We start from the raw sequence: 44,218 nt of genomic DNA, 5'->3' as shown, positions 1-44,218 counted from the left end.
TTCGATTGGGATTTTATTCCGGGCTTAATTTATCGATATGTCCGACTTAATTGCCATAAAATTGACTTTTACCTTCGCAACCTCAGCCTCTATAATCCCTATCACATAATGATTTAAGGGATGCTTGTCACCCCTTCAGGGCGATCGCTCTCCTCTACCACTGACTATTGGCATACTACAAAACCGTGGCCCCAGCGTTACCCCCTCGATTGCCGCAGTATCCAGCCGATCCAAATCGCGGCTAGACACGCACCAAGACCGGCTCAGTGGTGAAATATAGCCACGCAGTGCTTTTAGCCTCGCACAGATTTAATTAATACCCGCCAAATAGCTGAACTTACTCCGATCGGGAGATGTTATCTTAGGTAATTATTGTGGTTGTAAAACTGAAGTAAACGATAACAAACCTGAGCAATGAGATTATCGATCGAGATCGTTACACCATATGCTACGACTAACAAAAAGATAAGTTTAGTTTTTAATAATTAAACTGCGATGAGTATCGATAATTTTCAATCGGTAATAGAATCCATATCCACATTTGCAATCCCCGAGAGCCAATCCGATAAATAATCGGGAATAAGGCATAATTACAACTGTCAAGATCGAGAATCAGCCAAATGATTGTTGACACTAACCCTTCTAGTTGGCGATGATAAGTTATAGATTTTCTGCAAAAATTTTAAATCAGCATCATCGATGGTTAAGAGTTAATATCTCTGCAAAAATCTTTCCAAATTCTAGATAATTTTGCTTAGGAGAGATCGTATGACCGATTTGAACAAACCCGATCTTACCGATCGATTGTGGCAGACAAAAGATATTAGAGCAACAACTCAACCTCTGTGGTCGCGGGTGCCGATCTTTGGTCTACAATTAATCGCTTTAGTATCCCTAGATACCTTGATGCTTTGCGCTTCATGGGCAGTTGCAGAGCAGATCGGTAAGCCAATCGTTGGGGTAAATACTTCTAATTCAATCATCCCAATTCTGGCAGTTAGTATCGGCACTCTTGCTGCTTCAGGATTATATGGAACAGATGATAAACTGAATCGATTTGGCAAGTTATTTAAATCGCTAGCATTGGCACAAATTATTGTCTTAGTTGCTGCGTTCTTTTATCAACCTGGATTAACTTGGGTATCCCGTTCAGTTTTCTCGATCGCCTTGGTATTAAATTTCATATTTACTAGTAGTGCGAGATTTTTATTCGAGTTATGTATTACTAATATCCGTAAACACAATCCGATTTTTCAGCAAGCGATCGTGTTATTAGGAAATCAAGCAGATATCGAGCATGTCAGAAAATTACTCAAGCGATCTCAACAATTTAAAGTTGATAGCACGATCGACTTAGCGATTTGGGATATGCAAAGTCAATTAGAGCAGATTATCGAGCGGATTCGATTGCGTAGAGTCAGTGAAGTGTTTATTTGCTCTGAGCATTCGATCGACAATCAGATCGTGTTATTTTGGAACTTGAAAGCTGCCGGAATTCATCTAAGAATCATTCCGACCGAATTACAATTGCCACAAAGATCTGCTGAAATCAAGATGATCGAAGAAATTCCCACAGTTCGCTTCAAATCATTAGCGATTTTTAGTGTAAGTTTCTTACTCAAGCGTTTGCTCGATATCATTGCTGCATTAATAATTTCAATCTTAGTATCACCGCTCCTTTTAATAATTGCGATCGCAATCGCTAAAACATCTTCAGGGCCAATTTTTTACAAACAACAGCGGGTAGGACTGAAAGGTCAAAATTTCTACATGTGGAAATTTCGGACGATGATCGAAAATGCCAGTGAATTACAACAACAGCTAGAAGCCCAGAATGAAGTTAAAGGGGGGGTACTATTTAAAATCAAAGACGATCCCCGAATTACCAAAGTCGGTAAATTTCTCCGTAAATATAGTCTTGATGAATTACCACAGTTAATTAATGTTTTAAAAGGACAAATGAGTCTAGTCGGCCCGCGCCCGCTGTCACTTAGAGACTATGAGCTGTCTATTGAAAATATCGAAGAATTTTCCCGCGATCGATTTCTGCGCTATCAAGTTTTACCAGGTGTAACCGGATTGTGGCAAGTTAAAGGACGCGCTAGCATTGATTCGGCTGAAATCTTTTATTGGGATACAATCTATGTCTTCCAGTGGTCGCTCGCTCTGGATCTAAAAATATTACTCGAAACAATTAAAGTAGTCTTATTTAGAGAGGGATCTTATTAGATTAAACATGAAGGATCTATCTCGTATACAATAGATAAACACAAATCTCAGTTGACTGGCTAAACTACTTGAATTATTGGCTGATGAAGTCCGAACCTGATGTATACGGTATTGCAGATCTAGAACGCGATCGCACGACCATTTGGGATGGTGTGAGAAATTATCAAGCGCGGAATTTTCTTAGATCGATGCAGGTTGGAAATCTGGCTTTTTTTTATCATTCCAATACCAATCCACCTGGGATTGTCGGTTTGATGCAGATCGTTGCAGCTCAAGTTGTCGATCCCAGTCAGTTCGATCCTAATGGCGAGTATTACGATCCCAAAGCTACAGCGATCGCTCCACGTTGGCATACCGTCAGAGTAGAACATGTCCGCACTTTCGATAGTTGTATCACTCTATCAACTCTACGCGATCGATTTACACCCGCACAGTTAGTGGTTGTCAAGCAAGGTAATCGACTCTCAGTAATGCCGATCCTCGATCGAGCCGCTGCACAGATCTTAGAGTTAGCTCAAAATATCGATACTCACATCTTGCATCAAAACAAAGTTACTAGTATTGAGGGGGTAGAGGGTAGAGGGTAGCGATTCGCGCACGCCTTTGTTCCCCGACGGTTATTTGGCTCGTAATTGACGAGCCAAATAACCCCAACTCCTTACAAATTGACAGGTAACTTGATTCCCCAACCTCGATAGTTGACATAATATTTGCCACTTTGAGGTGGACAACCGATTGTGTCGCATAATTGACGAGTAAATTTCTCTTCGATCGCCCGCGCCGATTTTTCGAGGGGATTGTTGTGATAAGTCTGTCCGCCATCATAGTAACCTTTAAAATAGCGTTCGCCAAACTGACTGATGCCGCCAGCTCGATCGCATTGCTGGGCGTGAGTGAGTTCGTGAGCGAGTAAGATGAGTCGATCGGTATCATGTGGCTGGTATGATGCACGAATATAAATGCGATCGCAATAAGTTTGGGCAGACGAATCTACGCCCCCAATGTGCGTTTCCTTGCCACCTTGCGACCAGCGATCGAGTAATTTAGCCTGATATACTACCGTTACTCGATCGACCAAATCCCCAAAGAATGGTCGCAAATAGCCTTTTTGAGCTGCATCTAACCCTACCCCAATGGGATTCCTAATTAGCATGATTTGGGCAGCTAGAGGAAGCACTGTTGCCCCAGTCTCACCCCAGGCTAGTTCGGGGGTAGGAGTGACGATCTCTTGCAGTTCGGGGAATTTGATCGTTCCCGCCATTGTCGATGTGGATGAAAAGCGATCCTTGTGGGAATATGAAGATAGTAGCATCACCGTCGCGACTGCCACCACCAAAATAACTAAGCAAAACTTACAAAACTTTCTCAGGTTCGAGATCATCGCCCAAAACAGATTGAGGTAAAGTTGCCGATTGGCTGGTGAGGATTTTAGATCCTCTGCTCTATCATAGCAATCGTAGCCTCGTCTCTCCCACCGATCGTCACAATCTCGGTTGTCGATGACACTTACTCCAGCGAGAGCGACAACGGAATTTTGCCAAACACTTCTCAGTGTGCGACTAAATAGCTAGAATTAGAACATAGAATCTCTTATTCGATCGCAGGACAACATATTTTATGACACCTTCATTAGCCAATTTTCTATATAGTCTGCTCGCTGGCGGATTGGTAGTCGTCGTTCCCGCTACCATCGGTCTGATTTTCATCAGCCAAAAAGATAAGATCCAACGTTCTTAGGAGCCAATCCAGATTAGCCAACCTCAGTTGGGTCTTATGACCGATCTGAGGTTTTGTCATGACAAAATTAGTCTATTTACGGATGGACGAATGGTAGCGATCGAGCCAAGATAGAAGTGGTGAAGTTTTCGCCACAATAGAAGTTTTGGATATGGTCGATCTGCACAAGTAATGGTGAATGCTAAAATATAAGAAGAATCGAATAGCTTTTTACCATAATCGAGTATCTAATGTCCCAACGGTTTACACCGTTATGTTTTACACATTGAGGAAATCACCGTGATTGGCATTTCTGCGGCTGCACTATTTGGTCTAGTTTTGATTATTGCGTCTGTGAGCCTGTTTCTGACCAGCAAGTTCAAGCCCGATCTGTATCAAGAGTCTGACAACATTTATGCTGTCATTGGCATTGTCTGTGGTATTTTGCTGGTGGCTAGCTACGATTTAGGCGCAGCAATGGCCTTCCAGCAAATGCTGATGATTGGCTCTCTCATTACCATCATGTGGCAATTTATGCAGGTGCGTGCCGAAAATAAACAGCTCAAAGGCGGTGGTCGCAGTGCTGGTCGTGAAGCCTCCCCACGGAAGGGTTACACTGCCCAGATTGATGGTGAGCCAGAATATGCACCAGCCAAACGGAGCAATCGTCGCAACGAAGATAGATTCGATCGTAGTAACAACGAACGCGAAGACCGAGAAGAGTTTCCTAGTCGTCGTGCGACTAGAGAGTTGCCACCAAATCAGTTTGCCCAGACAGCCCCACGCCGCCGTCTCACCGAGCCAGATCGCACCGAAGTAAGCTACCTCGATCGTCGCCAAAATGACAGTTGGGACGAAGAGGACTGGAATAATTCTGACGAACCCGTACAGGTGCGCCGCGCCTTGCCAGATGCCGATCTAGCTAGCACCCAGTCACAACGTCAATCGCCGCGCCGAAGATCGGATCGTCCCGATTTAGACGAGCCGCCGCAACGAGAACGGGATCTGACGGCTAACACCGATCCAGATGCCAACCCTCGCCGCCGTCGCCGTCCAGAGCGCGATCCAGCGGAGCCAGCGAGTCGCGATCGATCGGCAACCGGGCGAATTGGTGGGACAACCGCCAACTATATCGACTACGAACCGATCGATTCGCCACCAGGACTACCACCATCTGACTCCGAACCGATCGTTTTCCCCGATCGATATTAAATAAATCATATCTTGCACCAGCGACGCTAAACCCTCTGGTTTTCCGAGGGTTTAGCGTCTCGCAGAGACGGTTTAGCCAGACAAGACAAGACAGTTTAAATCTACTAGTGCTTAGTATAGATCCAGGGTACCCATTCAGGGCACCCCTAGACAATTAACCTGTAGGGGTGCCCTGAATGGGTACCCTAGATCTCTGATTATTACCAATATTTTCATACTGGTGCAAGATGTGAGATAGTCCATCTTTACCGTTGACGCACGATCTCTACGGCTCCATTGAGCCTTGCCGCTCGTGCGTTTTGATTTTTGGTTTCGTTGCTATGCTAGCGAAGTCCCAACCATGTAAATAGATCTTGACCTGTTAGCAATTCCAACAGCAATAAAATCACAAACCCCATCATCGCAAATCGACCATTAACTAGCTCTGCATAAGCATTCCAGCCAAAACTAGGTTCTACTGAGGCAGTAGTGCGCTGCGAGTCTGTCTGTGGTTTTGTAGTCACGATCGATATTTACCTGATATTTATGTGTTATTCTAATCGATTCTGATTCCTCGGCGGCAGAACAGGGAATGTTAGTGGGATCGCTTTCAAGTAGATCTGTTGCTGGAGATCGCTAATAATCGATCGAATAGCGATATTGGTGGCGATTGCGATCGAGATCCATCATAAACCCGTAGTGCGATCGCAACCATTTATGAAACTATCGTTGACAATGTAGATAAGTTCATACCAAACATAGGGGAGCAAGAAAAGTCAGTAATATTACATAGGTTAAAAAATCTAATTTTGCACCAATACCGATACTAGTAATCCCACTGATGGAATTTAGTAAGGTCTGAGCTTAAACTTAGCAAGTCAGGTTAAGCAAAAAATCTACCCATCGAGCGGACTTCAGTAAAGATCGATAGTGCAAAATATTGAGTAAAAAAATCTATCGTTGGTTTCAACTAGCTAAGATCGAGCTTGAGCATCATCTACTCAGACAGCCTCACCAGATCGTCAAAAAATTAACTCGTTCCCGCGAGCATCTCCTTGTGAGGATCGCTTAATCTTTACCAGCAAATCAATTATCATAACTTGGCTGTGTCACTCGGCGACATCGAACACACAGCGATCTTCCATGCGCCGTCATGCTATAGCCAAATTTATCGGTCTAAAAATATTCCGACTTAGTCTTGATTAGTTTATTTTACCCACTTTAAACTATTATCTTTCATTTACAGCGATCTAATCTCAACTCTTAATTAGAAAAGTGTCATGACTACCGTTTTAGAATGCGATCTGAAGCACCACAGTTTACAACTACTGCGCGAATATCAACAAACTGGCAAAGCGAGACTGCGGAACCAGATTGTGGAACTAAACTTGGGACTCGTGCGGAAGGAAGCACATTACTGGACTAGTCAGTGTAAGGAAACTTATGACGATCTGCTTCAGGTTGGGAGTATCGGATTGATCGTGGCGATCGACAAATTTGAAGTTGCTAAAGGATACGCGTTTAGTACCTTTGCCATGCCATATATTCGCGGAGAAATTCAACACTATCTACGCGACAAAAGTTCGGTCTTAAAAATGCCCCGCCGCTGGTTTGCACTGATCCAACAAGCTGGAACGATCGCCAAAAGTTTCCAAGCAAAACATCAACGCCAGCCAACAGAAGCAGAAATCGCCCTAGCATTGGGTATTCCGCTCTTAGAGTGGCAAGAAATCAAAATGGCATACCAAAACCGTCAGCCAGTGAGTTTGGACTGTCCTGTCGGCAATGATGATGAAGCTAACAATTTAGCAGATTTATTACCCGATGGACACTACCAGAGTTTTCAACTATCTCAGGAAGATCGGATACGCGTCCAACAAAGTCTGATCGCCCTCGAACAACACACCCGCCAAATCCTCGAATTCGTCTTTCTCCACGATCTGACTCAAAAACAAGTAGCCGAGCGGATGGACATCAGTGTGATCACCGTATCCCGCCATGTCAAGAAGGGATTGAACGTCCTCAAATTGATGTTGGTGAATAATGATGCCTAATCGATATTGTTGATAAAGATTTGGGTAGTCTAAAAATAGACAAGCCATTAGCGTCATTTGCCAATCTGATGCAATGACGAGAGTGTAAACGTCTAATTATCCCCACTGTTATCAACATGATATGGATATCGATATTCAGGGAAGCGAGGTATAGAAATTAATGAATAAATCTTGGTTTTATCTAGGTGCGATCGGTAGTTTGGCGATCGTCATGACTAGCTGTGGCGACAACAAGCCTCCTACCCCTGCCCCCAGTCCAAGTGCTGCGGTCAGTTCTAGCCCTGTTGCTGCCGTACCAGCCACTACTCCTGTTGCTACTACTGTGACGACAGCAACCACGACTACTACTACAGCGGCTACTGTTACACCCACAATCTCTGGCAAAAAATCTGTGTCGGTGGATGTAGCCGCAGGCTTAATCGCACCTACGAATGGCGACAACTGGGCAAAAACTGTATCCAAAGGTCGCTCCGATCCCTTTGCCGCTCTAGCATTACAACCGATAGAAGTTGCCGAAAAAGATCCGCTCAATGGCACAGGTAAGCCGCAAAAAGTAGCATCAGAGATCGCTACCAATCCTAGAATTGCGGTCAAAACTGTCAACCAAACTAAGACAATTGCTAGTAATTCATCGGCAATTAAATCTGGCGTCAACAAGAAATTACCAATTATCAAAGTTAGCAGTAGTGTTTTACCCAAAGGGACAAATATAACTAAACAGCTTCCATCGATCGTCAAAATTGCCACCCAACCAACTAAACTACCCAAAGTTGCAGCCGGAGGAAAGATTGCGAGTAATAGGATAAACAGAGATTTACCCAAAATCCAAGCACTTCCCCCAGCCAAGCCAGAACATGCTTTGGCGATCCAAATATCTGGGGTGATTGAGGCAGCAGGTAAGACTCAAGTTATTATCAAATTACCAGGTGAATCCTTTAGTCGCTACATTGAAGTAGGTGAACGGGTTGCTAATGGGAAGGTACTAATAAAACGAGTAGAAGGTCAACTGAGTTTCTCGCCGACTGTAGTTTTGGAAGAAGTCGGAGTTGAAGTCCCCCGCAAAATTGGGGATAGACAAGTAGCGATCGCTCCCCAGTCTGCATCTCAGCCAGCAGCAACCGTTCCCTCTACGCCTAATCCAGTAGTAGAGATAGTTCCATCTGCACCTCAACCAGCCACCATTACTCCAGAATCTACGTCTAAACCTTAATATTTTTTGGAATACCTAAAATAACGTTAGTCGCTTCCTCAGGAGAAACTGACGTTGTTTTAGTTGATAATTGATAATTGATAACTGGGTTGTTAGGTTACTGGGCGGGGACTAGTCCAGTGCCCAGTGAGGATTTTAACTAGAAAGGGAGTATTTATAAAAATTTACCGATTCGATCGATCAGTTGCTCGGCGGGTAGTACTCCTTCCAAGCGATCGACTGATTGCCCACCTTTAAATAGAACTAGGGTTGGTAATGCCTGCACCTGATGATTGGAAGCGATCTGGGGATACTTGTCGGTATCGATCTTCATGATTCGCACTTGCCCATTCAGCTCGATATTGACTTGCTCTAGGATTTTCGCCATCATCTGACAGGGGCCGCACCATGTCGCGTAGAAATCAACTAAAATCGGCACATCACTATTGGCGATCGCCTCTTCAAAGCTAGTGAACTGTTGCTTGACTGCCATAATCTGCTCCTGAAATTAAGTCTGGATATCTCGATCTTAAACATGTTTAGGTCGATTCGGCTAGCTCCTGATGGTGGATTACTGGGGTAAAGCGGCAGCATTCGTTGGCATACTGTCGCCTTTGGCGACAGTATGCCAACGACTTCGCTCAGTACAAGTAGCCGCGCTTCGGCAGAGCCGAAGCTGTGCCTACGGCAGGCTACGCCAACGCGAACGAAGTAGGTAATCGCGGATGGCTTGTCGAATCGATCGCCGCTGGCTGTCTAGAGGTATGCGGTTTCGGTAGAATAAATAGGTGCCAAGCAGCAAATTAATCATGTCTCTATCTTCGTATCAGATCCGCTGGTTCAATCACTTAGCAGACATCGCACAAGGCGATTGGGATGCTCTGGCTATACCCTTAAAAACTCCATTTCTAGAATGGGAGTGGTTGAATATTCTCGAAACTTCTGGCAGTGTTACTGCCGAAACTGGATGGTTGCCCACACATCTAACGGTGTGGAAGGGACAAACATTAGTTGGCGCGGCACCTTTGTATGTTAAGGGGCATAGTTATGGAGAATTTGTATTCGATAATCAGTGGGCGGAGTTAGCGCAGCGGATGGGAATTAGATATTATCCCAAGTTGGTGGGGATGACTCCAGTGACACCATCTGAGGGCTATCGATTTTTGATTGCTCCTGGCGAAAATGAGGCGGCGATTACTGAATTAATGGTGCGATCGATCGATGATTTTTGTACGACTCATCGGTTGTCTGGCTGTCACTTCCTATATGTCGATCCTGAATGGCGATCGCAGATGAATGAATATGGTTATAGTACTTGGATCAATCATAACTATGTCTGGCAAGATCGAGAGTACCAGAATTTTGATGGCTATTTGGGCGAATTTAATGCCAACCAACGGCGGAATATCAAGCGGGAGCGCAAATCTGTTCGAGATGCTGGGTTAAATCTAACTACTGTGACTGGATCGCAAATCGCCCCCCAGTTATTTTCCCAGATGTATGCTTTTTATGCTGATACCTGCGATAAGTTTGGGTGGTGGGGGAGCAAGTATCTGACACCAGAATTTTTCGAGCAGCTCCATGAAAATTATCGTCATCGAGTAGTGTTTGTGACTGCGACTGGGCAAGATCCATCGATCCCCGTGGGGATGTCTTTTTGTATCACTAAAGGCGATCGATTATACGGTCGTTATTGGGGTAGTAGTGAGGATGTAGATTGTCTCCATTTTGATGCTTGCTACTATACCCCGATCGAGTGGGCGATTCAAAATGGGATCAAAATCTTCGATCCTGGTGCGGGTGGTAGGCACAAAAAGCGGCGCGGTTTTCCGGCGACGGCTAACTATAGTCTCCATCGGTTTTATCATCCCCGATTTGGCAAGATTTTGCGCGATCATCTCGCCGAAGTAAATGAGTTGCAACAGCAAGAGATCGTCCTGATCAACCAAGATTTACCGATGAAGATTGCTGCGGCTGTCAATCTCTAACAGTGGGAATCTTGAGGGGATTGCCAGAGCGAACCCCTGGAGATTGTTAAAAATTAGCACTTAGGTAGTTTTTACCCTCTAATCAGATCCGATCGTCCCGATCGATGTGTGGAATACCCAGGCTCGATCGTCGATCGTGGCAATCTTGAAGTTTCCTCAATTGCAATCGATCGACCGATAGTAGACTAGCATATAGCATCAATCTGGAGTGTGAAAATCTAACACTTTTAGCAAAAAAACTCGATAATCCGCTCAAAACCACCACAAATCATCAATAAATCGGTTAACCTAGATTTAATATAGTTATTTAATGTCAGATTTATGAGCTTGGTAATCGATAATTTAACAGCGATCGATCGCGAATTGTCCAATCGGCATATCGATCTCGATCCTGATGGATACTTCATTATTTATGTCGATCGAGAGCTTGGAGCGATCTGTGCCAAACACTATACTAATGTCATCGACGATCGCGGCTTGGCAGTCGATCCTGAAACTGGTAAAGTTATTCCGGCAAAAGGTCGAGTGACTCGGACTAACACTGTACTATTTACCGGACGAACAGCTAAGGAATTGTGTGTTAAATTGCTCGAACAAACCCAACCTTGTCCTGTCGGAATGTTGGATCATGCCGCTTATCTGGGGCGAGAATTTGTCCGTGCTGAGATTGCTTTACTCTCTGGTACAGAATACATTCAAGATTAAAAGTTGTACCAAATGGTGAGTGGAAGTGGGAAAAATAGTGTGATGCCAATTACCGATCGCCAATAATCGATGACTAACTTTGATTTTGATACCACCACCAAGTTGCCATCGGAATCACAGTCGCAATAATTAATAGTCCAATCACGACAACTAGAAAGTTTGTCCGATTGGCTTCAGTTTCTTCTGCTTTTAAATAAGTTCTCCCAACTTCTGGTGTAGATACGATTACTGGTGGGCCAGGATCTGCTTTTCCTGATAGTACAGCCACTAGCCTGTCAGCACCATCGATAAAAGCCTGATTGTATTTATTACCACTGCGTAAGGGTGCTTGCATCGTCTCAGTGATGATACTGGTGGCGATCGCATCTGTAAGCGTCGATTTGACCTCAGTTCCGGTTTGAATACCGATCGTATTAGTGACATTATCTAGGATAATTAGCGTCTGATTGGCTTGTTCTGCGTCAGTTGCAAACCATTTTTTAAACAGTTTGTCAGTAAAAGTTTGAATCGTATCACCATAGTCGAGACGATGGATGGTAACAAACCGGACTTCTTTATTAGTCTGTTTGGCAAGTTGTGCTAATGTAGTTCTAAGCGTACCTTTGGTAGCTAAACTCAAAACATCAGCTTTATCGATCGCCCAAGTTGGGACACCTGCGGAGACTACCGGAATTTCATAAACAGCCGTAGCTCCAACGGGGAGCGCGAATATTCCAATCGAGATAGTCACGATCGCCAGCGATAATAGTAGTCGATTGAGATAAGAACGAATAGATGGCATGGTACTGAGGGCGAATATCTGTTTTAACTTTAGCAGAATCATCTCATTGGCGTAGCACTCACTAGAGATTTACAATAATTTTAGAGTAGTATCTAGTTCCGAGTATTACTTAAAGGAAGTTGGGGGATCGAATGTTCGATCGAGTTCCAAGTCCGCCCAGGATTTAGGATCTTCGAGTGGTTCCATATGCGAAACCACATTAGTACCTGGTAGAGCATGAACGATCGCTTCTTCCACTTCTTCACACAAATCGTGCCCCTGCTGTACTGTCAAACCGCCTGGTACCAACACATGAAAAGTTGCAAATCTGCGCGAACCTGAGACTCGCGTTCTCAGCGCGTGGAAATGGATACCTTGAGGTTCATAAATACCAAAGATACTGGTAATTCGATCGCGTTCTTCGTTCGGTAGTGCAGTATCGAGCAGCCCAGCACCTGTTTCTCGCAACAGCCGCACCCCTGAGAAGAGGATACTCACAGCTACAATTAGGGCAATTAAAGGATCGAGAATCAGCCAGCCTGTAAGTTTGACACCAAAAATCCCGACAGTGATTCCTACCGAAGTCCAGACATCTGTGAGTAAATGATGGCCATCTGTTCGCAAGGTAATCGATCGTAGTCTCCGCCCCGCCCGTAATAGTATCCAAGCTACCCCGCCATTGATAGCCGTAGCAATCAGTGATAAAAATAGTCCCCAGCCGATTTGTTCGATCGGGTGGGGCGAAAACAATCTCGGCCAAGCCACCACTGCAATCCCGATTGCTGTAATGATAATCAAAATACTTTCTAACCCACTGGAGAAATATTCCGCTTTATTATGCCCGAAGGGATGATCTTCATCGGCGGGGGCATGAGCGAAAGATAGTGCCCAAAATGCTGCTAGTGCAGCCACAAGGTTGATGCCCGATTCCAACGCATCAGATAGTAACCCCACCGAACCAGTCAGGAAATAGGCTCCAGTATTGAGCGCGATCGTCATCAGTGCTGCCGCGATCGACAGATAGGTATATGAGCGTGCCGTTGAGAAATTCATCGCGATCTAGCCCTATGGATGTAAATTATCTACTGGTGAATCCAAGTACCAGCGGCGCAAGACTTCTGAGTCCTCAACAGCGTCTGAAGAATGCCAAAGTATGGGAATATTAGTTTTCATTTTGACCGATCGCCCGCTGATTTTCTCTTCTATACCGATCTCTAGATTTTTACTAGCACTTGAGTCCCAACAATTTTAGCTGGATAGGTAGCTAAAGATGTGGATGCAGGCCCTTTGAGTACTTTTCCATCTGCGGCAAAATCCGAATCATGGCAGGGACATTCATATCTTTTTTCCCCAACTACCCATTTGACATCACAACCTTGATGGGTACATTTGGGATTGACAGCAAGTAATTGTTTGGAATTAGCCGGATCTCTGGCAACTGCGACTGTTGTGGTTTGGAGATATCCAGCTTTATCTAAGTCAGCAACGGAACCGATAACGGTGAAACCTTCAGCCGTTTTGGTATCGGCTTTGACAGTATTTCGATCGTTTATGGCTGGATTAGCGGTATCTTTATTCCCAGAGATCGAGGGAGCGGTAGTCGTATTCGTATTGCTAGATTTTGTGGGAGCACAAGCCGCCAGCACTACGGGGAAGCAAGATGCAAGCCAACCGATACTAAAATAGGTCAGAAAAGAACGACGCTTAATCATGATTTTGAGGATGGGACACGATCGAATTAGATGAACGCAGCAGATCGTTCGTCGTTCTTATTTTAGCAACTTTTTACTATTACTGAATTCGACCGCCATCGGATCGATCGACTATCCAATAAATATCTGTTATAAATCTAGATCGATCGCTGTCTAAAGCCAATTGCTGCCACTTATTCTCAACTAAATATTCGCTGCTAAAATTTGGATAGCAGTGTTATTTCTCTCTAACGATCGCCTTTATAGTTCGGCTGATTACGGTTTTCAAAATCCAGGGTTTTTCTGGGCGGAACCTTATTCTATCCAGCAAACCCTCACCCTAAAACCTCGTTGTCAATACTGTATTATGGCGGGCTATCGCCAACGACTACGCTCAGTGCCAACTATCAATTATCAATTAATTTTCGACTAATTGTTGATATTTAGCAACTGAAAATTTGGATACTTTGATAACTATATTTCGCATCTGCTGAGGAGCGATGACTGCATAAGCCTGATTAGCCAAACAAATGAGCGCGAGTATGGGTAAAATAAACGTCGGTAACATAATCACGCCGACCGCCCACCATGTAGCAACATGCAGTAATAATACAATCGCTGGTAAGAGCGATACAGCTACATTAGTATAAATCGTCCGGGTCGATCGATCCAATGCGACTAATGCCGTTGTCGCACCAGCCAAACATAGATTAGTCGGGACTAAAACAGCACAAATTCCAATACAGTGAGTGTGCGAAAATTCAATAATACTAGCTAGTTCGATCGCCATTGCTTACCTACATCAGCTAAAACTTAATTTTACCGAACTTTACTAAAGCGATCCTCTTGACTCCCAGTAATCCGTAATATAAATACAACTCGATCGGTTTCATCGCCGCCACCGCTAGCAAATCGCCGCTTTCAAGCTCCGGCAAAATTGCTCGATCGATTCTAGCCCCTCAGCGGGCGTTCCTTCCGCCAACCTCTTAACCATCGCGCTCCCGACAATTGCCCCGTCTGCGCCCCATTCTCGCACCTGTTGAGCGTGTTCTGGTGCTGCGATCCCAAAGCCGATCGCGATCGGTTTATCGGTGACGCTCCGCAGATTTGCCAAAATGTCCCCCACCCGACGATCCAATCCCGATCTCACGCCAGTTACACCAGTCACACTAACTAAGTAGATAAAGCCTTGAGACTTAGCGGCGATCGCCACAATCCGCTCCTGAGAGCTAGTTGGTGCAACCAGGAGGATGACCTCGATGCCGATTTCCGCCGCAGGTACCAATAGCTCCTCGGCTTCCTCTAGCGGTAAATCTGGTACTACCAACCCCTTGACTCCAGCAGCAGCAATTTGGGTGAGGAAGTTGCGAATTCCGAGATTGAGAATGGGGTTGTAATAAGTAAATAAAATAATCGGTGCTTTCAGGTGTGGACTCACCTGCGCCACCATCTGGATTACATCATTTAGCTTGACTCCTCGCGCCAACGCACGAGTAGCCGCAGCCTGAATCACAGGACCGTCCGCTAAGGGATCGGAATAGGGAACACCTAGTTCGATTAAGTCTGCACCTGCTGCATCTAAGGTTTTTAGAGCTTCAGCCGTAGTTGCCAAATCGGGATCGCCAGCGGTGATAAACGGAATTAGAGCACACTGTCCACGATCGCGTAAAGACTTAAAGCAACTAGAAACGGAAACCATTAATTTAGGGGATAGGGGACAGGGGTGACAATGTTCGGTTAGACAGTTAGACATGAGCACCCCTACACAATTAACCTGTAGGGGTGCCCCTTGTGGGTACCCTGGGTATAACTAAGCACTAGTACTCAGCCGAATATTGGGGGTGAGAGAATCGATCGTAACTAATGAACGTGCTAATTATTGCCGCTATAGCTAATTACGAATTACTGCTTTCGATGCGCTCTTGTTCGATTTCGGCTTGAATTTTGGCGAGTTCTTCAGGAGTTAGTTCATCTAGGCGTTTTTGTAATACAGCTTCTTCATAGTCTTTGAGCTGTTGAGTGTATGTCATTTTTTTCGTAGCTACTCGAAATACATAGCTAAATGACCATGCCAAAATTATACCTACTAATAATAGTTGGCTCCAGATTCCCGCATTAATATTGTCTACTCCAACAAACGTTAGCCCTAGATAGCCAGCACCACCGATCGCAAAGACAACAATACCGATCGCAATGACATCAATTCTCCGCATGAGCTAAATCTAAACCTCGACTTCGCGGCGTTGGGGACGAAAATTTAGAAATGGTGATAGTAATAGTAATCCAGGGAAAAAGAAAAACACTAGGAAGTACATAAATACTCGCTCGATCGAACTAGCTACATACCATCGCTGTTTGAGGTAGAAGTATAGTGCGCCTGGGATTACTAGCAGATATGTCCCACTCAAAATCAAATATACTAATGCGACGATCATATGTTCGATATTTGTCTACTTAGTCATTTCCTATTCTATCAGCTTCGATGGTCTGGGGCGCAATAATATCTGAGACCTATTGCGCTATCTGCTTGCAAAATCTCCAAACATCTCTCAGCGTAATTATTTAATCGTTTTGAGTACCGACAATCTCCAACCTAGTTTAGCTAATAGTTAAGTAGGCGATCTCCACACAAATTATCTGTAGGGGTGCCCTTTATGGGTACCCTCAGGTCTACAGTGTTACTAATATTCCGATGCTGGTGCAAGACATGAGTTAACTTAAATCTTCCGGTTCATTCTTATCGATCCGGTTGGGGAGAGGTTGACGAGAGGGTTGGAGGCTTTGGAGCATCTCGGCAATTTGGAGGTTCTCCAACGACAGATGCTTGGCTTCGCGCAGCTTGTGCCAGACTGAACGAGACATTAGAAGGCTATTTTTGACGCGGACTGCGCCGATTTGTTGGAAGTATTCTTCGCGTTCGGGTTGGTAGTCGGCAGATACTAGCTGGAGCGGCTGAGATGGCAGATATTGACAAGATCTAGCCAGTTGAGCCATTAGCTCTGGATACAGCCAAGTATAGGCTGGATGAACGGTTAATTCTGCTTGATGAGTTTGACGATCGCGATCTAGTGATAGATGATAGTAACCGATCGCCGCTTTCCGTTGCGTTTCAAATACATAATTGCTGACAGATTGCTTTTGCTGGAACAATTGCTTGACTTTGCCTACCACCGCTTGGATTGGCTTGGTTTTAAAGTCGTGGATTTGACGATCGAAGACTTGACGCAATAGCGGCGGCATGGAGACTGTATCTAATTGGTAGATCAGTTGGGCATCGGTATTTCTGACGGGGAGGAGATTGGGCAAATCTGGTTCGCGTTGCGCCAACTCTTGGAGCAATTCAGGGGCGATCTCCCAGTATGTCATATGAGCTAGGGGCTGAAAGCCATTTTGCCGATAAAGGGCGAGAGTGGAGTTATCACTGATATCTACTTCTAGCACCCAAGTACTCGCTTCGACAATATGCTCGAAGCAGTGACGCAGCAATTGAGAGCCAATATCATTTTTGCCCGTAACTTGGTCGGCGGTGGTCGCTTGACGATCGATCGATACCCATTCTACATACCAGGTGCTACGAGTCCGATTGAAGGGCGAAACACTAATTACACCACGTACCTGTTTATCGGATTCGGCGACTAGCAATGCTCGATCTGTGAGATTGGGAGTAGGAATAATATTGAGAAATTTGAACGGTGCATACCACCGATTCATTTGCTGAAATAGTCGATCGATCTGTGCTCTGACTGCTGGATCGGGAATGCTTGCTTGTTGACATAAGCTAGCGATCGCATCAATATCTCGGTATTGGAGCGGACGAACGATCGTCTGATGTTTAGATCCGTTATTCGCAGGCATCATCTGTCCCTTGTCAACCTAGAGGTTGATACTAATATAACATCTCCAGCTAGATTGAGGTCTGAATGCAGTTAGATGAAATTTTGATGTGAGATGCAAATTTTTCAGTTGTTCCCCTTTGCAGGGAGTGTGAGAAAAGCAAAATTGGGAATACTGAGTCCGAACGGTTAGCAAAATACCGTAATTATTTTTTGTCGATTACAGCGGTCATGCCTTTAATTGCTGCTGTCAAACCTTCTCCAGCTTTGGCTTTATCAGGTGTTGCCGCACCCATTGCCGTTTTTACTTCAGCAATACTACTAGAGATCGCAGCATAGTTAGCACCTGCTTTGGCTTTGAGAACAGGTTCTACGGCTGGATATAGACTGCTAAATTTGGTAAGTTGAGCTTTAGCTTTAGTAATATCACCACTTTTGACTGCACTATTTGCCATTACCAGTGCGGTTTTGACTGGAGTTAGTTGAGCTTTTTCAGTTGCTGAGAGTGGAGCTGCGGTTGCTGCGGGAGCGGTTGCTGCGGGAGCGGTGGAAGCACCTGTTGTAGGAGCAGTGGCTGCTGGTGTGGCAGAATCTGTAGTAGTTGTTGCGCTTTTATCTTTGTTGCCACAACTGGTAATAGTCAGAGCGGCACTCAGACACACTACTGTTAGTAAGGTACTAGCTTGGATCGTCGTTTGTTTGATAGACATGTGGGTATTTAATTAAGGTGTGATAGTTCTCACTACATTTATATGATAGCGTGGAAGTAGTGACTATTGAGTCGCAGATAGTGGATAGTGAGTAGTAACTAGTCAACGTTCCAGCCATCTGACTGAGAAAGTGTACTAACTTATAACCTCTAACTCAGGAGCTTTTGCCCCTGTTTTCATCATGGATCGACCACAGACTTGGAGCGATCGCTTTGAAGGTACTTTACATCCAGCGATTGCCAAATTTAATGCTAGTATCAGCTTCGATCTCGAACTGATCGAATACGATCTCAATGGTTCCTGCGCTCACGCTAAAATGCTGGCGCAAACGGGGATTATTAGTCCGACTGAGGGCGAACAATTAGTCGCGGGATTGGAGCAGATCCGCACTGAATATCGATCGGGAAATTTTCAACCGGGCATTGATGCCGAGGATATTCACTTTGCTGTAGAACACCGATTGACAGCGATTATTGGGGATGCAGGCAAAAAGCTGCATACAGGTCGATCTCGCAACGATCAAGTGGGTACCGATACTAGACTATACTTGCGCGATCGCATCCACCAGATTCAAACCCAATTACGCGACTTTCAGCAGGTATTGCTCACGCTCGCACAGGCACATGTCGATACGCTGATTCCTGGCTATACGCACCTCCAACGCGCTCAACCGCTGAGTTTGGCTCATCACCTGCTGGCTTATTTTGAGATGGCACAACGCGACTGGGAGCGGCTGGGAGATGTCTATAAACGGACGAATATTTCGCCCCTCGGATGTGGTGCGCTAGCGGGTACGACTTTTCCGATCGATCGCGCGTATACGGCGGAGTTACTTGGCTTTGATGCGATTTATGGCAATAGTTTGGACGGTGTGAGCGATCGAGATTTTGCGATCGAGTTCCTCAGTGCAGCCAGTTTGATTATGGTACATCTGAGCCGTTTGGCAGAAGAAGTGATCCTTTGGGCATCGGAAGAGTTTCGCTTTGTCAGCTTGACCGATCGTTGTGCCACGGGTTCGAGTATCATGCCTCAAAAGAAGAATCCCGACGTGCCCGAATTGGTGCGGGGCAAAACTGGACGCGTGTTCGGACATCTTCAAGCGATGTTGGTGATGATGAAGGGTTTACCGCTTGCCTACAATAAGGATCTCCAAGAGGATAAAGAGGCTCTATTTGATGCTGTCAAGACTGTCCAAGCTTGCCTCGAAGCAATGACTATTTTAATGCAGGAGGGGATCGAATTTCGCCCCGCTCGTTTAGCCGCAGCAGTCGCAGCGGATTTTGCCAATGCTACCGATGTTGCTGATTATCTAGCGACTAAAGGTGTCCCCTTCCGCGAAGCTTATAATTTGGTCGGAAAAGTGGTCAAAACTTGCTTGAGCCAAAACAAACTGCTCAAGGATCTTAGTCTAGTCGAATGGCAAGAGCTACATCCAGCATTTGAAGCTGATATCTATGCAGCTATCGACCCCAGACAGGTAGTAGCAGCGCGAAATAGTTATGGTGGGACTGGCTTCGATCGAGTTCGTCAAGCGATCGAAAGAGCCAAAACTCAACTTACGTAAATAATCTCATAGGGGCAAAGGCGATAGCTCTGAGGGAAATTCATTCCCCTAAAGCCTGCTTGGTGCACTAAACCCTCGGGGAACCCGAGGAGCGCGCATCCGCTAAAGCCTAAAGCCTAAAGCCTAGCCCCTAATTTAAGTTGCTGCTGCTGAGGTATCTTCGTTATCTTCCTCAGCGGAAGTGCCACTAGATTGAGGACGGAATCTCGATTTGAACATCCGACCGCCAGTGGGGCGTTTTCTAAACTTACGAGCGTATGCTTGATTACGCTCCGCCTTTTCCTTCTTCAGGTTGCGGCGTTTTGCCATAGTTGCCTCTGTAAAAATAAACGATAAGAAACATTCACCAATCCAACCGGACTGGATCTGTTAAGGCTGTGCTAAAAATCCGTAGTCTTAATAAAAGATCGGTTCGGGCGTAGCTTCAGCAGATCCCATGATACGCGATCGCGAGGTAAAAATACTAGTGGTTAGAGTGTCAGCTTTGAGAGTACTATCGATCTAACTGATGTAGAGTTGGATACCTCATCACACTCCTTGTCTGGCGCGTTCCTAAATTTACCACCTCTATGGTCGATCGCCGTTCTCGAATCAAACTCTCAGCCGGACAAATATCCTGGCGTGAAGCGGGAGATGCTCGTCTACCTGCCGTCATCTTTTTGCACGGCAGTTGGCACGATAGCACCCAATGGCATGAGGCGATCGAGATATCGAGCAAAAAATTTCATTGCTTGGCGATCGATTTGTTAGGCTATGGTAATTCTACGGCGATCGAGACACCAACTTCGATCGAGATGCAGGTCGATTGCCTCCATGAATTTTTGACTGCCATCAATTTGCGTCCAGTTTATCTGCTCGGACATTCCTTGGGTGCGTGGATTGCCCTCGCTTATACATTAAAGTATCCCGATTTAGTTCAAGGTGTAGTCGCAATTTCGCCAGAAGGATTTTCACTGGCAAGTTGGCAACAATATAGTATTTTGACTAAATTCTTACTCGCTCGCCCTTGGTTATTTAGACTTTGGCTTAATGGAATAAAGGCACTGATGTCTGTTATTGACGGTGCTAGCCCACTAGCAAAGAGTCAAGCTTATTGGAATTTTTTTAATAAGTTTCCAACTACTCGTAAATTATTATTTGAACGATCGAATCGGGAAATTCGTCGAGAATTAGTTGCCGAGCGCATAGCTCTATTTAAGCCGCCACTACTGATTCTACAAAGCGATGCTGACGATCGATCTGTCATCGAACAAAGTCAAGCCTGTGCACAAGCTTTCCATCGGGCTGAGTTTAAATTAATTAAAGAAGCTGACTTTGCACCGCCAGCATTAACGACCCAAATTACTAGAGAGATTGAAAATTTTATCGATCGCATTCAAGCTCAGATCGATCGAAAAGAAGTAGAATTGTGGTAAAAGTTTATTGAAGTTAAAATCACAGCCAATCCATAAAATAGGAGATGTCGATCGAACCTCATTCGATCGATCGATATCTCTAGATAGTTATTGAGAATCTCCCCATCACCACCAGTCAATACGATCTGACTTTCTGGATATAACTGTTGCCAATCTTGAATAAAATCCCGAATACCGGAAGTCACTGTCCGTAAGATGCCACTGGAGATCGCTCCTGGTGTATTATCGCTCCAGCGAGGTGGTAATTGTCGCGGTAATACTATTGCGGGTAAAGCAGCAGTCCCTGTAGCTAGAGAGGATATTTGCAATCTCAATCCTGGTACAATCGCGCCACCAATCAGACAACGACCGCGATCTACACCTGTAATAGTTAATGCTGTACCACCATCGATTACTAACACTGGATAACCATAAATTTCTCCCGCACCAAACATAGCCAAAGCTCGATCGATTCCTAGTGTCGGATAGAGATTGTGTAAGGGAATATCTGCGAGTGTAAGCTGCCGAACTTGAGGTAATTGTTGCCAAATTACTGTTTGACTGGGAACGACAGAAATTAAGTAAATAGATATTTTAGTAACTTCGATCCGACCATTTTCAATAATTCTTTGGAGATCGATGGGTAATGTGTTTAATAATCGATCGGGATGGATATATTCTGTATCCCAACTAGATTCGAGTTTGGTATTTAAAAACCAAGCCCAATGATAGCGCGAATTACCGATCGACAGTCCAATCTGGATATTTTCTGTCTGGTAGCACATCAGTTCCAGAACCATTTACAATCGTGGGTACTCTAGTTGGTGGTACAATAGCATTATTACGCATGAGAAAGAAACTAAAGTTTGACAACAAAGCCTAGCATGTAAAATCCCCTCTTGGGAGGGGTGCCCGAAGGGTGGGGTGGGTGAGATATTTGATTGAACCGTCTGACTCCGATCGTGCATCGCTGATAGAATTTAAACTACCTTACCCCAGCTAACATTCTGGGGTGGAAGCATTTGGGAGGCAGATAGTGAGTCGCAGAGATCTACCCACCCCACCCTTCGGGCACCCCTCCGAGGAAGGGATTTTTTAACTGTTGAGCTTTTTAGCCAAGATTTGATTGGCTAACTTAGGCTCGGCGCGCCCGCCAGTTTGTTTCATCAGTTGCCCGACAAAGAAACCCAAAAGTTTAGTTTTTCCAGCTTTATATTGTTCTAATTCCTTTGGATTGGCTGCCAGAAGTTCATCGACGATTTTCGCCAGTTCCGCAGGATCGGAAATCGAAGTTAACCCTTTGCTCTCGACTAATTTTTGGACTGAACCACCATGCTCGAATAGTTCGGGTAAAATTTCTTTAGCAATTTTGCCATTAATTGTCCCTTTGTCAATGAGTCCAATCAATTCTGCCAAAATAGTCGGTGTCAGCGCGATGTCTTTAATACCTACCTTTTGATTTTTGAGATAGGCAGTAATATCGCCCATTACCCAGTTAGCTGCTTGTTTGATATCAGCACCAGCAGTAATTGCGGCTTCGAGATATTCAGCTACAGAGCGATCGTCTGTCAAGACTCGCGTATCATAGGGTGATAAACCCAATTCTGTTTGATAGCGATGGCGTTTTTGGACGGGTAATTCGGGTAATTCTGCCTTCCAAGCTGCCTTTTGACTATCTGCCAAAATCATCGGGGTTAAATCGGGTTCGGGGAAATAGCGATAGTCGCTGGCACCTTCTTTGCTCCGCATACTAATCGTGCGTTGGGTACCTTCTTCCCATAGCCGTGTTTCTTGGAAAATTGGCTCGTTATTGCCAATCGCGGTAATTTGTCGATCGATCTCGTAGTCGATCGCGCGTTGAATCGCACTAAACGAGTTCATATTCTTGATCTCTACTTTAACGCCAAATTCCTTTCGACCCACAGGACGCACCGAAATATTCACATCACATCGAAGTGACCCTTCCTGCATATTCCCATCTCCTACGCCCAGATAGCGGACGATCCGCCGAATTTCTTGGGCATATTCAGCCGCTTCTACTCCGCTGCGAAGATCGGGTTCGGAGACGATTTCACATAGAGGTACGCCAGTCCGATTGTAATCTACTAGCGAATAACTCGAACCAGCCAATCGATCGCTGCCACCATGTACGAGCTTACCCGCATCTTCTTCCATGTGCATCCGCGTGATGCCAATTTTCTTGCGGGTAGGATTGCCAGCATCATCGAGGATTTCGATCTCTACCCAGCCATGCTCGGCGATGGGGAGATCGTATTGGGTGATTTGGTAGTTTTTGGGTAAGTCAGGATAAAAATATTGCTTGCGATCGAATTTACTATAGGCAGCAATCTCACAATTTAGAGCCAAACCCGCTTTGACAGCATACTCCAACACTTTCTCATTGAGTACTGGCAACACTCCAGGCATTGCCGTACAGACGGGGCAAATATTGTGATTGGGGACGGAACCAAACTCAGTCGAACAGTTACAAAAAATCTTGGTAGCAGTACTGAGTTGACAGTGAGTTTCTAACCCAATTACGGCTTCATACTGGATTTTAGTCGGGGTAGCTACGGTCATGCGGCTCTAAAAAATTTGGTGTAGAACTAGATCTATTTTTATTATATCGCGCTGTTGGCGTAGCCTCGACCTGGGAGCGGCATTAGTTGCTGGACAAGTTGAGTCCACTTATAATAAATAGATTAGTTGCTGCTAGCTACTAGAAAAATTTTTCAGAGCTATACACCCAATCCTAACTACTAAATAACCAGTAATTCTTATGGCTAAATGGGATGCAGGCAGGTTTTTAAATACCGTTAGCTATTTTGAAGCAATTCCGGTGTTCAGCGATGTACAACGCTGGCTGACAGGCGGATCGAGTCGTCAATCTACCACTGATGGAGGAAGAGCTGTGGGTGTGATTTTGGTAATCGGTGGGATGAGTGAAATCGGTCAATTGACGATCGCGCAATTAGTGAAAAGTGGTTATCGAGTCAGAGCGGCGATCGCGGATCTGAGTTTGACACCGTTTAGTGTACCTGCAAATGTCGAATTTGTGCAGGTGGAACTCGACAGTAGCGGTACGGCACCTGATAATAATAGTCTTACCGATCGAGTGATGCAAGGGGTGCGATCGATTATCGTTTGTCCCGATGGTGATGCTCTCACCGCCGCAGCTTTAGACAATTTAACGGTAGCTGCAATTACTTATTTACCCACACACAATCAATTAGAAATTTTTGATTTTACTCACCCGAATGTGGATCTGCAAGCGACATGGGGAGCTGTGGATGATGTGGTGATGGGTGGAGTAAGCGAAAGTGGGATTCGCTTGAGAGCTGGATCTGCTGTTTTTAGTGGTAATGTTTCGATCGAGAATTCCGGCGGGTTTGCATCGGTTCGGACGCGCAATTTTGACCCAATTCTCAATTTAAGCCATTATCAAGGGATCGAATTAAAAGTCAAAGGAGACGGACAAAGATATAAACTATTTGTGAGAACTGAGGAGAAATGGGATGGAGTTGGTTATGCTCATTCATTCGATACGATCGCTAATGAATGGATGACTATTCAAGTTCCATTTAAAGATTTGGTGCCGATCTTTCGGGCAAAGACAGTTAGTGATGCTCCGCTTGATACTACTCAAATTTGTTCGTTTCAATTAATGCTTAGTAAATTTGAATACGATCGAGCATTAAATCCGCGCTTTATCCCAGGTTTATTTTCGTTAGAGATCGAATCAATTGCTGCTTATGGCGGTGAGATTGTTCCCCAATTAGTCGTCATTGATTCGATGCCGATCTTTGCCGATTTGACTGCCAAACTTCAGGCTACTAGCCTACCATATGCGATCGTCCAATCGGCAAGTCTCGATCCTCAGATGTTAGCGATGATTGCTGTTAATTCGATCTCCCAACCCGAAGCAGTCGGTCAAGTTTTGGGAGGTTAAATTAATTGATAATTGATAATTGATAACCTGTAGGGGCGGGTTTATGCTAAAAATTGCCAACTAACACTACAAAATCGGAACAAACCCGCCATCCCGCCATCCCCCACCAATATCTGTTAGAGCGATTCCTCCTGAAACGATCTCAAATGGGTTCTATAGCGATCCTAAATCAGATCTTTGGGTATCGAGCCTGGTGCGTTACGGCTGAAGCCTAACACACCCTACATCAAGCTAGCTTTTCATTTAGGATTGCCATATACATGGGTGGATTGAAACAATTTTAGCCAATCTGCGTCCGAGACTATGACTTAGGACTGATTTTCATTCGCCATGAATGCGGTAGAAAAAATTGATAAATTCAATTGCCACCGGATTCACTGGAGATAAGCCAATCGTCACAGAGTATAATCAGTCGGTGAACTAGCAATAGTCGATCGATATATAGCGCAAGACAGCCGATACCATGAAACTAAACAGCATTAATCCTGGAGTTATTGCCATATTGTGTGCGACTAGCCTCACGATCGGCATAGTAACACCTGCGATTACGGTGACACCACCCCCGAAATCTACACCCACCAATCAAACCACTCCACCCACTACAGCCACTCCCGCCAACACCCCCACCCCGAATCCACAGCCAGCAACAACAAATAAGCTGCCATTAGTCGTTGTCACCCCGCTGACACCAGCGACCCTCAAAAACTTCACCGATCTCTACGGACAAGTATTAGCAGTCAAATTTACCCCCAATCAACAGCAAAAAATCTCTCAGCGGTTGAGTAAAGAATGGATGACTAATTTGGGACTGAGGAGTACTGTCGCCCAAACCATTGCGCTCGAACCGCAAATCGTGCGTGGTACCCCAGCCGAACGCACTCAATTACAAACTAAGTTAGTGGCAAATCTCCGTCAGCAGGTACTCGATGGAGATACTGATGCGCTGTGGTTGGTGTCGTTCTATGATGCCTCATCCAAAAATTGGTTAGCACCAGGGAAGCCTCCATTAACCCGCATGACTACTGACATGAGTGCAGAGGTGCTTTGTTTTATGGTAAATGAAATTATGGGCAAATCGATCGCCACTTCTGACAGTAAGCTGAAAGATGCGATCGCGACTAAACTTACTGCGGAATACGCCAAAATTCCTGCCGATACTAAACAGTCCCTGTCTAGATTACCTGCAACTTGGCTAACATTCAAGGGCAATGACTGGTTGCGGCGTGGCAATGATTTCCGCGAACAAATGCGTGTTCACTGGGGGCAAAATCTCGAAGCTTACATTCCCGAAATTAGAGAGATGAGCAAACTTAGACGCGATCGAGTGGCAAAACTTAAAGCCGATCCTAATGTACAGTGGGATCGAATGAACTCTATTCAACGTCAAGCGGCTTTACAAAAATCCGATCCAGAGTTCCAAGCTAGTATCCGTACTCTCGCCCCAACTAAAACAATTCAGTTGAATAACTATATTAATACCATGCAGGTCGCCACAGCAATCGGTAATTCTCCTACCCGTTATTCTCTAAGATTAAACGTAAAGTAGGTAAATTAGTTGATAGTTGACACTTCGGCTTCGCTCAGTGCAAGCAGTTGACAGTTGACAGTTAAATTAGATAAAACTTAGGGTGGATACTGCCCACATTCAGATTTAGGCGGTGCTAAATTGATGTATGATTTTGGATTTTTAAAACTAATCTAACTCCCAGTCCCCCCAGTCCCCCAGTCCCCCAGTCCCCCAGCAGCCCCTAATTCCTCATCCCTAATTTCATGCGTATTCTTGTAACTGGTGCTAGTGGTTGTGTCGGTCATTATATCAGTGAAACTCTGATTCAAAATACCGACCACGAACTATTTTTATTTGTCCGCAACCCTGCCAAATTGCAAGTAGATATTAACGCACGTCCGGGCATTCATGTCGTTACCGTAGACATGATAGAAATCGAAAAGCAAGCTGAGTTACTGAAGACAATCGATGTTGCCGTAATGACTGCGGCGGGTTGGGGTGGGCAAGAAGCCTTTGATATTAACTACACTAAAACTCACGTTTTATTCGAGCTGCTCGACCCGCAAGTTTGTCAGCAAGTTATCTACTTTTCAACCCAAAGTGTACTCGATCGACAGAATCAACTATTACCGGAAGCAGGTAAGATCGGGACAGATTATATTATGTCTAAATATCAGTGTTTGGACAAATTGACACGGGAAAAAAATGCTGTCGGTGGTGAGAATAGGATTGCCTCAAAAGTTACGACGGTTTTTCCCACACTAGTATTTGGTGGTGACGAGACCAAGCCCTATTCCTTTCTGTCGGCTGACTTGACAAATATCGCTAAATATGCTGGGCTACTGCAATGGTTTACTGCTGATGGCAGCTTCCATTTTATTCACGGCAAAGATATCGCCGAAGTCGTCAGGCATCTGATCGCACATCCCGAACTTGCCGATAAATTCGATCGCCGCGTCGTCTTGGGCAATAAATTAGTTACTGCTGATGCTGGAATTAAAGAGATTTGTGCCTACTTTGGTAAAAAGAGTCCCTTTCAGATTCCCTTGTCGATCGCGATCGCCAATTTTTTTATTAAGCTATTTAAGATCCAAATGGCCGAATGGGATCGGTTTTGCTTAGACTACCGTCACTTTGGCTCCACTAACCCCGTTAGCCCCGCCACATTTGGCTTGCCTAGCTACGCCCCAACGATCTCCGACATTTTTCGGACGCGGGGTCTTGTCAGTGGTAAACGATCGCGCGATAAAAATTTTTAAGTATTGTTACCCCCTCGGTGATACAATCTATGGTGGTCGATTCGGGATCGAATAACACTAAACTGCTGTGACTACTGATGAAACGCCTCAACTGACAGAATTAGTTAATGAGGAAACTACACCGGAGGAATCTAGTGTAGGGTCGTCAGAAGACTCGATGGGTGAGTATCAACAGCTCAAACAAGAGTTGTATCTGATTACTATCGGAATTACTGCTGTGGTATTTGCCGCAGTGACGTACTTTTACGATTTGAGGGTTGCCCTCAATTACCTGTTGGGTGCAGCCGCAGGAGTAGTGTACTTGAGACTGCTAGCAAAAGATGTAGATCGCATTGGTAACGAATCCGTGAAGCTAAGTCTCGATCGTCAAGCTCTAGTTGTAGTCTTGATGCTTGTAGCTGCTAAATGGCACCAACTGCAAATTCTGCCAGTCTTTTTAGGGTTCTTAACCTACAAAGCAGCACTTATAGTTTATCTCGTGCGGACAATCTCGATCGGGGATTAAAATTCGATCGGGTGTGAGCTAGCGCAGAATCGACCAGCAATAGCAGTAACTGCAATTTTGGTAAACGATCGCGAGACAATGACTCCTAGATGCACATGTTAGATGGTTTAAACATCATGAATCTCCTGCCCTTGGCGGCATTGGATGTCGGTCATCACTTGTATTGGCGACTAGGAAACCTCCAAATCCACGGTCAAGTATTCCTCACTTCTTGGTTTGTAATCGGGTTGCTGCTAATCGCTGCAATCGCCGCAACACGGAATGTCCAACGCATTCCACGCGGGATTCAAAACTTGATGGAGTATGCCTTGGAGTATATCCGCAATTTAAGTAAAGACCAAATTGGCGAAAAGGAATATCGTCCTTGGGTTCCATTTATCGGTACCCTATTTTTATTCATCTTTTTATCCAACTGGTCTGGAGCATTACTCCCGTGGAAGCTGATTCACTTGCCATCAGGTGAACTAGCCGCGCCAACCAACGATATCAACACCACGGTAGCACTAGCATTACTCACGTCTTTGGCGTATTTCTATGCAGGTTTCCGCAAACGTGGTTTGGGATATCTAGCTAAATACATCGAACCGACACCAATCCTGTTACCGATCAATATCCTCGAAGACTTCACTAAACCGTTGTCCCTAAGCTTCCGTTTGTTCGGAAACATCCTTGCAGATGAATTAGTGGTCGGCGTACTAGTATTACTAGTTCCGTTTATTGTGCCGATACCAGTTATGCTGTTAGGGTTGTTTACTAGTGCCATCCAAGCATTGGTATTTGCAACGCTAGCTGCTGTCTACATCGGTGAAGCGATCGAAGGTCACGGCGAACACGAAGAAGAACACTAAGTTTGGTGAATAGTGAATGGTGAATGGTGGATGGTGCATAACTAGACGCGATTAACTGGTAACTAGTAACCGAATCAATCTCAATTAATATTCTCTCCATCATTTTTTAAGGTAAATACACATGAATCCTACTGTTGCTGCTGCTTCCGTTATCGCTGCTGCTCTCGCTGTTGGTCTAGCTTCCATCGGGCCTGGTTTAGGTCAAGGTACTGCTGCTGGTCAAGCCGTAGAAGGGATTGCACGTCAGCCCGAAGCTGAAGGCAAAATTCGCGGTACTCTGTTGCTCTCCCTAGCGTTCATGGAATCTTTGACCATCTACGGTCTAGTTGTTGCACTGATTCTGTTGTTTGCTAACCCCTTCGCATAATCTTACAGTCAACCATCGGTAGGAACGGACAGTATTAGTTGAGAGTTGAGAGTTGAGAGTTGAGAGTTGATGAAGGCGAACGATTCGGAGGTTTCCTCCGGCATAAGGCGGCAATCCAGCTACGACCGACAAATAGACTTACTACTTACTTTACTGCCGATTTCCTCCCGATCTAAAATTTCCAAGGAAAGCATAAAACATGATCCCACAATGGACACTACTGCTAGCCGCAGTAGCAGAAGTAGCAGAAGTAGCGGAAAAGGGTAAACTGTTTGACTTTGATGCGACCTTGCCCCTGATGGCAATCCAATTTGTCATTTTGGTTGGTGCATTAAACATCCTGTTTTACAAACCCCTTGGTAAAGTATTAGACGATCGAGATGAGTACATTCGCGGTGGTTTGGGCGATGCCAAAGCCAGACTAGCCGAAGCCGAAACACTCACCAAGAAATATGAAGCAGAACTAGCAGGTACCAGACGGGAATCCCAAGCAGTCATCGCCACAGCCAAAGCTGAAGCGCAAAAGATCGCCGCCGGACAAATTGCCGAAATTCAACAAACTGCTCAAGTTCAACGCGAACAAGCTCAAGCCGAGATCGACAAGCAAAAGCAATCCGCTTTTACAGCTCTAGAGCCTCAAGTAGAAGCCCTCAGCCGTCAAATCTTAACCAAATTGTTGGGAGCCGAGTTAGTTAAATAAAATAACCTGCTAGCCAGATTAAAACAGTTAATAACGAACAGTTAGCGGTCACAATTTATGTAACTGGCAACCAATCGCTCATAACAAATAACCGTTCGATCGAATCGCCCAGTTCTAGCACATATATATGATGGGAAATTTTTTATTCCTCGCCACAGCCGAAGCCACAGCCGAAACAGGTGGTGTCAGCTTAAATACAGATTTAATCGAAGCCAACTTATTTAACCTCGTTCTGGTCTTGATTTTTGTATTTGTCTTCGGACGCAAACTCTTGACCGAAATTCTCACCGAACGTCGCCTGGCGATCGAAACTGCCATTCAAGATACGGAAGCTCGTCAGAAACAAGCGATGTCCGCTCTGGAAGTAGCTAAGAAAAATCTGGCTCAAGCCCAAACTGAAGCTGAAAATATTCGCACATTGGCAATTACCAGTGCGGAAAATGCCAAAGCCGAAATCGAGGCTAAAACAGCAGCCGATATCGAGCGGATGCAGGAACTAGCTGCTGCTGACACCAGTAACGAGCAGGACAAAGCCATCGCCGAACTGCGCGTGCGAGTCACTAAACTGGCGATGGAAAGAGCAGAAGCTCAACTCAAAAACCTACTCACCGAATCCGCTCAAGCTGAGTTGGTCGATCGTAGTATCGCATTGGTAGGAGGTAAATAATGAAAGATAGTGCCATCGGTAGTGTAGTTCTCACCCCTTACGCAGATGCGTTGATGTCCCTCGCTCAGTCTCAAAATCTGGTCGATGAATTTGGTAGCAATTGCGCGGATTTATTAGGCCTGCTTGATGAGTCTCCAGAATTGAACCAAGTCTTGGCAAGTCCGATTGTTAAAATTGCCGATAAAAAAGCAATTTTGGCTAAGATTGTCACCGACAAAATTCACCCATTTATGTCAAACTTCTTGATGATCTTAGTCGAGCGTCGCAGAATTGGCTACTTGGCAGGAATTTGTAAGCGTTATCAAGCCGCCTTGCGCGACTTAAAAGGAATTGTCTTGGCAGAAGTCACTAGTGCAGTCGCTTTAACTGACTCCCAGACTCAATCTGTTCGCGATCGAGTTCAAGCCATGACCAGCGCAACTAGCGTCGAAATCGTTACCAACATCGACCCAGACATCATCGGCGGGGTGATTATCAAAGTTGGTTCTCAAGTCATCGACTCCAGCCTTCGTGCCGAAATCCGTCGCCTGGGTCTGAGCATTGCTTAGGGAGTAGAGGGTAGGGAGTAGGGATTTAGTTAGATAAAGCCTAAAACCCAACACCTCAAACCTCAAACCTAAAGCCTAATACCTATAAAAGACTTACATCAGTAATAAATAATTATGATTAGTATCAGACCTGACGAAATTAGTAGCATCATTCGCCAGCAAATCGAACAATATACCCAAGATGTCAAATCATCAAACGTCGGTACCGTCCTCCAAGTAGGAGACGGGATTGCCCGCGTTTATGGCTTGGATAAAGTCATGTCTGGGGAACTCGTCGAATTTGAAGACGCGAGTGTCGGCTTGGCTCTCAACCTCGAAGCCGATAACGTCGGTGTGGTATTGATGAGCAACGGTCGGAATATTCAAGAAGGTAGTGCCGTCAAAGCAACTGGTAAAATCGCTCAGATTCCTGTTGGTGATGCGATTATCGGTCGGGTAGTCGATGCTTTGGCTCGTCCCATCGATGGCAAAGGCGACATCGCTACTACTACCACTCGCCTGATTGAATTCATGGCACCAGGGATTATCGAACGTCGTTCGGTATATGAACCCATGCAGACCGGAATTACCGCTATTGATGCGATGATTCCAGTTGGTCGCGGTCAACGGGAATTGATTATTGGTGACAGACAGACTGGTAAAACTTCGATCGCAGTTGATACGATCATCAACCAAAAATCTGAAGATGTAGTCTGTGTATATGTAGCGATCGGTCAGAAAGCCTCCACCGTTGCCAATATCGTCAACGTCCTCGAAGAAGCTGGCGCGATGGCTTACACGGTCGTTGTAGCTGCCAATGCCAACGATCCTGCGACCCTCCAATACTTCGCACCTTACACTGGTGCAGCGATCGCTGAGTACTTCATGTACCAAGGTAAAGCGACCCTGATTATCTACGATGACTTGTCCAAACAAGCACAAGCATATCGCCAAATGTCCCTGCTACTCCGTCGCCCACCAGGACGTGAAGCATATCCTGGCGACGTATTCTACATTCACTCCCGCCTACTCGAACGTGCTGCCAAACTCAGCGACGAACTCGGCGGTGGTAGTATGACAGCCCTGCCAATTATCGAAACTCAAGGTAGTGACGTATCTGCGTATATTCCTACCAACGTAATTTCGATTACTGACGGTCAAATCTTCCTCTCCTCCGACCTGTTTAACTCTGGTCTTCGCCCCGCCATCAACGCTGGGATCTCCGTATCCCGCGTAGGTTCCGCCGCACAGACCAAAGCGATGAAAAAGGTCGCAGGTAAACTCAAGCTCGAACTCGCGCAGTTTGACGACCTCCAAGCCTTCGCTCAATTTGCATCCGACCTCGACCAAGCGACCCAAAATCAACTCGCTCGTGGCGCGCGCCTCCGCGAAATCCTCAAGCAGCCTCAGTACTCCCCTCTATCTGTAGCCGAACAAGTTGCACTAGTATATGCGGGATTAAACGGCTATCTCGACGATATCGCCGTCAACAAAGTCACTGGTTACACTGCTGCACTCAAAGACTACCTAAAAAATAGTAAACCTGAGTACGCTCAAACCATCAAAGACAACAAAATGCAGCTTACTGATGAAGCAGAAGCCATGCTCAAAGCCGCACTAGTCGAATGTAAGAAATCCTTCTTGGCCACCGCTTAGAGGATATCCACAGCTCGAAGTAGAACCGTAGGGGTGCCCCTCGTGGGTACCCGAACATTTACAGGTACCCGCAAGGGATACCCCTACTGAGTTTAATTATATAGACATCTAAAAAATCAGCATTAATATTTAACACCTAAATATTCACGGGTTCGACTCGATTGCTTTACCCACAGAATTAAGCATGTCGATGCACTACGGGATATCTGAAATTAATCCACTCTACTCTCTACTCTCTACCCCCTCTTTACATGGCTAACTTAAAAATTATTCGGGATCAGATTGAATCAGTTAAAAATACTAAAAAAATTACTGAAGCAATGCGCCTAGTCGCAGCCGCAAAAGTGCGGCGGGCGCAGCAACAAGTCGTTGCAACTCGTCCATTTGCAGATAGATTGGCTCAAGTTTTATATAGTCTCAAAAGTCGGTTAACCTTCGCTGATGCTACTTCGCCTTTTCTGCAACAACGGGAAGCAAAATGCGTAGGGATCTTGGTAGTTACAGGCGATCGCGGTCTATGTGGCGGTTATAATAGTGCCATCATCAAGAAAGCCGAGCTTCGTGCCAAAGAACTTAAAGCGCAGGGTTTGGATTACAAGTTTGTCACCGTCGGACGCAAAGCTACTCAGTACTTTCAACGTCGTAACCAACCGATTAGTGCCGACTATACGGGACTAGAACAAATCCCTACGGCTGTTGAAGCAAATAAAATCGCTGACGAACTGCTCTCTTTGTTTCTGTCCGAAGGCGTTGATAGAGTGGAACTAGTCTACACAAAATTTGTCTCGCTGATTGCTTCTCGCCCTGTCGTTCAGACATTACTACCCTTGACTCCTCAAGGATTGGAAGTTCCAGATGATGAAGTGTTCCGCCTGACTAGTCGCAATGGTACTTTCGCCGTCGAGCGCGATAAATTAGACACATCCGTGCAACCTCTACCTAGCGATACGATCTTTGAACAAGATCCCAATCAAATTCTGGATGCACTCCTACCCCTGTATCTAAATAATCAACTCCTCCGCGCCCTCCAAGAATCTGCCGCCAGCGAACTTGCCGCGCGGATGACAGCGATGAATAATGCTAGCGACAATGCCAAACAATTAATCGGCTCATTGACTCTCAGCTACAACAAAGCCCGTCAAGCAGCGATTACTCAAGAAATTCTGGAGGTTGTCGGCGGTGCTGAGGCACTTCAAGGCTAGATCGATTTATTAATGTTATCAAAATGTGTCTGGAATTAATTTCAGGCACATTTTTAGGTATTGGCATTGATAGCGGCACTCTGGATAATATAACTTTTCCGAAAGTCCGAGGTTGACTTGCTCAGAAGTCGGGGAGCTGACTCACCAGTGATTATAGATTTGTAGAAATCGCGCCGACGGGACAAGTCGGGATACACTGCTCGCAGACGATACAACGCGATCGCGTGAAATTGAGCTTGAAGGTATCTGGTTCTAAATTGAGAGCTTCAGTCGGACACACGCCAGTACACAATCCACAATCCACACAGACATCCTCATCGACAAAGATTTCCTTATTAGCTGTGGAAACTTGGATACCTTGAGAGCGCATCCAATCGATCGAAGCATCGAGTTCGTCAATGTCTCCAGCTAGTTCTACTACTAGCTTGCCGATTTGGTTGGGTGCTACCTGAGCGCGAATGATATTTGCAGCGATGTTAAAATCTTTAGCCAGTCGATACGCAACTGGCATCTGAATCGCTCGTTTAGGGAAGGTAAGAGTAACCCGTTTTTTCACAGTGGGAAGGCAGTAGCGATCGATTCTATTTTAGAGCGTAAATGGGCGTTGCTGAATTTGGGTATGAAAGAGGGGGAGACTGGGGGAAAGAAATGAGAACCTAATTTCCATCGCCTAGTTTAAATACTGGTGCGTTATGGCTTACGCCTAACACACCCTACAGCCATTCACCATCTACCCATTCACTATCCACCATCCCCCTTAAAATCCGATTTACCACCCGTTTTACTAATCAACCGGATATTTTCGATTTGCATCGACTTCTCCAATGCCTTAGCCATATCATATAGAGTCAGAGCCGCGATCGATACCGCAGTCAGAGCTTCCATTTCCACACCAGTTTCAGCTTTAATCGTCACTGTCGATCGAATTTGGAAACCTGGTAACTCTCGATCGGGTGTGACAGATACTAGTACTTGACTCAGGGGGAGTGGATGACAAAGTGGAATCAGATTAGCTGTTTGTTTGGCTGCCATGATGCCTGCAATTCTCGAAATACCTATGACATCACCTTTGGGTGCATTACCCGCCAGAATCGCTTCTAGGGTGCTTAGAGACATGCGGACTTGTCCTCCAGCGACTGCGGTACGCTTCGTCACCGCCTTTTCTGCGACATCTACCATCATCGCCTCACCGCGATCGTTCAAATGTGTAAGTTGGGAATCCGATGGAGATCCAACAGCTTCAGAAAAATTTTGCATGTTTTGATAAAGGTATGTTATAGTTGAGGACGGACAAGGGCAAGTAGCTCAGTGGATAGAGCTTCTGACTACGGATCAGAAGGTCGGGGGTTCGAATCCCTCCTTGCTCACTAGTTTCGATCGCCGTCATCGGACTCGATCGACCCAAATATCTCTCAAGAGTTTCCTCTTGGGGGATATTTATTTATTAGCCTCGATTTATTTTGATTCAGGATGGGTATTGGGACAAGGATCGCCACCCATTTGATTGATTTTGCCAATCATCTGATACAGTTTACCAAAATCGCGCCTGTCAAGTTTGAATGTAAGCCGAGGTAAATGGGAAATCGAGTCTTCCAATTCGTCATCTAGAGCCGTAGTTTGGACGATTCTACCGCTAGAAACTAAACTACCAAACTCTCGATTGAGCAATTCTAGATCTCGATCGCTAATCGCCATCTTCAGTCGCATCACAAATTGTTCGCCAACATAACGACTAGAGTGATACACCTGATAAAAAGTCCGAATCACTTCCGCCGCCACCTGAATATCATCAGTAATCGTATACAGATTTAGATCCCCTACACCAATCAATCCCGTCGCGGCTAGATTCTTGCGGAGATAACTATCCCAGTCTCGCCAATATGTACCACCAGGGCGATCGATCAGTACCATCGGTACGGGGCCATACCGACCAGTTTGGCACAATGTCAGCGTCTCCAGTGCCTCATCCTGCGTGCCAAATCCACCTGGAAACAGGGCGACAGCATCACTTTCCCTCAGGAAAAATAACTTCCGCGTAAAAAAATATTTGAACGGGATAGATTTTGGATCTCCAGCGATATATTTATTCGCGCCCTGCTCGTATGGAAGCTGAATATTCAAGCCAAACGAATTTTCAGCCCCCGCTCCGGCATTCGCTGCTGCCATAATGCCGCCACCAGCACCAGTAATCGTCATGAAGCCCTGCTGGGTAATCGCTTGTGCGAAGTCATAGGCAAGTTGATACTCTGGAGCCGTATCATTGGTTCGGGCAGAGCCAAATACCGCCACCTTCCGAATGTGTCGATAGGGATGAAATACCTGAAATGCACGCTCCATATCACCGATAGATGCACTGAGGATCTTCCAGTCTAATCTGTCGATCTCTGTTTCAGATAGCCGTAAAATCGTCTCTAAAGCACGTTGAATCCATTTACCGTGGGTCATGCTCGGCAAGCGATCGATCGTGGCTAATAGGTCATTTTTTAGGTCAGCTAGATCGTCCATAGGTTTGATTCAAAATTATTTAGCCTGCTCTTGACCAATTACTAACATCTACACATAGAAAAGCGTCTCTAGCTAGATTCGGCTAGAGACGCTCACCACCCATGCCAGTATTCCAAGCTGAGTGTAATATTCTGGCGATTGGGACTGTAACACTTTGGTGGGCGTACAATTGCTAAAAATAGTCAGGGGTAAACTGACACTCATGTTCGCCCCTGCGGTCTAAGTTAACTGACTGGAGGTGTCACGATCTAGACTTTTCTAACGAGTCGTAATACTATACGCCAATCGATCTCGATCGCAATTTAGAGATATTTTTCGACAGTATTAGAAAGAGTTGCTTTAGGCACTGCTCCAACTACCGTATCGACTTTTTGACCACCTTTAAAAATCATCAGTGTGGGAATACTCCGAATCCCATATTGACTGGCAACATTGGGATTGTTGTCAGTATTGAGCTTGAATACTTTGATCTTGCCTTCATACTGAGCGGCGATTTCGTCAACTACAGGGCCGACCATTCTACAAGGCCCGCACCAAGGTGCCCAAAAATCTACTAATACTGGAATTTCACTATCCAGAACATCTTCCTTAAAAGAACCGTCTGTAACTTCTACTGCTGACGACATGACTCCAATCCTTTTTACCTAGGTTTGCTCGGTTTGTATGCAATTTTACCATATGTAAACAGTGGCTAGTGTCTAGTAGGTGGTGTTATTGACAAAGGTTTAGATATCAATTTATATCTAAACCTTTGTCGTGCAGATCTCTTGCCGATACCCTACAGTCACCCTAGTTGCTAATTTAAGATCGCTATAGTTACGAGCTAGTAAGTTTCAACGTGCCAACGACCAGCACGTTTGAGTTGGCTGCGGTATTCAGACCATTTGACATCAGACTTAATTGCTGCATTTGTCAGCGCAGCGTCGATGCCTGTTTCCATGCCTTTGAGTCCACAGATGTAAACATGGGTTTTTTCTTGCTGAATCAGCGACCATAGTTTATCAGCGTTTTCGGCGATCCGATCTTGGATGTACATTTTGCCACCCTCAGCATTTTTCTGTTCGCGACTGACAGCATAGGTGAGCTTGAAGTTATCGGGATATTTTTCCTGAATTTCTTCGAGTTCGTCTTTGTAGAGAATGTTGGGAGTTGTCGCTACTCCAAATACTAGCCAAGCTAGACCTTTGAAGCTGTAATCGGGGTTAGCATGACGTTCGTTGTCTTTGAACATCCGCCATAGGTAAGCACGAAAAGGTGCAATCCCAGTTCCTGTTGCCATCATGATGACGTTGGCTTCAGGGTCGTCAGGTAGCAGCATTTCTTTTCCGGTTGGGCCAGTGATTTGAATCTCATCCCCAGGTTTCAGACCGCAGATGAAGCTAGAGCACACACCTTCGACTTCTTTGCCAGTTTTCTCGTCTTTGTACTCTAGTTTGCGGACGCAGAGGGAGACAGTTTTGTCATCGACATCATCGCCGTGACGGGTACTAGCGATCGAATAAAGGCGAATTTTGTTATTCTTACCTTTAGCATCTTTACCTGGGGGGATAATCCCGATACTTTGTCCTTCAAAGTACCGCAAATCTCCAGCAGAGATATCAAATTTGACGTGTTGAACCATGCCAATTCCGCCATCAGCCAGGAGTCCGTCATTGGAGACACATTTACCAACAAAAGGAGCATTGGGACGGTAGATGTTAACAGGGACATCTGCATGTTTTTTGGCTGCGGGGGCGACGGCGACTTCCGTTGGCGCGGATGCGCTAGTTTCGACAAGTTCGGTAGTTTCAATCGACATTGGTTCGGTACTCTCCACAGAAGTTGGTTCAGACTTAGCTTCAAAGGGACGAATGCTGAGAATTTTACCGCCTAAACTGGCAATGCGCCGCATTTCTTGATTCATCCGTTGATAAGGTACGGTGATAAATGAGCTACCACTCCGACGAATCTTACTATCGGCTGCATTGGATGATTGAAGATCTCGCAATCCGCTCACTTCATAAATATATAGACGACTATTAGCTGCTGAATTACCAGCACTACCGCTCAGACTTGGATTGTACATAAGTATTTTGTATCTCCGAACCCCAAATATTAAATCATATTATAACTTTAGTTACTTCAAAGATCGCTCGGTCGAACGATCTCTCCCAGGTATAAAACCAGGCAGCAGACAATCTGCAATATCTAAACATATCCCAGCCAGAATACCGTAGCTGAGTCCGATCGCACAAGAGTGATACGGACGAGGGCAGAGATTTGGATCGATGAGGTAAATTTAGATACCCTTCGATCGATGCGCGTGGTAAAGCCAAGCACGGCAGCAGCGGCTCAGGTGACGCTCGAAGTGGGCTGAGATTGACACTAATTAGGCTATGATGTTGGCTGAGTATAGTTTTGTATCATAATTGTGTCCGATCTGGGAATTGTTAATCTAACCCTACCTATCGTTATAAGATGTATTGAAATGTACAATTTTCTACCATATCGATCGCGGTCGTGCCCGATTCGAGTGATAATTGCACCAGGATCGACCGAAACCAATCTGAAAATTGGGTTGTTTTTGGGTCGATAGGGGTGGCGGATTAAGGTAAAATTTTACTTCAAAGAACTAGAACTAGATACTTCCTAAAGAATTTTAATATAAGAGGATAGCTATGACCAGTAAGGTAGATCGTGTGGTAGTAATTGGCGTTGCTGGAGACTCCGGTTGCGGTAAGTCAACGTTTTTACAGCGGATTATCGACTTGTTTGGAGAGGATTTTGTGACGGTAATCTGTTTGGATGACTACCACAGTCTCGATCGATACCAGCGCAAAGAGCAAAAAGTGACAGCACTCGATCCGCGTGCGAATAATTTTGACCTGATGTACGAGCAAATTAAAGCTCTCAAAAGTGGTCAAGTTATCGATAAGCCAATTTACAACCATGAAACTGGTTTAATTGACCCCCCTGAGAAAGTCGCACCCAATCATGTCGTAGTAATCGAAGGATTACATCCACTTTATGATGAAAGAGTCCGTGGACTGATTGACTTTAGTGTTTATCTAGATATCACGGATGATGTCAAAATTGCTTGGAAAATTCAGCGGGATATGGCCGAACGCGGTCACAGCTATGATGAGGTTCTCGCCGCGATCGAATCTCGTCGTCCTGACTTTGAAGCCTATATCGAGCCTCAGCGCGGTCATGCTGATGTGGTAATCCAAGTATTACCAACTAAGTTGCTCGATGACAAAGAAAGCAAGCTGCTACGCGTGCGCTTGATGCAGCGTGAAGGTGTGTCTGACTTCAATCCGGTCTATTTATTTGATGAGGGTTCGACCATTGACTGGAGACCTTGCGGACGCAAACTTGAATGTCCATACCCAGGCATCAAGATGTTCTACGGCCCCGATGTATATTACGGAAATCCCGTCTCGGTACTCGAAATTGATGGTGAGTTAGGAAATCTGGAACAAGTCAGCTACATCGAGAGCCATCTGAGCAATATTTCGACCAACCATACAGGCGAAATGACTAGTCTGCTGCTCCAACACAAGGAGTATCCTGGTTCCACTAATGGTACTGGTTTGTTTCAAGTGATGGTGGGTCTCAAAATGAGAGCTACCTACGAACATTTGGTCGCCCAAAGTAAGGTAGCTGCTAGAGTTTAATGAGTTAATTTGCAACCTAAATTAGTTTTATCGATCGAAGAGGGAGTCCAGTACTTCCCTCTTTTTTTTGGAGTTATAACAACCGCCAAGGAGATTAGGGCAACACCATTCACCATCCACCATCCACCATCCACCATCCATCCCAGATGTCTAATTTATCACAGGTCAAGAAATAGTTATTCATCAGTATGGCAAAATTATAAAATCCACTCAGATGTGCGATCGCCAAGATCGAGCAACATACTGACAGCTTTACCCAGTCGCGGTCTTTCGGTAGTCTTATCGATAAATTTCTGCACTTGTTCTACACTACCCATCGCGACTAAGTAAGAGCCAATTGTGTCTAAATGAGCGAGATAATCTATCTCTGACAGTGGAAAAGAAGCCTGTTCTTGATATTTCCACATTACCTGCAAATAAATTTTATTTGGAGTTTTTCGCATTTGGACATCATAGGAATAGCCCCATTTGGCAATGATAATTTCTCGTAATTCTTGTCCTGTCATAAGTTAGGGTATGGGGGTTAGATGTCAACTATTTAACTAAGCACGTTAGCTGGCCTGTATTTCCATCTAAAATTGCCTCAACTCCAACAGGTAGGGCGGCATTACAGCCGTCGTGTCCGAAGGGGAGATTGGCGACGATCGGAATTTGGAGGTCGGTGAGTCGATCGCGTAGTACTTCTTCTACTGTAAAGCTAGAAATCCCTTCTGGAGGGTCGCAGTGGCTGAATCTACCGATCGCGATCCCCGCAACCTGTGATAGTGCCCCTGTCAGCCGCCAGTGGGTGAGTAGACGATCGATCCGATAGGGAGCTTCTCCAACATCTTCGATCGCCAGAATTGCCCCAGCTAAATTTGGTTGAAATGGGGTACCGAGCAGATGGGTAGCGACGGTGAGATTGCAAGGTAATAATCTACCTGTTGCCACATTCCCCACCCAGCTATCGCCCTGGAGTGGGGGAATCGCTCGTCCGGCAACTAGATCGAATAATCGATCGCGCGACCAGTCTGGCTCATCTGCTAGAGTAGTTAACAGTGGCCCATGAATGCCGACGATGCCCTGTTGAGTCAGACTCCATAATAAGGCAGTAATATCTGAAAATCCGATCGACCATTTGGGCGCAGCGATCGAACTCCACTGCCAATCTTCCAATAGTCGCATCCCCCCATAACCGCCGCGTACACACAGAATCGCCCGACAGTCTGGATCTTCCCAAGCAGCAGCTAATTGAGCGCGACGTGCTGCATCAGTTCCGGCGAGATACCCCCACTCATCGGTAACTTCCGCCCCCACTTCGACTCGATAACCGCGATCTCGCCAAATTTCTATCCCCCGATCGAGTTTACTTCGATCTCGCAACCTCCCACTCGGAGCAACTACCCGTAATAAATCTCCACTTTTAAGGGGTAAAGGTGTTTGACAAGAGTGAATCATGGGTATTTATAAGATAAGCGGATTTATTTTTGCTAGCGGGAGAGATTAACCAGCGATCGCAGGGTAGAATTTTGATTGACTACCGTGTGGTACTCAAAAATTTCACTCGTCAAAGGTAGACCCTAAAAAATCACAGCATCAGCAAGATTGTGCTGCTAGATCGAATCATCAAGATTAAGCGATCGCCCGAACGACACCAACCATCTCAAGCCATATACCTGAATTGCCATGATAGCGTAAACTATCGGCTGACTGGAGCAACCCCAACCCCATGACCAACCCCATAGCGGCAAAAATCGTCTGCCAAAATCCTGAATGTCAAGCTCCCAATCCCGCGAGTCATAATTTTTGCGCTCATTGTCGGACAGCTATCCCCAAAGTCTACTTATGGACTGTGGGCGAAGATGCCCCAAGCTTGAAAATCGGACAAACGCTAGGGAATAACCGCTATATTGTCGTCAATAATCGGGTCTTATTGGATACTAAACCAGGCTGGCAACCAGAAGTAGTCGATCGAGTCCCCGAATATATTACTCCCTATTTGCGGTTGATCGGGCACCGTCCCCACGTTCCACAAGTTTATGGTGCAGTTGAATTCAGTCGATCGGGGCGAAGGTCTAATACGCTATGGTTATTAGAAAAAGCACCGATTTATAGTGAGGGTTTAGGTGCGGCGCTGGCTGGTAAGGTCATGCCAGAACTGAGTGAGAGCTGGAAAACAGCCGGATCGATGCGTCAGCTCAACTGGCTGTGGCAAATCGCCAATCTCTGGGACTCGATGCAGGTTGAAGGCGTGAGTAAAACGCTCTTACATCCAGAATTGTTGCGGGTTGAAGGTGGGTTATTACGGACGATCGAATTGATGCCAAATGGCAGCTCTACGCCCAAATTAGCCGAACTTGGTAAACTGTGGAAGTCGTGGCAAAAAAACGCGCGGATCGGGATTGCTCAGGTACTGGAGAAAATCTGCGATCGCTTAGTCAAGGAAGATGTGAATACAGCAACCCAGCTGATCGCGCTCCTCGATGAGGCTCTGCGGACTGTGGGTCAAAAACAATTTCTCAATTGTAATTACATTACCCTCAGCCATATAGGGCCGACACGGGAGCAAAATGAAGATGCTTGTTACCCACCCAGCGGCGATCCACTGTATCAAAACACTGGCTACGATCTCAGTCTGGCGATCGTCTGTGATGGCGTTGGCGGACATCAAGGCGGAGAAGTAGCCTCCAGTCTCGCGATCGATACCATCCATCGTCGGATCGAGAACGTCCTCGACAAACCCGAAAATCGCTACCCCGATAGTATTGCGATTCAGATCGAGAATTCGACCTGTGTTGCCAACGACCAAATTAGTCTCCGCAATGACAGCGAAAATCGCCAGGAGCGAGCACGAATGGGGACGACAATGGTCATGACGCTGATCTACGGTCATGAAGCTTATATCGCCCATATTGGCGATAGTCGCGTCTATCGAATTACCCGCACTGGCTGTCATCAGATGACATTAGATGACGATCTGGCAACCAGAGAAGTCCGACTCAATGGAGTATTATATCGACAAGCTCTAGGGATGAGTAGTTCGGGTTCTTTGTTTCAAGCCTTGGGGATGAATTCTTCCACTGCGCTGCATCCAAATATCCGTAGAACGATCCTTGATGAAGAATGTATTTTTCTGCTCTGTTCTGATGGAGTCAGCGATCGCGATCGAGTCGAGCAGTATTGGCAAACCGAGATCCTTCCTGTCCTGGAAGGCAAGGTGGATCTAGCCACTGCTTGTCAGCGAACGATCAATATGGCAAATACTCACAATGGACATGATAATGCGACTGTAGCTCTGGTTCATTGTCAGGTAAAACAACCAGTTGAAGCCGGACAAAATACCGTGCTTCAGGATTTTCCGGCTGATGCGGCTAATTTTGCCCATTCTGACACTCTCCTACTCAGTAGTCCCGAAACCGAGCGTGGAGATCTCGATCGTCAGCGCAATCGGACTGTTGGCGCATCTATCCCGATCGATAAAGCATCGACATCGCTAACGGCTGAAAGCAAAAAGCCCCTAATCATCGGCGCGATCGGTCTGATTTTGCTCATGGCGATCGGTGCTGGGGCTTGGGTGTCTCAAAATAAATCTACTTCTACCCCCAACCCAGTTGTTAGTCCGATCGATACTCCGAAATAACCTTTGTCGATGTTCTGGGGCAAAGGCTGTTAGGAGAATACAGCGATTGAAATCGCCGCTCATGTTGCAAAGTCCGCCTACGCGGACTAATGGGACTTTAACAAAAACTCAAAAGAAATGAGCTAAGATCGAGAGTAGAGAGCAGTTTCACATTGAGAAGACACCAATGAGAGAAACAACCCCCGCCGCAATGCCACCGTGCTTTGAAAGATGGTGCAACAGGTTTG

At 45.5% G+C, this 44,218-nt stretch carries 46 protein-coding genes and 1 tRNA gene; 25 read left to right on the top strand and 22 right to left on the bottom strand.

Features of this window, described 5'->3' with window-relative positions:
- Nucleotides 1–768 precede the first annotated feature (768 nt).
- Both ACEW9J_RS09780 and ACEW9J_RS09775 read left to right on the top strand, forming a co-directional pair.
- Nucleotides 769–2,229, top strand: coding sequence for a sugar transferase (locus ACEW9J_RS09780; protein WP_373544934.1), 1,461 nt, complete (start codon nucleotides 769–771; stop codon nucleotides 2,227–2,229).
- Between the two features lie 68 nt (nucleotides 2,230–2,297).
- Nucleotides 2,298–2,816 (top strand): EVE domain-containing protein, encoded by a 519-nt coding sequence (locus tag ACEW9J_RS09775; RefSeq protein ID WP_373544933.1) that lies wholly within the window; start codon nucleotides 2,298–2,300, stop codon nucleotides 2,814–2,816.
- Nucleotides 2,817–2,887: 71 nt separating this feature from the next.
- On the opposite strand, the gene ACEW9J_RS09770 is transcribed toward ACEW9J_RS09775, so the two are convergent.
- Nucleotides 2,888–3,541, bottom strand: coding sequence for a DUF4157 domain-containing protein (locus tag ACEW9J_RS09770; protein WP_373544932.1), 654 nt, complete (start codon nucleotides 3,539–3,541; stop codon nucleotides 2,888–2,890).
- Nucleotides 3,542–3,846: 305 nt separating this feature from the next.
- Between ACEW9J_RS09770 and psbX the strand changes: the two genes are divergently transcribed.
- A complete protein-coding gene (gene psbX / locus ACEW9J_RS09765) occupies nucleotides 3,847–3,966 on the top strand; it encodes a photosystem II reaction center protein PsbX (RefSeq protein ID WP_373544931.1) in 120 nt (39 codons plus the stop codon).
- 279 nt (nucleotides 3,967–4,245) lie between these two features.
- Complete coding sequence (locus ACEW9J_RS09760) at nucleotides 4,246–5,157, top strand: Ycf66 family protein (protein ID WP_373544930.1); 912 nt, start codon at nucleotides 4,246–4,248, stop codon at nucleotides 5,155–5,157.
- A 323-nt stretch (nucleotides 5,158–5,480) separates the two neighbouring features.
- Here ACEW9J_RS09760 and ACEW9J_RS09755 read toward each other — a convergent pair whose 3' ends face one another.
- Nucleotides 5,481–5,660: a chlorophyll a/b-binding protein gene (locus ACEW9J_RS09755; RefSeq protein WP_373544929.1), complete on the bottom strand. Its 180-nt coding sequence runs from the start codon at nucleotides 5,658–5,660 to the stop codon at nucleotides 5,481–5,483.
- Nucleotides 5,661–6,416: 756 nt separating this feature from the next.
- Here ACEW9J_RS09755 and ACEW9J_RS09750 point away from each other — a divergent pair.
- Both ACEW9J_RS09750 and ACEW9J_RS09745 read left to right on the top strand, forming a co-directional pair.
- Entirely contained in the window at nucleotides 6,417–7,190 is a 774-nt protein-coding gene (locus ACEW9J_RS09750) for an RNA polymerase sigma factor SigF (protein ID WP_373544928.1), read from the top strand.
- A gap of 160 nt (nucleotides 7,191–7,350) precedes the next feature.
- On the top strand, nucleotides 7,351–8,400 hold the full coding sequence (locus tag ACEW9J_RS09745) for a hypothetical protein (protein WP_373544927.1): 1,050 nt from the start codon (nucleotides 7,351–7,353) through the stop codon (nucleotides 8,398–8,400).
- A gap of 154 nt (nucleotides 8,401–8,554) precedes the next feature.
- Here ACEW9J_RS09745 and trxA (ACEW9J_RS09740) read toward each other — a convergent pair whose 3' ends face one another.
- Nucleotides 8,555–8,872 (bottom strand): thioredoxin, encoded by a 318-nt coding sequence (gene trxA, locus ACEW9J_RS09740; RefSeq protein WP_373544926.1) that lies wholly within the window; start codon nucleotides 8,870–8,872, stop codon nucleotides 8,555–8,557.
- Nucleotides 8,873–9,188: 316 nt separating this feature from the next.
- Here trxA (ACEW9J_RS09740) and ACEW9J_RS09735 point away from each other — a divergent pair, with 316 nt between their 5' ends.
- Complete coding sequence (locus ACEW9J_RS09735; RefSeq protein WP_373544925.1) at nucleotides 9,189–10,367, top strand: GNAT family N-acetyltransferase; 1,179 nt, start codon at nucleotides 9,189–9,191, stop codon at nucleotides 10,365–10,367.
- 321 nt (nucleotides 10,368–10,688) lie between these two features.
- Nucleotides 10,689–11,072: a DUF4346 domain-containing protein gene (locus ACEW9J_RS09730; RefSeq protein ID WP_373544924.1), complete on the top strand. Its 384-nt coding sequence runs from the start codon at nucleotides 10,689–10,691 to the stop codon at nucleotides 11,070–11,072.
- Between the two features lie 73 nt (nucleotides 11,073–11,145).
- Here ACEW9J_RS09730 and psb32 read toward each other — a convergent pair whose 3' ends face one another.
- From psb32 to ACEW9J_RS09685, 9 genes are all read right to left on the bottom strand, one after another.
- The gene (gene psb32 / locus ACEW9J_RS09725) at nucleotides 11,146–11,853 is read right to left on the bottom strand and encodes a photosystem II repair protein Psb32 (RefSeq protein WP_373544923.1); all 708 of its coding nucleotides are present in this window, start codon (nucleotides 11,851–11,853) and stop codon (nucleotides 11,146–11,148) included.
- Nucleotides 11,854–11,958: 105 nt separating this feature from the next.
- On the bottom strand, nucleotides 11,959–12,885 hold the full coding sequence (locus tag ACEW9J_RS09720; protein WP_373544922.1) for a cation diffusion facilitator family transporter: 927 nt from the start codon (nucleotides 12,883–12,885) through the stop codon (nucleotides 11,959–11,961).
- Between the two features lie 161 nt (nucleotides 12,886–13,046).
- Nucleotides 13,047–13,544 carry a ubiquinol-cytochrome c reductase iron-sulfur subunit gene (locus tag ACEW9J_RS09715; protein ID WP_373544921.1) on the bottom strand — a complete coding sequence of 166 codons (498 nt, stop codon included), beginning with the start codon at nucleotides 13,542–13,544 and terminating at the stop codon, nucleotides 13,047–13,049.
- Between the two features lie 397 nt (nucleotides 13,545–13,941).
- Complete coding sequence (locus ACEW9J_RS09710; protein ID WP_373544920.1) at nucleotides 13,942–14,313, bottom strand: hypothetical protein; 372 nt, start codon at nucleotides 14,311–14,313, stop codon at nucleotides 13,942–13,944.
- A 114-nt stretch (nucleotides 14,314–14,427) separates the two neighbouring features.
- Entirely contained in the window at nucleotides 14,428–15,222 is a 795-nt protein-coding gene (gene trpA, locus ACEW9J_RS09705; protein WP_373544936.1) for a tryptophan synthase subunit alpha, read from the bottom strand.
- Nucleotides 15,223–15,418: 196 nt separating this feature from the next.
- A complete protein-coding gene (locus tag ACEW9J_RS09700; protein WP_373544919.1) occupies nucleotides 15,419–15,736 on the bottom strand; it encodes a DUF3007 family protein in 318 nt (105 codons plus the stop codon).
- Nucleotides 15,737–15,745: 9 nt separating this feature from the next.
- Nucleotides 15,746–15,958 (bottom strand): NAD(P)H-quinone oxidoreductase subunit L, encoded by a 213-nt coding sequence (ndhL, locus tag ACEW9J_RS09695; RefSeq protein WP_373544918.1) that lies wholly within the window; start codon nucleotides 15,956–15,958, stop codon nucleotides 15,746–15,748.
- 277 nt (nucleotides 15,959–16,235) lie between these two features.
- Nucleotides 16,236–17,381: an N-acetyltransferase family protein gene (locus ACEW9J_RS09690; protein WP_373544917.1), complete on the bottom strand. Its 1,146-nt coding sequence runs from the start codon at nucleotides 17,379–17,381 to the stop codon at nucleotides 16,236–16,238.
- Between the two features lie 181 nt (nucleotides 17,382–17,562).
- Nucleotides 17,563–18,066 carry a hypothetical protein gene (locus tag ACEW9J_RS09685; RefSeq protein ID WP_373544916.1) on the bottom strand — a complete coding sequence of 168 codons (504 nt, stop codon included), beginning with the start codon at nucleotides 18,064–18,066 and terminating at the stop codon, nucleotides 17,563–17,565.
- Between the two features lie 181 nt (nucleotides 18,067–18,247).
- Here ACEW9J_RS09685 and argH point away from each other — a divergent pair, with 181 nt between their 5' ends.
- Nucleotides 18,248–19,630 carry an argininosuccinate lyase gene (argH, locus tag ACEW9J_RS09680; RefSeq protein WP_373544915.1) on the top strand — a complete coding sequence of 461 codons (1,383 nt, stop codon included), beginning with the start codon at nucleotides 18,248–18,250 and terminating at the stop codon, nucleotides 19,628–19,630.
- A gap of 135 nt (nucleotides 19,631–19,765) precedes the next feature.
- On the opposite strand, the gene ACEW9J_RS09675 is transcribed toward argH, so the two are convergent.
- Nucleotides 19,766–19,939, bottom strand: a complete 174-nt coding sequence (locus tag ACEW9J_RS09675; RefSeq protein WP_310425932.1) for a hypothetical protein — start codon at nucleotides 19,937–19,939, stop codon at nucleotides 19,766–19,768.
- Between the two features lie 260 nt (nucleotides 19,940–20,199).
- Between ACEW9J_RS09675 and ACEW9J_RS09670 the strand changes: the two genes are divergently transcribed.
- Nucleotides 20,200–21,045, top strand: a complete 846-nt coding sequence (locus tag ACEW9J_RS09670) for an alpha/beta fold hydrolase (RefSeq protein ID WP_373544914.1) — start codon at nucleotides 20,200–20,202, stop codon at nucleotides 21,043–21,045.
- On the opposite strand, the gene ACEW9J_RS09665 is transcribed toward ACEW9J_RS09670, so the two are convergent.
- Nucleotides 21,012–21,824 carry a pantothenate kinase gene (locus tag ACEW9J_RS09665; RefSeq protein ID WP_373544913.1) on the bottom strand — a complete coding sequence of 271 codons (813 nt, stop codon included), beginning with the start codon at nucleotides 21,822–21,824 and terminating at the stop codon, nucleotides 21,012–21,014. The genes ACEW9J_RS09670 and ACEW9J_RS09665 overlap by 34 nt on opposite strands.
- 8 nt (nucleotides 21,825–21,832) lie before the next feature.
- On the opposite strand from ACEW9J_RS09665, the gene ACEW9J_RS09660 reads away from it, so the two are divergent.
- Nucleotides 21,833–21,907 carry a hypothetical protein gene (locus ACEW9J_RS09660; RefSeq protein ID WP_373544935.1) on the top strand — a complete coding sequence of 25 codons (75 nt, stop codon included), beginning with the start codon at nucleotides 21,833–21,835 and terminating at the stop codon, nucleotides 21,905–21,907.
- Between the two features lie 212 nt (nucleotides 21,908–22,119).
- Here the strand turns inward: ACEW9J_RS09660 and gatB are convergent, their stop codons facing one another.
- A complete protein-coding gene (gene gatB / locus ACEW9J_RS09655; protein ID WP_373544912.1) occupies nucleotides 22,120–23,604 on the bottom strand; it encodes an Asp-tRNA(Asn)/Glu-tRNA(Gln) amidotransferase subunit GatB in 1,485 nt (494 codons plus the stop codon).
- A 199-nt stretch (nucleotides 23,605–23,803) separates the two neighbouring features.
- On the opposite strand from gatB, the gene ACEW9J_RS09650 reads away from it, so the two are divergent.
- The 11 genes from ACEW9J_RS09650 to ACEW9J_RS09600 all read left to right on the top strand — a co-directional run bounded on the left by ACEW9J_RS09650 (nucleotide 23,804) and on the right by ACEW9J_RS09600 (nucleotide 34,211).
- Nucleotides 23,804–24,973, top strand: a complete 1,170-nt coding sequence (locus ACEW9J_RS09650; protein ID WP_373544911.1) for a CIA30 family protein — start codon at nucleotides 23,804–23,806, stop codon at nucleotides 24,971–24,973.
- A gap of 463 nt (nucleotides 24,974–25,436) precedes the next feature.
- A complete protein-coding gene (locus tag ACEW9J_RS09645) occupies nucleotides 25,437–26,519 on the top strand; it encodes a hypothetical protein (RefSeq protein ID WP_373544910.1) in 1,083 nt (360 codons plus the stop codon).
- A 224-nt stretch (nucleotides 26,520–26,743) separates the two neighbouring features.
- The gene (locus ACEW9J_RS09640) at nucleotides 26,744–27,739 is read left to right on the top strand and encodes an NAD-dependent epimerase/dehydratase family protein (protein WP_373544909.1); all 996 of its coding nucleotides are present in this window, start codon (nucleotides 26,744–26,746) and stop codon (nucleotides 27,737–27,739) included.
- 67 nt (nucleotides 27,740–27,806) lie between these two features.
- On the top strand, nucleotides 27,807–28,244 hold the full coding sequence (locus tag ACEW9J_RS09635) for an ATP synthase subunit I (protein WP_373544908.1): 438 nt from the start codon (nucleotides 27,807–27,809) through the stop codon (nucleotides 28,242–28,244).
- A gap of 89 nt (nucleotides 28,245–28,333) precedes the next feature.
- The gene (gene atpB / locus ACEW9J_RS09630; protein WP_373544907.1) at nucleotides 28,334–29,092 is read left to right on the top strand and encodes a F0F1 ATP synthase subunit A; all 759 of its coding nucleotides are present in this window, start codon (nucleotides 28,334–28,336) and stop codon (nucleotides 29,090–29,092) included.
- 121 nt (nucleotides 29,093–29,213) lie between these two features.
- A complete protein-coding gene (gene atpE, locus ACEW9J_RS09625) occupies nucleotides 29,214–29,459 on the top strand; it encodes an ATP synthase F0 subunit C (RefSeq protein ID WP_373541039.1) in 246 nt (81 codons plus the stop codon).
- Nucleotides 29,460–29,658: 199 nt separating this feature from the next.
- Complete coding sequence (locus tag ACEW9J_RS09620) at nucleotides 29,659–30,159, top strand: F0F1 ATP synthase subunit B' (protein ID WP_373544906.1); 501 nt, start codon at nucleotides 29,659–29,661, stop codon at nucleotides 30,157–30,159.
- A 127-nt stretch (nucleotides 30,160–30,286) separates the two neighbouring features.
- Nucleotides 30,287–30,826 (top strand): F0F1 ATP synthase subunit B, encoded by a 540-nt coding sequence (locus ACEW9J_RS09615; protein WP_373544905.1) that lies wholly within the window; start codon nucleotides 30,287–30,289, stop codon nucleotides 30,824–30,826.
- The gene (gene atpH, locus ACEW9J_RS09610; protein ID WP_373544904.1) at nucleotides 30,826–31,374 is read left to right on the top strand and encodes an ATP synthase F1 subunit delta; all 549 of its coding nucleotides are present in this window, start codon (nucleotides 30,826–30,828) and stop codon (nucleotides 31,372–31,374) included. The genes ACEW9J_RS09615 and atpH overlap by 1 nt, the downstream gene beginning before the upstream one ends.
- 114 nt (nucleotides 31,375–31,488) lie before the next feature.
- Nucleotides 31,489–33,009, top strand: coding sequence for a F0F1 ATP synthase subunit alpha (atpA, locus tag ACEW9J_RS09605; protein WP_373544903.1), 1,521 nt, complete (start codon nucleotides 31,489–31,491; stop codon nucleotides 33,007–33,009).
- Between the two features lie 251 nt (nucleotides 33,010–33,260).
- Nucleotides 33,261–34,211: a F0F1 ATP synthase subunit gamma gene (locus tag ACEW9J_RS09600; protein ID WP_373544902.1), complete on the top strand. Its 951-nt coding sequence runs from the start codon at nucleotides 33,261–33,263 to the stop codon at nucleotides 34,209–34,211.
- A gap of 151 nt (nucleotides 34,212–34,362) precedes the next feature.
- Here the strand turns inward: ACEW9J_RS09600 and ACEW9J_RS09595 are convergent, their stop codons facing one another.
- Nucleotides 34,363–34,767 (bottom strand): NIL domain-containing protein, encoded by a 405-nt coding sequence (locus ACEW9J_RS09595; RefSeq protein WP_373544901.1) that lies wholly within the window; start codon nucleotides 34,765–34,767, stop codon nucleotides 34,363–34,365.
- A gap of 185 nt (nucleotides 34,768–34,952) precedes the next feature.
- On the bottom strand, nucleotides 34,953–35,468 hold the full coding sequence (gene moaC, locus ACEW9J_RS09590; protein ID WP_373544900.1) for a cyclic pyranopterin monophosphate synthase MoaC: 516 nt from the start codon (nucleotides 35,466–35,468) through the stop codon (nucleotides 34,953–34,955).
- 37 nt (nucleotides 35,469–35,505) lie between these two features.
- Here moaC and ACEW9J_RS09585 point away from each other — a divergent pair.
- Nucleotides 35,506–35,578 (top strand) — tRNA-Arg (locus tag ACEW9J_RS09585).
- A gap of 88 nt (nucleotides 35,579–35,666) precedes the next feature.
- Here the strand turns inward: ACEW9J_RS09585 and ACEW9J_RS09580 are convergent.
- The 3 genes from ACEW9J_RS09580 to petH all read right to left on the bottom strand — a co-directional run bounded on the left by ACEW9J_RS09580 (nucleotide 35,667) and on the right by petH (nucleotide 38,781).
- Nucleotides 35,667–36,716, bottom strand: coding sequence for an LOG family protein (locus ACEW9J_RS09580; RefSeq protein ID WP_373544899.1), 1,050 nt, complete (start codon nucleotides 36,714–36,716; stop codon nucleotides 35,667–35,669).
- A 302-nt stretch (nucleotides 36,717–37,018) separates the two neighbouring features.
- Nucleotides 37,019–37,342, bottom strand: coding sequence for a thioredoxin (gene trxA, locus ACEW9J_RS09575; RefSeq protein WP_015160796.1), 324 nt, complete (start codon nucleotides 37,340–37,342; stop codon nucleotides 37,019–37,021).
- A 197-nt stretch (nucleotides 37,343–37,539) separates the two neighbouring features.
- Complete coding sequence (gene petH, locus ACEW9J_RS09570; RefSeq protein ID WP_373544898.1) at nucleotides 37,540–38,781, bottom strand: ferredoxin--NADP reductase; 1,242 nt, start codon at nucleotides 38,779–38,781, stop codon at nucleotides 37,540–37,542.
- Between the two features lie 592 nt (nucleotides 38,782–39,373).
- On the opposite strand from petH, the gene ACEW9J_RS09565 reads away from it, so the two are divergent.
- Nucleotides 39,374–40,372, top strand: coding sequence for a phosphoribulokinase (locus ACEW9J_RS09565; protein WP_373544897.1), 999 nt, complete (start codon nucleotides 39,374–39,376; stop codon nucleotides 40,370–40,372).
- A gap of 197 nt (nucleotides 40,373–40,569) precedes the next feature.
- On the opposite strand, the gene ACEW9J_RS09560 is transcribed toward ACEW9J_RS09565, so the two are convergent.
- Together ACEW9J_RS09560 and ACEW9J_RS09555 are read right to left on the bottom strand one after the other, a co-directional pair.
- Nucleotides 40,570–40,878: a DUF3067 family protein gene (locus tag ACEW9J_RS09560; protein WP_373544896.1), complete on the bottom strand. Its 309-nt coding sequence runs from the start codon at nucleotides 40,876–40,878 to the stop codon at nucleotides 40,570–40,572.
- Between the two features lie 28 nt (nucleotides 40,879–40,906).
- On the bottom strand, nucleotides 40,907–41,809 hold the full coding sequence (locus tag ACEW9J_RS09555) for an LD-carboxypeptidase (protein WP_373544895.1): 903 nt from the start codon (nucleotides 41,807–41,809) through the stop codon (nucleotides 40,907–40,909).
- Between the two features lie 271 nt (nucleotides 41,810–42,080).
- Between ACEW9J_RS09555 and ACEW9J_RS09550 the strand changes: the two genes are divergently transcribed.
- Entirely contained in the window at nucleotides 42,081–43,991 is a 1,911-nt protein-coding gene (locus tag ACEW9J_RS09550) for a protein phosphatase 2C domain-containing protein (protein WP_373544894.1), read from the top strand.
- The last annotated feature ends 227 nt before the right edge of the window (nucleotides 43,992–44,218 follow it).

This window comes from Chamaesiphon sp. (genome assembly GCF_041737865.1).
Taxonomy (GTDB): domain Bacteria; phylum Cyanobacteriota; class Cyanobacteriia; order Cyanobacteriales; family Chamaesiphonaceae; genus Chamaesiphon.
This window is presented reverse-complemented; position numbering and strand designations above follow the sequence as displayed.

Coding starts and splice junctions, on each gene's coding strand:
- psbX (WP_373544931.1), top strand. CDS start 3,847: ATGACACCTTCATTAGCCAATTTTCTATATAGTCTGCTCGCTGGCGGA.
- ACEW9J_RS09780 (WP_373544934.1), top strand. CDS start 769: ATGACCGATTTGAACAAACCCGATCTTACCGATCGATTGTGGCAGACA.
- ACEW9J_RS09615 (WP_373544905.1), top strand. CDS start 30,287: ATGATGGGAAATTTTTTATTCCTCGCCACAGCCGAAGCCACAGCCGAA.
- ACEW9J_RS09715 (WP_373544921.1), bottom strand. CDS start 13,544: ATGATTAAGCGTCGTTCTTTTCTGACCTATTTTAGTATCGGTTGGCTT.
- trxA (WP_373544926.1), bottom strand. CDS start 8,872: ATGGCAGTCAAGCAACAGTTCACTAGCTTTGAAGAGGCGATCGCCAAT.
- ACEW9J_RS09690 (WP_373544917.1), bottom strand. CDS start 17,381: ATGATGCCTGCGAATAACGGATCTAAACATCAGACGATCGTTCGTCCG.
- ACEW9J_RS09645 (WP_373544910.1), top strand. CDS start 25,437: ATGAAACTAAACAGCATTAATCCTGGAGTTATTGCCATATTGTGTGCG.
- ACEW9J_RS09745 (WP_373544927.1), top strand. CDS start 7,351: ATGAATAAATCTTGGTTTTATCTAGGTGCGATCGGTAGTTTGGCGATC.
- ACEW9J_RS09600 (WP_373544902.1), top strand. CDS start 33,261: ATGGCTAACTTAAAAATTATTCGGGATCAGATTGAATCAGTTAAAAAT.
- ACEW9J_RS09640 (WP_373544909.1), top strand. CDS start 26,744: ATGCGTATTCTTGTAACTGGTGCTAGTGGTTGTGTCGGTCATTATATC.
- psb32 (WP_373544923.1), bottom strand. CDS start 11,853: ATGCCATCTATTCGTTCTTATCTCAATCGACTACTATTATCGCTGGCG.
- ACEW9J_RS09675 (WP_310425932.1), bottom strand. CDS start 19,939: ATGGCAAAACGCCGCAACCTGAAGAAGGAAAAGGCGGAGCGTAATCAA.
- ACEW9J_RS09565 (WP_373544897.1), top strand. CDS start 39,374: ATGACCAGTAAGGTAGATCGTGTGGTAGTAATTGGCGTTGCTGGAGAC.
- ACEW9J_RS09750 (WP_373544928.1), top strand. CDS start 6,417: ATGACTACCGTTTTAGAATGCGATCTGAAGCACCACAGTTTACAACTA.
- gatB (WP_373544912.1), bottom strand. CDS start 23,604: ATGACCGTAGCTACCCCGACTAAAATCCAGTATGAAGCCGTAATTGGG.
- atpH (WP_373544904.1), top strand. CDS start 30,826: ATGAAAGATAGTGCCATCGGTAGTGTAGTTCTCACCCCTTACGCAGAT.
- ACEW9J_RS09710 (WP_373544920.1), bottom strand. CDS start 14,313: ATGGCGATCGAACTAGCTAGTATTATTGAATTTTCGCACACTCACTGT.
- ACEW9J_RS09550 (WP_373544894.1), top strand. CDS start 42,081: ATGACCAACCCCATAGCGGCAAAAATCGTCTGCCAAAATCCTGAATGT.
- trpA (WP_373544936.1), bottom strand. CDS start 15,222: ATGGTTTCCGTTTCTAGTTGCTTTAAGTCTTTACGCGATCGTGGACAG.
- ACEW9J_RS09770 (WP_373544932.1), bottom strand. CDS start 3,541: ATGCTACTATCTTCATATTCCCACAAGGATCGCTTTTCATCCACATCG.
- argH (WP_373544915.1), top strand. CDS start 18,248: ATGGATCGACCACAGACTTGGAGCGATCGCTTTGAAGGTACTTTACAT.
- ACEW9J_RS09735 (WP_373544925.1), top strand. CDS start 9,189: ATGTCTCTATCTTCGTATCAGATCCGCTGGTTCAATCACTTAGCAGAC.
- ACEW9J_RS09650 (WP_373544911.1), top strand. CDS start 23,804: ATGGCTAAATGGGATGCAGGCAGGTTTTTAAATACCGTTAGCTATTTT.
- trxA (WP_015160796.1), bottom strand. CDS start 37,342: ATGTCGTCAGCAGTAGAAGTTACAGACGGTTCTTTTAAGGAAGATGTT.
- moaC (WP_373544900.1), bottom strand. CDS start 35,468: ATGCAAAATTTTTCTGAAGCTGTTGGATCTCCATCGGATTCCCAACTT.
- ACEW9J_RS09555 (WP_373544895.1), bottom strand. CDS start 41,809: ATGATTCACTCTTGTCAAACACCTTTACCCCTTAAAAGTGGAGATTTA.
- ACEW9J_RS09665 (WP_373544913.1), bottom strand. CDS start 21,824: ATGGTTCTGGAACTGATGTGCTACCAGACAGAAAATATCCAGATTGGA.
- ACEW9J_RS09560 (WP_373544896.1), bottom strand. CDS start 40,878: ATGACAGGACAAGAATTACGAGAAATTATCATTGCCAAATGGGGCTAT.
- atpB (WP_373544907.1), top strand. CDS start 28,334: ATGCACATGTTAGATGGTTTAAACATCATGAATCTCCTGCCCTTGGCG.
- ACEW9J_RS09620 (WP_373544906.1), top strand. CDS start 29,659: ATGATCCCACAATGGACACTACTGCTAGCCGCAGTAGCAGAAGTAGCA.
- petH (WP_373544898.1), bottom strand. CDS start 38,781: ATGTACAATCCAAGTCTGAGCGGTAGTGCTGGTAATTCAGCAGCTAAT.
- ndhL (WP_373544918.1), bottom strand. CDS start 15,958: ATGATCGTCGCATTAGTATATTTGATTTTGAGTGGGACATATCTGCTA.
- ACEW9J_RS09730 (WP_373544924.1), top strand. CDS start 10,689: ATGAGCTTGGTAATCGATAATTTAACAGCGATCGATCGCGAATTGTCC.
- ACEW9J_RS09670 (WP_373544914.1), top strand. CDS start 20,200: ATGGTCGATCGCCGTTCTCGAATCAAACTCTCAGCCGGACAAATATCC.
- ACEW9J_RS09580 (WP_373544899.1), bottom strand. CDS start 36,716: ATGGACGATCTAGCTGACCTAAAAAATGACCTATTAGCCACGATCGAT.
- atpE (WP_373541039.1), top strand. CDS start 29,214: ATGAATCCTACTGTTGCTGCTGCTTCCGTTATCGCTGCTGCTCTCGCT.
- ACEW9J_RS09700 (WP_373544919.1), bottom strand. CDS start 15,736: ATGCGGAGAATTGATGTCATTGCGATCGGTATTGTTGTCTTTGCGATC.
- ACEW9J_RS09685 (WP_373544916.1), bottom strand. CDS start 18,066: ATGTCTATCAAACAAACGACGATCCAAGCTAGTACCTTACTAACAGTA.
- atpA (WP_373544903.1), top strand. CDS start 31,489: ATGATTAGTATCAGACCTGACGAAATTAGTAGCATCATTCGCCAGCAA.
- ACEW9J_RS09720 (WP_373544922.1), bottom strand. CDS start 12,885: ATGAATTTCTCAACGGCACGCTCATATACCTATCTGTCGATCGCGGCA.